The organism is Cohnella sp. OV330, from assembly GCF_900112065.1.
Taxonomy (GTDB): Bacteria; Bacillota; Bacilli; order Paenibacillales; family Paenibacillaceae; genus Cohnella.
This window is the reverse complement of sequence record NZ_FOKE01000010.1, coordinates 115,344-173,014: the sequence shown is the minus strand read 5'-3', so window position 1 is coordinate 173,014 and position 57,671 is coordinate 115,344. Positions and strand designations below refer to the sequence as shown.

General features: G+C 58.7%; 38 protein-coding genes (2 of these 38 cut by a window edge). 28 read left to right on the top strand and 10 right to left on the bottom strand.

The genetic code is table 11. The features are described from left to right. From BM235_RS22435 to BM235_RS22400, 8 genes are all read left to right on the top strand, one after another. Positions 1-443: the end of an ABC transporter substrate-binding protein gene (locus tag BM235_RS22435; protein WP_199408960.1), read on the top strand. 562 nt of this gene lie to the left of the window's left edge; only the last 443 of its 1,005 coding nucleotides appear in the window; its start codon lies beyond the left edge, outside the window; its stop codon occupies positions 441-443. Positions 444-532: 89 nt separating this feature from the next. Further along, positions 533-1,456, top strand: a complete 924-nt coding sequence (locus BM235_RS22430; RefSeq protein ID WP_090116479.1) for an ABC transporter substrate-binding protein — start codon at positions 533-535, stop codon at positions 1,454-1,456. After that, positions 1,453-2,709: a phosphotransferase enzyme family protein gene (locus BM235_RS22425; protein WP_090116478.1), complete on the top strand. Its 1,257-nt coding sequence runs from the start codon at positions 1,453-1,455 to the stop codon at positions 2,707-2,709. The genes BM235_RS22430 and BM235_RS22425 overlap by 4 nt, the downstream gene beginning before the upstream one ends. 89 nt (positions 2,710-2,798) lie before the next feature. Further along, positions 2,799-3,557, top strand: a complete 759-nt coding sequence (locus BM235_RS22420; RefSeq protein ID WP_090116477.1) for an ABC transporter permease — start codon at positions 2,799-2,801, stop codon at positions 3,555-3,557. A gap of 5 nt (positions 3,558-3,562) precedes the next feature. Continuing rightward, on the top strand, positions 3,563-4,318 hold the full coding sequence (locus tag BM235_RS22415; RefSeq protein ID WP_090116476.1) for an ABC transporter ATP-binding protein: 756 nt from the start codon (positions 3,563-3,565) through the stop codon (positions 4,316-4,318). Between the two features lie 62 nt (positions 4,319-4,380). Further along, the gene (locus tag BM235_RS22410; RefSeq protein WP_090116475.1) at positions 4,381-5,220 is read left to right on the top strand and encodes a MerR family transcriptional regulator; all 840 of its coding nucleotides are present in this window, start codon (positions 4,381-4,383) and stop codon (positions 5,218-5,220) included. A gap of 2 nt (positions 5,221-5,222) precedes the next feature. Further along, positions 5,223-6,074 (top strand): sulfurtransferase, encoded by an 852-nt coding sequence (locus BM235_RS22405; protein WP_090116474.1) that lies wholly within the window; start codon positions 5,223-5,225, stop codon positions 6,072-6,074. Between the two features lie 376 nt (positions 6,075-6,450). Further along, on the top strand, positions 6,451-8,448 hold the full coding sequence (locus BM235_RS22400) for an RCC1 domain-containing protein (RefSeq protein WP_090116473.1): 1,998 nt from the start codon (positions 6,451-6,453) through the stop codon (positions 8,446-8,448). Between the two features lie 147 nt (positions 8,449-8,595). Here BM235_RS22400 and BM235_RS22395 read toward each other — a convergent pair whose 3' ends face one another. Next, positions 8,596-10,101 carry a vWA domain-containing protein gene (locus BM235_RS22395; RefSeq protein ID WP_090116472.1) on the bottom strand — a complete coding sequence of 502 codons (1,506 nt, stop codon included), beginning with the start codon at positions 10,099-10,101 and terminating at the stop codon, positions 8,596-8,598. 274 nt (positions 10,102-10,375) lie between these two features. Here BM235_RS22395 and BM235_RS22390 point away from each other — a divergent pair, with 274 nt between their 5' ends. Beyond that, positions 10,376-10,813 (top strand): VOC family protein, encoded by a 438-nt coding sequence (locus BM235_RS22390; protein ID WP_090116471.1) that lies wholly within the window; start codon positions 10,376-10,378, stop codon positions 10,811-10,813. Between the two features lie 32 nt (positions 10,814-10,845). Here the strand turns inward: BM235_RS22390 and BM235_RS22385 are convergent, their stop codons facing one another. Continuing rightward, positions 10,846-12,438 carry a glycoside hydrolase family 3 protein gene (locus BM235_RS22385; protein ID WP_090116470.1) on the bottom strand — a complete coding sequence of 531 codons (1,593 nt, stop codon included), beginning with the start codon at positions 12,436-12,438 and terminating at the stop codon, positions 10,846-10,848. Positions 12,439-12,456: 18 nt separating this feature from the next. After that, entirely contained in the window at positions 12,457-14,835 is a 2,379-nt protein-coding gene (locus BM235_RS22380; RefSeq protein ID WP_158543994.1) for an AraC family transcriptional regulator, read from the bottom strand. Between the two features lie 197 nt (positions 14,836-15,032). Between BM235_RS22380 and BM235_RS22375 the strand changes: the two genes are divergently transcribed. The 9 genes from BM235_RS22375 to BM235_RS22335 all read left to right on the top strand — a co-directional run bounded on the left by BM235_RS22375 (position 15,033) and on the right by BM235_RS22335 (position 35,435). Further along, entirely contained in the window at positions 15,033-16,178 is a 1,146-nt protein-coding gene (locus BM235_RS22375; RefSeq protein ID WP_158543992.1) for an SGNH/GDSL hydrolase family protein, read from the top strand. 13 nt (positions 16,179-16,191) lie between these two features. Further along, on the top strand, positions 16,192-18,747 hold the full coding sequence (locus BM235_RS22370; protein ID WP_090116467.1) for a glycoside hydrolase family 2 protein: 2,556 nt from the start codon (positions 16,192-16,194) through the stop codon (positions 18,745-18,747). A 39-nt stretch (positions 18,748-18,786) separates the two neighbouring features. After that, entirely contained in the window at positions 18,787-21,252 is a 2,466-nt protein-coding gene (locus tag BM235_RS22365; RefSeq protein ID WP_090116466.1) for a hypothetical protein, read from the top strand. Positions 21,253-21,489: 237 nt separating this feature from the next. Further along, positions 21,490-22,389 (top strand): ABC transporter permease subunit, encoded by a 900-nt coding sequence (locus BM235_RS22360; RefSeq protein ID WP_090116465.1) that lies wholly within the window; start codon positions 21,490-21,492, stop codon positions 22,387-22,389. A gap of 16 nt (positions 22,390-22,405) precedes the next feature. Next, the gene (locus BM235_RS22355) at positions 22,406-23,314 is read left to right on the top strand and encodes a carbohydrate ABC transporter permease (RefSeq protein ID WP_090116464.1); all 909 of its coding nucleotides are present in this window, start codon (positions 22,406-22,408) and stop codon (positions 23,312-23,314) included. A 97-nt stretch (positions 23,315-23,411) separates the two neighbouring features. Next, positions 23,412-24,995 carry a DUF3502 domain-containing protein gene (locus tag BM235_RS22350; protein WP_090116463.1) on the top strand — a complete coding sequence of 528 codons (1,584 nt, stop codon included), beginning with the start codon at positions 23,412-23,414 and terminating at the stop codon, positions 24,993-24,995. Between the two features lie 132 nt (positions 24,996-25,127). Next, a complete protein-coding gene (locus BM235_RS22345; RefSeq protein ID WP_158543990.1) occupies positions 25,128-33,215 on the top strand; it encodes an OmpL47-type beta-barrel domain-containing protein in 8,088 nt (2,695 codons plus the stop codon). A 106-nt stretch (positions 33,216-33,321) separates the two neighbouring features. Further along, positions 33,322-34,377: a zinc-binding dehydrogenase gene (locus BM235_RS22340; protein ID WP_090116461.1), complete on the top strand. Its 1,056-nt coding sequence runs from the start codon at positions 33,322-33,324 to the stop codon at positions 34,375-34,377. Positions 34,378-34,382: 5 nt separating this feature from the next. Continuing rightward, a complete protein-coding gene (locus BM235_RS22335; RefSeq protein WP_158543987.1) occupies positions 34,383-35,435 on the top strand; it encodes an SGNH/GDSL hydrolase family protein in 1,053 nt (350 codons plus the stop codon). Here BM235_RS22335 and BM235_RS32690 read toward each other — a convergent pair. Beyond that, the gene (locus BM235_RS32690; RefSeq protein WP_255374527.1) at positions 35,416-36,441 is read right to left on the bottom strand and encodes an alpha-L-rhamnosidase-related protein; all 1,026 of its coding nucleotides are present in this window, start codon (positions 36,439-36,441) and stop codon (positions 35,416-35,418) included. The genes BM235_RS22335 and BM235_RS32690 overlap by 20 nt on opposite strands. Then, positions 36,402-37,781, bottom strand: coding sequence for an alpha-L-rhamnosidase N-terminal domain-containing protein (locus BM235_RS22325; RefSeq protein WP_090116458.1), 1,380 nt, complete (start codon positions 37,779-37,781; stop codon positions 36,402-36,404). The genes BM235_RS32690 and BM235_RS22325 overlap by 40 nt, the downstream gene beginning before the upstream one ends. 239 nt (positions 37,782-38,020) lie before the next feature. Here BM235_RS22325 and BM235_RS22320 point away from each other — a divergent pair, with 239 nt between their 5' ends. From BM235_RS22320 to BM235_RS22275, 10 genes are all read left to right on the top strand, one after another. Beyond that, a complete protein-coding gene (locus BM235_RS22320) occupies positions 38,021-39,817 on the top strand; it encodes a cache domain-containing sensor histidine kinase (protein ID WP_090116457.1) in 1,797 nt (598 codons plus the stop codon). A gap of 13 nt (positions 39,818-39,830) precedes the next feature. Further along, positions 39,831-41,510 (top strand): response regulator, encoded by a 1,680-nt coding sequence (locus BM235_RS22315; protein WP_090116456.1) that lies wholly within the window; start codon positions 39,831-39,833, stop codon positions 41,508-41,510. A gap of 707 nt (positions 41,511-42,217) precedes the next feature. Beyond that, positions 42,218-43,114 carry an ABC transporter permease gene (locus BM235_RS22310; RefSeq protein WP_255374526.1) on the top strand — a complete coding sequence of 299 codons (897 nt, stop codon included), beginning with the start codon at positions 42,218-42,220 and terminating at the stop codon, positions 43,112-43,114. A 14-nt stretch (positions 43,115-43,128) separates the two neighbouring features. Further along, positions 43,129-44,022: a carbohydrate ABC transporter permease gene (locus BM235_RS22305; RefSeq protein WP_090116455.1), complete on the top strand. Its 894-nt coding sequence runs from the start codon at positions 43,129-43,131 to the stop codon at positions 44,020-44,022. Between the two features lie 61 nt (positions 44,023-44,083). Then, complete coding sequence (locus BM235_RS22300; RefSeq protein ID WP_090116454.1) at positions 44,084-45,703, top strand: extracellular solute-binding protein; 1,620 nt, start codon at positions 44,084-44,086, stop codon at positions 45,701-45,703. A gap of 86 nt (positions 45,704-45,789) precedes the next feature. Further along, complete coding sequence (locus BM235_RS22295) at positions 45,790-46,236, top strand: hypothetical protein (protein WP_090116453.1); 447 nt, start codon at positions 45,790-45,792, stop codon at positions 46,234-46,236. A gap of 11 nt (positions 46,237-46,247) precedes the next feature. After that, on the top strand, positions 46,248-48,044 hold the full coding sequence (locus tag BM235_RS22290; protein WP_090116452.1) for a hypothetical protein: 1,797 nt from the start codon (positions 46,248-46,250) through the stop codon (positions 48,042-48,044). 18 nt (positions 48,045-48,062) lie between these two features. Continuing rightward, a complete protein-coding gene (locus tag BM235_RS22285; RefSeq protein WP_090116451.1) occupies positions 48,063-49,493 on the top strand; it encodes a DUF4832 domain-containing protein in 1,431 nt (476 codons plus the stop codon). A gap of 52 nt (positions 49,494-49,545) precedes the next feature. Further along, the gene (locus BM235_RS22280; RefSeq protein ID WP_090116450.1) at positions 49,546-51,405 is read left to right on the top strand and encodes an alpha/beta hydrolase family protein; all 1,860 of its coding nucleotides are present in this window, start codon (positions 49,546-49,548) and stop codon (positions 51,403-51,405) included. A gap of 77 nt (positions 51,406-51,482) precedes the next feature. Then, the gene (locus BM235_RS22275; RefSeq protein ID WP_090116449.1) at positions 51,483-52,208 is read left to right on the top strand and encodes a glucosamine-6-phosphate deaminase; all 726 of its coding nucleotides are present in this window, start codon (positions 51,483-51,485) and stop codon (positions 52,206-52,208) included. 68 nt (positions 52,209-52,276) lie between these two features. Here BM235_RS22275 and BM235_RS22270 read toward each other — a convergent pair whose 3' ends face one another. From BM235_RS22270 to BM235_RS22250, 5 genes are all read right to left on the bottom strand, one after another. Next, positions 52,277-54,040: a cache domain-containing sensor histidine kinase gene (locus BM235_RS22270; protein WP_090116448.1), complete on the bottom strand. Its 1,764-nt coding sequence runs from the start codon at positions 54,038-54,040 to the stop codon at positions 52,277-52,279. Between the two features lie 17 nt (positions 54,041-54,057). Next, positions 54,058-54,888 (bottom strand): response regulator transcription factor, encoded by an 831-nt coding sequence (locus BM235_RS22265; RefSeq protein ID WP_090116447.1) that lies wholly within the window; start codon positions 54,886-54,888, stop codon positions 54,058-54,060. A gap of 80 nt (positions 54,889-54,968) precedes the next feature. Continuing rightward, complete coding sequence (locus BM235_RS22260) at positions 54,969-56,579, bottom strand: extracellular solute-binding protein (RefSeq protein WP_090116446.1); 1,611 nt, start codon at positions 56,577-56,579, stop codon at positions 54,969-54,971. Between the two features lie 42 nt (positions 56,580-56,621). Further along, on the bottom strand, positions 56,622-57,515 hold the full coding sequence (locus BM235_RS22255) for a carbohydrate ABC transporter permease (protein WP_090116445.1): 894 nt from the start codon (positions 57,513-57,515) through the stop codon (positions 56,622-56,624). A 24-nt stretch (positions 57,516-57,539) separates the two neighbouring features. After that, a protein-coding gene (locus BM235_RS22250; protein WP_090116612.1) for an ABC transporter permease crosses the window boundary here: on the bottom strand, positions 57,540-57,671 show its 3' portion. 729 nt of this gene lie beyond the right edge of the window; the window shows 132 of its 861 coding nt (coding positions 730-861); its start codon lies beyond the right edge, outside the window — the gene reads right to left on this strand; its stop codon occupies positions 57,540-57,542.

Here is a 57,671-nt window from a genome sequence, read left to right as displayed (position 1 = left end):
TTGCCTGGATCTTCGAGGGCTGGACGGGGATCGAAGCGAAGAACCGGGGCGTCGAGATCAATTATATCGCGGCGAAGGATCTGGATCCCGCGCTCGACTACTACACGCCGATCTTGATCGCGGGCACCAAGACGTTGAAGGACGACCCGGACAAGGCGCGCAAGTTCCTGAAGGCGACGGAGGAAGGCTACCAATACGCGATCGCGCATCCGGAGGAGAGCGCGGAGCTGCTGCTCAAGCACGCGCCGGAGATCGACAAGACGCTCGCGGCGGAGAGCCAGAAGTTCCTGGCGTCGCAGTATATCGCCGATGCGCCGGCTTGGGGCCAGATGAAGGAGCAGGTGTGGAGCGCCTACGCGCAATTCCTGAAGGCGAAGGGCCTGATCGACAAGGACCTGGTCGCGACGGACGCCTTTACGAACGAGTTTCTGCCTAAAAAGTGACGAGGAACGGACACAACGCAGAGCAAGGCAAGGCGGGATCCTGCTAGGGAACCGGGATTGATCATTTTATAAAAAAGGAAGTCGGCCCCATGAGAAACTTGAAGGTTATGCTCGAATACTTCTACCCTTGGACCAATTCGGCGGGATTCTACTACGCGAGAGAGCAGGGCTGGTATCGCGAGGCAGGGCTCGACGTCGAATTCACCGTGTACGACCCCGGGCGGGGAGACACGCTGGCTTATCTGGCGCGGGGGGAGGCGGACTTCGGCATTTTCCCCAGCAACCGGCTGCTCGTGCAGCGGGAAAAGCAGCAGGTCGTCGTCGGCGTCGCGGCGATCAATCACCGGGGGATGGAGACGGTGCAGACGGTGCGGAGCACGGGCATTCGCCGACCTGCGGATCTGGCAGGCAAGCGCGTGGCCATGAACCCGACGCCGCGGGGGCTCGCGATGATCCGCCAGCTGGTGCAGGCGGACGGCGGCGATGCCGACGCGATCGTCATTGTGGATGCCGGCACGCGGGAGCTGACGCCGGACGCGATCGCCGCGGGCGAAGCGGATGCGACGTTCGGCAGCTACTGGGCGTGGGAGATTCTGATGGATACCGCGGTGCCGGAGTCGGAGCGCATCGTGTGGCCGGTGGACGAGATCGGGGCGCCGCCTTATCACAGCTATCTGCTCGGTACGCAGGAGGCGCTGACGAAGCGGGAGCCGGAGACGGTCCGCGCGTTTCTGGAGGCGACGGAGCGGGGGTACCTGGCGGTCGCCGCGGATCCGCTCGCGGCGGTGCCGGTGTTCGAGAAGTTCGTGCCATACTTCCCAAGGCGGCTGTTCGAGCGCTCGCTGCCGCTGATCGCGCCGACCTGGCTGCATGACGGCGCCTGGGGGCGCCAGCGGGTAGAACTGATCGAACCGTATGCGGCATGGCTCGCCGAGCATGGCATTCTGCATGACAAAGAGATCTGGCGAAGCGCTTATACGAACGATTATCTGCCGCAGAGGACCGCGATATGAGCGAGCAGGCACAAGCGGCGGCGGGGTCGACGGTGGATGCGGAGGCAAGCGCGACAGCAAACGCGGCGGCAGGCACGACAGCAAGCGGGACAGGAGCAGGGGCGGCGGTGCAGGCCCACGGCATGGGCGCGGAGCTGGTCCGGCCGGACTGGGCGCCGATCGTGCTAGAGGAAGCGAACCGGCTGTTAAGCCGGTACGCGGCGAATATCGGCGAGGCGACGGCGCTCGTCTGGCATAGCCCGCGCCCGTTCTCGAGCGCGGCGCTCGCCGAGATGTCCGGCGGCGACCGCCTGTTCGTAAAGCGGCACCACCATTCGGTACGGGACGTCGAGGGGCTGAACGAGGAGCATCGGTTCATCCGCCACCTGCGGGCGAACGGCATCCCGGTCAGCGTGATCCTAGAAGGGCGGGACGGGGCGACCGCCTATGCGATGGACGAGTGGACGTACGAGGTCCATCGTCTTGCGCAGGGGACGGATCTGTACCGGGATGCCGTCTCGTGGAGCCCTTTTCGGCGGGAAGCCCATGCCTTTGCGGCCGGGGAGGCGCTGGCCCGCATGCATGTCGCGGCAGAGGGCTTCGATGCGCCGGCGAGACAGGTTCGGCCGCTCGTCTCGAGCTTCTCGATCTTCGCAAGCGTTGAACCGCGCGCCGCGCTGCGGGTCTATGTCGGCCGCCGCGAGGCGCTCGCCGGCTATCTGGCGAGACGCCCTTGGGCGCGGGACTTCGAGGCGACGCTGCTGCCGCTCTATGATCGGCTCGCGCCGCATCTGGCCGCGCTGCGGCCGCTCTGGACGCACAACGACTGGCACGCGTCGAACCTGCTGTGGCGCGAGGACGAGCGGGGGACGGAAGTGGCGTCCATCCTCGACTTCGGGCTCGCGGACCGCACCAATGCGGTCTACGATCTGGCGACGGCGATCGAGCGGGGCGCGGTCGACTGGCTCGCCCTGCACGAGGGCAAGCAGGAGGGCTTGGTCGCTTATGCCGACGTGGAGGCGCTGCTCGCCGGCTATGAATCCATCCGGCCGTTAAGCGCAACCGAACAGGCGGCGCTGCCCGCGCTGCTGCCGCTCGTGCATGCGGAGTTCGCGCTCTCCGAGATCGACTACTTTGCAGGCATCGTGCGATCCGCGGCCAACGCGGACATGGCGTACGATCTGTACTGGCTGGGGCATACGGCGTGGTTCCAGGGCGAGCATGGACAAGCGCTGCTGGATTACTTGCGACAGAGGTCATACCGCGGTAGCTAAGCGGCGCGATAGGATTGACAGGGTATACAGACGCTCGCTAAAATATAAGTAATTTAATCGGAATTATAAAAATTGAGGCGTGACAACCTATGACTAGACGCATTCGACCGGACCAACGGCTGTACCCGTTCCTCGCCCTGCTGGCCGTCATCGTCCTCTGGCAGCTTATCGTGACGCTGGCGGACGTGCCGATGTACATTCTTCCTTCTCCGACCGATACGGTGAACGCGCTGATCGACGACTTCGGCGCCATCGCCGGCCATGTCGGCACGACGCTGTACGAGTCCGCGCTCGGCTTCCTGCTCTCCATCGCGCTGGCGTTCGTCCTCGGCATCCTCATGGATAGCTTCGAGATCGTCAGGAAGTCGCTCTATCCCATCTTGATCGTCTCCCAGACCGTCCCGACGATCGTCATCACGCCTATTTTGATCATCTGGTTCGGCTTCGGCATGCTGCCCAAGGTGCTGGTCATCGTCATGGTGTGCTTTTTCCCCATCTGCATCAGTCTCGTCGACGGCTTCGAAAAGGTGGACCGGGACTACGTGAACCTATTCCGCGCATACAAGTCGAGCAAGCTCCAGACGTTCCTGCACCTGAAGCTTCCGTACGCGATGGTCAACTTCTTCTCGGGACTCAAGATCGCCGCGACCTATCTGATCATGGCCGCCATCATCGCGGAATGGCAGGGCGGCACGAAGGGCATCGGCGTGTATATGGTGCGGGCCAAGAATGCCTACGCGCTCGACAAAGTGTTCGCATCCATCCTGGTCATCGTGCTGGTCAGCGTCGTCCTGATCGCCGTCATCAACCGGATCGGCAACCAGGCAACCCATTGGAGATCGAGGTGAGCGCGATGCAGAAGCTGCAAGAGAAGCCGGTGACGGTTAGCCGCGAAGGCGATGTCTTGATCGAGCTGGACCGCGTCGGCAAGCGCTTCGGCGAGGCGGAGGTGCTGCGGGACGTCTCGCTACGCGTCAACAGGGGAGAGTTCGTCTCGATCCTCGGGCCGAGCGGCTCGGGCAAGAGCACTCTTTTCAACATGATCACGGGACTGCTCCCGGCCGACCAAGGCGAGATGAAGGTGAGCGGGGAGATCGGCTACATGCAGCAGAAGGACCTGCTGCTCCCGTGGAAGACGGTGATGGACAACATCACGCTGCCGCTCCGGCTGAAAGGCACGAACAAGAAGCTGGCGCGCGAGCGAGCCGATGCGTTGATCGATCGGGTCGGGCTGCGCGGGTACGAGGATCAATATCCGGGCCAGCTGTCGGGCGGCATGAAGCAGCGGGCGAGCTTCCTGCGGACGTTCCTCGCATCCGGCGAGATCATGCTGCTGGACGAACCGTTCGGCGCGCTCGACTCCATGACCAAGAGCGGCATGCAGACGTGGCTGCTGGAGGTGCAAGAGTCGTTCGGCGCCACGATTCTGTTCATCACGCACGATATCGAGGAAGCGATTCTGCTGTCGGACCGGATCTACGTGCTATCCTCGCGGCCGGGCGTCGTGAAGGAGGAGCTGACCGTCGGCTTCGGGCTCGGCGACAAGCGCGAGCGGCTGCTCGATCCGCAGCTGCTGCGGATGAAGGAAGCGATCAAGCGGCTGCTCTAACGAACGTATTACGGGCGAGGGGCCATCGGCATTTCGGGAAAAAGAGCGGAGGGGGAGCAAGCATGGAATGGTATTCGATCGGCGAGGTGTCCAAGCTGTGCCGGATTCCGATCCGCACGCTGCGTTACTACGACGATATCGGGCTGCTGAAGCCGGAGCGCATCTCGCCGGACAACAACTACCGTTACTATTCCAAGGAAGGCATGCGGAAGATCCCCCTGATCAAGTATTACAAGCAATTGGGCTTCAAGCTCGAGGATATCGCTAAAATGCTGGAACGCCAGAACTTCGACGTGCTGGAGGACTACATGGCGAAGGAGCTCCTGATCGTCGAGAAGCAGATGGCCGAGCTGCAGAAGAAACACTTCGCCATTCAGGAATGGCACCGGCTGCTGAAGCAAGGGGAGTCGCTGCTGGCCGAGCCGCCGAAGGCGCGGGAGATCCAGATCGCGAAGTTCCCGCTCTACCGCACCATGACGTTCCGATACGAGGTGAAGGAACGGCAGGAGGCGGACATGGAGGTGCTGTACAGCAATCTGTTCGTCGAGTTGTGCAATCGCCACAACCTGTACGCATACGGGCCCTTCATGCTGTACTTCGAGGACTTCGGGAAGCGCATCGACCGGACGTTCACGGGCGTCGACTGCTACACGGCGGTCATCGACGACGGGACGAGCGAGGGGCTGACGACCGAGGTCGGCGGCTTCGAGGCGATCAGCGTCGTCCATCGCGGCGATTACCGGACGATCGGGCAGACGTACCGCGAGGTGCAGGAGTGGGCGAAGCGACAGTCGGTGGCGCTGCAGGGCGCATCCTACGAGCGTTACATCATCGATCCGTGGAGCACGACGGACAGCGATAACTATGTCACGGAGCTTATTTTGCCGATCGGAGGGGCTTGAACATGTCTAACCTCATCAGTATATCGGAGGCGGCACTGCTGCTCGGAAAACCGAACGCGGTATTCGCGGACGTGCGGTTCGTGCTCGGTCAGCCCGAGGCGGGGCGGCGCGCCTACGAGAAGGGCCATATTCCTGGAGCGGTCTTCTTCGACCTCAACGCGGACTTGTCGGGGCCGAAGGCGCAGCATGGGGGCGGGCATCCGCTGCCCCCGCTTGACGCGTTTGCGCATAAGCTGGGCGCGGCGGGCATCGGCGAGGAGACGGAGGTCGTCGTTTACGACGACCAAGGCGGCAGCATCGCCGCGCGGCTCTGGTGGACGCTGAAGTATCTGGGCCACGAGCGGGTGCGGCTGCTGGCGGAAGGCTTTTCCGGCTGGCGAGACGCCGGCCATCCCGTGACGGACGAACTGCCGGCGCCGGCGGCCAGGACGTTCGTCCCTTGCGTGAACGAGGCGCTATCGGCGGATGTCGAGCAAGTGAAGGCGGCGATCGGGCGGGAGGGCGCCGTGCTGATCGACGCGCGCAAGCCCGCGCACTATACGGGCGAGGACACGAGCAAGTACGCCAAGGCCGGGCATATCCCGGGCGCCATCAACCGCTTCTGGGAAGCGGGCTCGCCGGGCGGCGTCTTCCAGGGTGCCGAGGTTCAAAAGGCGCGCTTCGGCGATATTCCCGCCGATGCGGAGATCATCGTCTACTGCGGCGCGGGCGTGACGGCGACGCCGAACGTGCTGGCGCTGACGGAGGCGGGGTATTCGAACGTGAAGCTTTATGTCGGGAGCTGGAGCGATTGGATTAGTTACGGGGTAAATCCGATTACCACGCGGTATGAAGATATTAGAAAAGATGGATAGTAGTTCGTAGATTAATACATCGCCATGTGGACTAAGCCTCCCGGCGATGTATTTTTTATGCCATAAATATATAAAAAGACCAACTTGCCTGACATCGATAGGCCGCAACCCGACGTTTTTTCAGGTCAAACCTATCAAATGTTTTCTCCCTTTTTCGCATAAGGAAAGGAATAACGCATTGCACGCATATAAAGTTAACTGTTAAAGCGATCTTATGAAGATATTAGAAAGGATTTACAAAAATTATGTATAATAGTTGAAGAAAATTATTCTTTTAGGAGGACTTCCGTTGACCACCTCGTCAAAATAAATTTATTGTGCAACCATCGGCTCAAAAGAATAACATACAAAATTTTTAGGGGGCTGCTATTCACCTATGGTTAGAAAATTTTTTGCATACATGATTACTTTAGCAATTTGTCTCTCGGTTTTTTCGCTGTGTTCTGCCCAGGCAGTGGCTGCGGCGAATAATCATTTTAAGAATACGATTGCGAGCTCGAATGGGCGTGCTTATGTCATCAAAAACAATGGAGAGTTATGGTATTGGGGAAAAGGAACATTTAACGATTCTGCAGGGGATCAGTCTCCTCTACGCGCAAATCGGACAAAATTGATGGACGATGTGATTGGCGTATACGGAGATTGGTTTAATGGATTTGCCATCAAATCGGATCACAGTCTTTGGTCTATACCTGGTGACCAACCACCTGTAAAAATAATGGATGACGTCCAGGAAGCTGCCAATACTTATACCAATTGGATTGTGCTAAAAACGAATGGAACCGTTTGGGTCGGCCCTTTATACGGCAATACTCCGAAACCCAAGCAAATTTTGTCGTTATCGGGAGTCAGGCAAATAAGCGCGGGTATCGATTCATTTTATGCTTTGAAGGAAGACGGCACGCTATGGGGATGGGGAAACAATTATTCTGGTGAATTAGGGGTCAAGACGAAGAGTCCGGATGTTTTCGTTCCCGTTCAGATAATGAAAGATGTTCAGAGCGTGTATGGCACGGGTCAACAAGGATATGCCATTAAGAAAGACGGTACCTTATGGGGATGGGGTAAGAGCGATGATCTTTTACTGACCGGAAAAAAAGAGACTTGGGCTTTTGACCCTTATTCGGATGGAAGTCAGAGCGAGGTTTCCGAGCAGTTTACACCGATTAAGCTCATGGACAACGTTCTGAAGATTGATGGACGTAATCACCTAACAGTTATTAAGAAAGATCATACACTCTGGGATTGGGGGTCCAATCAAGAGGGACAACTAGGAGACGGAACTGTAATATCACGGTATGTACCGCAAAAAATTCTGGATCATGTAGTGGATGTTACAGCTAAGGGAGCTTTTACGATTGCGTTAAAGTCGGATGGAACCGTGGTAGGTTTTGGGATCAATGCCGTAGGGGAACTAGGCATTGGCACTTTTGATGATGATCCTCATTCTACGCCTATTGAATTAATGAATAATATTGCAATATCAGGCGAGGATGCTTCATTTTCCGCGGGAGTAGGCGCGGAGCCCATTAAAGGGCCGGCTGCTGCGAATGAGGCTGATGCGGGTAAACTTGCGGATCTGGAGCAGATAGAGCCGATTAAGCTACCGAAACCGCCCTTTTATTATTATTTAATCTCGTCAATTAATCCGAGTGCCGAGGTTAATAAAGTTAATAAATTGACATTGCGGCAAAGCTCGGTAAAGTCTATTCCAATCGTTCGTGAGGATTCAAAGGCGTTCCAGGCTTCTAGTTATGTGGTTCCAAATCAGTATCAAAATATCAAAGGCAATCTTCCCGCAGGGATTCCTACCGAGTATAAGGGGCAAATGCTAGTCCAAGCGATTAAAGGGGCTAACAATGTCATTCTGATCTACGGTCTGAACTTTGGTGAGAACAGATATCTCGTCGTATTAAATAAACCCATGACCAAGATTGAAAAGATCTACGATTTTGATAACTATGCGATCTCTCCCAAATATGTTCAAAAGGACTTCGACTATATTCATCAACAGATTCGCTGGGCAGTGGTCGAGAATGGGATTCTATATATATCCCATTCTCACAGGACATACGCCAAGAGTTCGAACGGAGCGAACGGATTCATTTCCGCAATACGAATCAACGATAACAAACTGCTATGGAGAACCTCTTCACTCGTTAGCAATGCTAGGAACTTTCAGATTTTAGGAAATGTAATTGTGTCCGGATACGGGTTTACGGGTGAAAAAGACTATCTTTATCAAATCAATAAACAAACAGGCAAGACGGTAGATAGAATTGTATTGAAGGACGCACCGGATTATATCGATTTACAAAAAAATGGCTTTCTTGTTTATGGGTATTCGCATCTTACCAGTTTCTTAATCAAATAATCCGATGCCGGCGAGCGGGCGTCCGAGCGTCCGAGCAACTGCAACTGGTGGCGCAGAAGGGCGAAAAGACAAAAGAAGCTGCTTGATAAATACAACGCCAGGACGGAAAGGTGCCCTGGCGTTGTATTCGCGTACCACTATTTATTTTCACCGCAGTTCCATGAACGCCTTCACCAAATCCCCAAACTCCTCCTGCCGCTCGCTGGCCGCGTGCTTCTCCGCCATCGCGAGCACATTCTGCAGCCGGCTCTCCCCGACGCCTTCGCTGTCCTTCATGATCTTGGCGAATTCGGCGACGGCCGCGATGAACAGGGTGGCGTCGGACAGCTCGCCGGAAGGGCCGATGGAGGCATTCGACTCCCGCGATCGATTATTGTTGTCCACGTCCTTGTACCGAATCGTGACCTTGCCCCAGGACTTGGAGGCGTCGTCCTTCAATTGAAGCTCGTAGAGCGCGGTAACGGAATGCCCGGCCCCGATCTCCCCGCCGTCTACTTTGTTGTTGCGAAAATCTTCATCCGCGACGGCGCGGTTTTCATAACCCAGCAAGCGGTAGCCCTTCACTTGCGCGGGATCGAAGTCGACTTGAATCTTGGCGTCTTTGGCGATCGTCTGCAGCGTCCCGGTCAGCTGCTCCTGGAAAACCTTCTTCGCTTCGTCGATGTCGCCAATATAGGCATAGGCGCCGTTGCCTTTGTCGGCCAGCTGCTCCATGAGCACATCATTATAATTGTCCATGCCGAATCCGAAGGTGCTGAGGTACAGATTCCGTCCGGCGTAGTCCTCGATCGTACGGAGAATGCCGTCGGGGCCGGTCTCGCCGATATTGGCCACGCCGTCGGAACACAGAATGACGCGGTTGATCGCAGCCTCGTCGTCATTGAGCTTGCTTGCCATTTTGTAACCCAACAACAGTCCTGCCTCCGCATTCGTCGAGCCTTCGATCTGAAGATTGTCGATGGCGGACAGAATCGTATCCTCCTCCTCGACGGATGTAGGCTCCAGAACCGTGCGCGCCGTCGAGCCGTACACGACGATGCCGATCTTGTCGTTGGGCTTCAGCTGATTGACCAGCAGCGCCAGGCTTCGCTTGACCAGTCCGATCCGGTTGTCTTGGTCCATAGAGCCGGACACATCGATGACGAACGTCAGATTCGCTCTCTTTCGCTCCTCCGATTCGATCTCTTTGCCTTTGATGCCGATCCGGACGAGCTGCGTGCCCGCTTCCCCGAACGGAGAAGGGCCGGCGTCCACGTGAATGGCGAACGTATCGTCTTTAGGTGGTGCATCGTTTAAGTCGAAGTAATTAATGAACTCCTCCAGCCGGATCGCTTCTTGGGGCGGCACGTTCCCGTCCTCGATATAGCTCCTCGCCAAGGTATAAGAGCCCGTATCGACATCCATCGCGAACGTGGACAGCCGATCGTCTGCCGTAGACACATAGGGGTTAGTTCCGTAATCCTGGAAAAACATATCGTTGGGTGCGGAGGATAGCGGGGCGGTCGCGCGGGACGCTTCCGCTGCCTTGGAGTCGGCTCCGGATACCGACTGCGGGGCGCTGTCGCCTGATGAATCGTTATCGCTGCTTGAACTGCATCCTGCGACTAGCGCGGCAAGCAAAAGCACGAACCCCAAGCTCATCCTTCTTCTCATCTTGAACACCCCCGATTAATGTGCAGCGCTTTCCTTACAGCAAATGCGATTGGATCGCTTGATGTTACAGGAATATTACAGAATCATTTCCGTCATGTAACATAGCGATTGGTATTTAGACGATCCAGGTCAAGGCAATGTTGCAAGGGATGTAAAAATTATCCGTTAAAATGAAGGGTGTTCCGAGGCGATGCCATGTTAAAATAAGGAAGCCGTGCAGCTAACGCAAGTAAAGCTTGCAACTGCGTTAGAGAAAACCAAGGAGGCCTAACTCATGAAAATCCATCGCATCGACCACATCGGCATCAACGTCAACGATCTGGCCGCGGCCAAAGCCTTTTTCGTCGAATTCGGACTCGAGGTGCATGGGGAATGGGAAGCGGAGGGTGCTTGGCTGGATGTGATCGTCGGGCTTGAAAACGTGAAGACGTCCTGTGTCGCACTGCGCTCGCCGGACGGTCAGACGTGGCTGGAGCTGGTCCAGTATATCCATCCAACGGATGAAAACGGCGTTCAGCAAACGCATTCGAATACACTCGGCATCCGTCATATTTGCTTTGCCGTCGATGATATCGAAGCGATCGTCGACAAAATGAAAAAGAAAGGCATGGAAGCCTTTAGCGAGATACAGAATTATAAAGATATTTATAAGATGTGTTATGTCCGCGGGCCGGAGGGCATTATTCTGGAGCTGGCGGAGCGGATTAACTAAATTCAGATCAGCTGCCTTTAAAAACACTCACCTCAGTCATGCGCGAACAGCCGCGCGTTGAGCGGTCGTTCGCCCGCGCCGGCGATGGCTTTTAAGAGCTGCTCCGCCGTACAATCGATATCGCCGTAGGTGTTCACGATAGTGTCGATCGAAGCCGCGTATTCCTTGTGCACGAAGGGATGGAAGTGGGCGACGAAAATAACCGGCGTCCCCAGCTTGGTCCAGCCGCCCATCATGTTCCTCGCCACCTCGTCGTGCAGGCGGACGACATTGAGCCCGTAGCTCAGGCGGCTTCCGATCGAGCATACAATAACGTCGTATGCGTGGTCGGCTGCGATCTGGAACAAGGCGTCGGGACCGGGATCGAGCCATTGGTCGACGGTCCCGGCATATTTGCCGATCTCGCGTTTCATTCGCTCCCATAGCTCGCCGTAGCGGTCGTGATGATTGACGATCACGACATGAAGCACCTTCGTGGCGGGCGTGAAGCGGTAAGGGAGCAGACCTTCCCGGTCTCGGACGACGGTTATGCTCCGCTCCGAGACGGTCTCCGCTACTGCCGCATGGGCCGCTTTATCCGGCATGGCGTCTCCCTCTTTTGCGGGCGACGTCTCGAAAAGCCCGAACTGCTCCTTCAACGACACGATGAGGCTCGCCCGGTCCCGGAGCGTCGCAAGCGTCAAGCTGCCCTCGCGGTGCCGCCGCTCCATCTCCGCATAAAAGCGCTCGTCCATCTGCGGGAACAGCAGCATGTCGCAGCCGTTGGTGAGCGCCGCCGCGCAGGCGTCGTAATAGTTCATATAGCCGACGACCCCGCCCATGTTGATCGCATCGGACACGATCAAGCCTTCGAAGCCCATCTCTTGCCGCAGCAGATCGAGCAGCAGCTTGCTCGATACAGTCGCCGGCGGATAGAGGCCGCGTGCGTCGGGCTCGTCGAAGGCCGGCAGCGCGATATGCCCCGGCATGACCGCCATGGCGCCCCGGTCGATCAGCTCCTGGAAGACGCGTCCCGGACCGTTTCTCCACGAGGTCGCGTCAAGCGGCAGGTTCGGCGTGGTCAGATGCTGGTCCCAGGAGGTAAAGCCGTCCCCCGGGAAGTGTTTGATCGTCGCCATCATGCCGTGCGCCTGCAGGCCGCTCATGTAGGCCCCAGCGATCTTCGCGACTTGCTCCGGCGTGTGCCCAGCGCTTCTCGTGCTCACGACGGGACTATCCGCGTCCGACGCCATATCCGCGACCGGCGAGAAGGTCCAGTTAAAGCCGATCTCGCCGGCTTCCGCCGCGGCGATCCGGCCGACCTCGTAGGCGAGCTCCTCCGAATTCGCCTGGCTGAGTCCCATCATCGAAGTGAACTTCGTGGCGCCCCGTATCATATTGCCGGGCCCGCACTCCATATCGCTGACGATAAACGGAGGGACTTCGCTAACTTCCTTCAAGCGGCGAATCGCTTGCTGCAGCTCCGCGCGATCCATGGGGTGAAAGAACATCGCGCCGAATTCCTCGAGGCGCTCCGCGCCGACGTGCCCCAGGGTCGGGCAGCAGACTTGCTTCAGCAGCCGGCGGAAGTCCATTTCCTCGACGATGCGCTTGGCGCGGTCTGTCACGATAATGCGGTACTTCATAAAGGGCGGCCCTCTTTCTTATTCCGTATGGGATCCGGATTTCTTCAGCTGCTTGACGTTATTCTGCAAGGCGTATTCCTTCGGCGTAACGCCGAACCGTTTCTTGAACAGGCTGAAGAAGTAGGTTTCGTTCAGCACGCCCACCTTTTCCACGATCTCGCGTACGCTGACTTCGCTTCCGGTCAATAGCTCCGCGGCCTTCGTCAGCCTTGTCTCATTGATGAAGTCGGCAACGGATACTTCCATCACATCCTTGAAGAGATTGCCGAGGCGCCGCTGCGTGATCTTCATCATCGAGGCGATCGAGGCCAGGCATAGCGTCGGATCGTCGTAGTGCGTCAGGATGTAATCGGACACCGTCTCGACGACGTAATGGTTGACTTTGGAGGGCGGGGGCTCTGCACCCTCCTGGGTTTGCAGCGCTAGCTTAAGCGTATCGCCGAGCCTGTCGAAGATCCCTTCCAAAGTCTCGTTCTCCATGATCGACAGCGACAATGTTGAGAGATCGATCGGCACCGCCGATAAGGCGGGGGCGGGGCGGAGCTCCAAAGTTGTTTTCGCGGTTTCCAGCAAGCGGAAGGTGGAAGCCATCGCATTATAGTAGCTCAGCTGGGTCATTTCATCGAATAACGTTTTCAAGGCGCGTTCGATCCCGGTCAGATCGCCTTTGAGAATCGCTTCCTGAAGCTGCTCTTCGAGCGATTTGGAATAACCCTTCTTCTTGCCGGCTTCGTTGGCGAGTACCGTATCTGCATCAATGAAAGAACGATGGCCGTAGATGAACCGGTAAACGGACTGCTCCAGAGCTTTGTTGTAAAGCGTGGGCAAAGCTTCGAGCTGATGCAGCAAAGGACTGAGGGACGCAGAAAAAGTGATTTTGTAATACTGCTGGACGAATTGCTGCGCTTCCCGGATCAACGGGGCTAGTTCTTCCTCGAAGGGCTCATCCTCCGCCGGGAGGCTGAGTATAATCGCGACATGGTCGTCCCGCAGGTCGAGGCCTTCGTTTATATATTTCTTGGCCACCCATTCGGATGCGATGTTGATGATGGCGAAGCGGATCGTTTCTTTGTCCTGCGCGGAGAAGGTTTGCTGAAAGCGCCTGTAGTTGTCGATTTTCAGGAGCAATACGGCATAGGTGCCTTCCAGGGGCAGCGCGATTTTCGTTTCGCGAAAAAGGTCCGCCAATTCCGTCTGGCCTAGCTTCACCTTCTCCGTCAGCAGCCGATTCAGCCAATAATGCTTGATGACGTCATCGTATTGGTACCTCTGCTTATCGAACAAGTTCAATTGCTCCATGGATTGCTTGTAAACCGAGTCCAGATACGAGATTTCGTCTCCGGTCCCCCGCAGATCGAACTTGTGCATACGTCCGGCGGATATCGTCTGTACGAGATTGCCGATCGGACTGTAAATTTTGCGGGAAATGCTCACGGAAATCGCGATGGCCATCAGAAGGACGAAGACCGTAATGAGGATAATGCTGGTTTTGAAGCTGTTTAAGTACCCGTTGACCTCGAGCGCCGGTTGAATCTTCATCAAGGTCATGCCGATGCTGTCCATATAGCTGAAGGTAACCAAGTATTGGGTGTCCATGTAGGTTCTCTTGAAGGAGCCGTCGGTTGACGGGGTGGGATCGGATTGCTTGTATTGCGCGTATTCCTGCTGAAACCATTTTAATTGATTCTGCTTCTCTGCGGCTTGATCGGTATCCACGATGTCGTCCTGCTGATCGAGGAGGAAGATGCTGCTCTTCTTCTGCGGATCGATCATGTTGATCTGTTTAATGTTTTCGAGCAGCCACTCCGGCTTCACGTTGATAACCAAAGCGCTCGGTTTTTCGTCGTCCATCGGCGTCTCGTACATAAAATAGGAAAGAACGTGTTCGCTCTCGACCCGGCCGTTCATCACTTTGTGGATATCGCGATAAATCGGTTTTAATTTGGGCAGCACCTTGTCGGACGCGTTCAGCTCGGACAGCTGCGTATCGTTGAAGAAGACCGGGGAGCCGGCGTTGTAAAACTGATCCAGATTGCGGTTGTAAATGCTGATGGAGTGCACGTAAGGATACGACGAGGTTAAGGAGGTCACGGCGGTGTTCATCCGGATGATGACGTCGACCATATTTTCCTCTTCCGCGTACATGATCTTATTGATATCCCCGTTCAGGAAGATCGATTGCGCAAGCCGGGTAATGGCGTCGTTCATCAGATTCGTATTGTATTTGACCTGGAACAGGATTTTTTGGTTATTTTCCGACTCCTTCTTGACCATCAGGCTCTGTGCGTTCCAATAGATGACGACCGACAGAATGGCCACGATAAACAAGGCGGAAGCGCTGAACCACAGTACCATCTTCAGAAGAATTTTCGATTTGATTTTGTTCTTCGGCTTCATGCGCGGGCTTCCCCTTATAGGTCTGGTAGAAGCTAAGATAGCCCAGGCCATGCTAAAAGTAAATATAACGGACAAATCTCGTAGGAACGAACATTATTTAGAGCGTTTATTTGAAGAGACCGACGCAAATCGAAGTGTACGCCGGAAGCGCGGCCCGCTAGATTGAAGTAAAACAGCGGAGAACGAGGTGGATGGGCATGGACACGATTATAACAAGAAGCAGCCTGGCACGGACGAGAAACAAGCTCCGGAGCGGCACGGTGACGTTGGGATTCATCGGAGGATCGATAACGGAGGACGGCCGATCGGCGCACAATTGGCCGGAGCCGGTGACGCGCTGGCTCGCGGAGACGTTCCCTCAGACCCGGATTGTCGTCGAGAATGCGGCGATCGGCGCCACGGGCAGCGATCTGGCGGTGTTCCGGGCGGAACGGGATCTGATCGAACGCCAATGCGATCTGATCTTCGTCGAATTCGCCGTCAATGACTATCTGACGGCGTCCGAGCCCCGCATGCGGGCAAGAGAAGGGCTGCTCCGCAAATTGCTGGCAGACGGTCACAGCGAACTGGTCCTGGTCTATACCTACAGTCAAAGAATGTACGAAGCGATGTCGCGCAAGGAAGTGCCGGACTCGATCGCCGAGTTCGAGCAACTGGCCGAGCATTACGGGATCAGCTCGGTATGGGCGGGGCGCCATGCCTGGGAGGAAGTGGCCAAAGGACGCATGACCTGGGACGAGTGGCTGCCGGACGGGCTGCATCCGACCTATCGGGGGAGCTTGAGCTACGGCCAGAGCGTCATCGCCTTATTGGAGCGGGAACTGACGGCAGCGCCCCATGCCGCAGCGCTCCATGCGGATGCGGACGCGGACGCGCCGAACCCGCCGAACCCGCCGAACCCGCCGTTGCGGGCGTTGCCGGAGCCCTTCAATCCCCATCACTGGGAGCGTACGGAGCTTGTGCCGTTCGAAGAGGTGCAGTTGGAGGGACCCTGGACGATCAGGCGGGCGGTTGCCTTGATGCCCAGAGTGGACCGGCTGCTGAGCACCTCCGCGATCGGGGCGAAGCTCTCTTTCTCATTCTCGGGAAGAGGGCTGGTCCTGGTCTTCGACTTCGGCAAGAAGTCGGCGGAATTCGTCTACCGGCTGGACGGGGGAGAGGTCGTCGCGGTCAGCCGCGACAGACCGGACTGGTGCGGAGATGGCGGCTGGCTCAGGCCGTACTGGATTGCGGACGAGCTGCCGGAGGGCCGGCATCATATCGAGCTGGAGGTCGTTCACGGCAATCGAGAGGATTGCCGGGGAACCAACTTTCATTTAGGAATAATCGGAATTCTGAAGTAGGAGGGTGGCGGGCTTGAAACGACTGGAATTAAAGCAGGATTGGTTCGTCCGTTACGAGGAGCTTCACAGGGGACCGGAGCATGCTTCGGAGGTGATGCGGCGTACGGAAGGCTGGCTTGGCACGCAGGTGCCTTGCGACATCCATATGCCGCTGATCGAAGCGGGCATCATCCCGGAACCGCTGGAAGGCCTGAACTCCTTCGCGTGCGAGTGGACGCAACTGAAGTCCTGGTGGTTCAAAACGAGCTTTCGACTTGACCGGGAATTTATGACCTACGACACGGTCGAGCTGTCCCTGGAATCGCTGGACGCCGAAGCGGACGTCTTTCTGAACGGCCGACACCTCGGGCACCATCGCAGCGCGTTCTACCCGTTTACGCGGAATGTCAGGGAGGCGTTGGCGGAAGGGGACAATTCGCTGTGGGTGCGCGTCACTTCGGGGGTCGAGCATTTCAGCGACGGGGATACGGCATTTCTTAGAAATAACCTGATCGACTGCGAAGCGTACGGCAGAGGCGACCCGCGCAGAACGTTCGTCCGGAAGCCGCAATACGGCTTCGGCTGGGATTGGGGACCGAAGGTGCCGACCTGCGGCATCATGGGAGAAGTCACGCTGACCGGTTACAGGGAGCTCGCGATCCGGGGCGTCAGAGCCTATACGAAAAAGGCGGATGTGCGGGCGGAGCTGCGCGTGGAGGTTGAGTTGGAGAGCTTCGTTCCCCTGGCGACGACGGAAGCGACGATCACCGTCGAAGTGCTGGACGGCGATCGCGTGGTCCTGTTTCAAGAGGAGGAGGTATGCGTCCGCTCGGGGGTTCACTTTCTCGACCTGGAAGGCGTCGTCGAAGGCGCGAAGCGCTGGTGGCCCAACGGGATGGGGGCGCCCCACCTGTACGAGATCCGGGTTGCGGCGAAGACGGAGCGCGGGCGCGTCGCGTTTCCGGCTTTTCGTCACGGCATCCGCACCGTTCTGCTATTGCAGGATAAGGCGGGGGAGGATGAACGGCTGTTCGCGATCGAGATCAACGGCGTCCGCGCCTTCTGCAAAGGGGCGAACTGGATCCCCGCCGATTCGATCCATGCCCGCGTATCCGACGGAAAGTACGCGACGCTGATCGGGGAAGCGCGGGAGGCCCAGTTCAACATGCTGCGCGTATGGGGCGGCGGCCTCTACGAGCGCGACGCGTTTTATCGCGCATGCGACGAGAACGGCATCATGGTCTGGCAGGACTTTATGTTCGCCTGCGGGCTGTTTCCCGATCACCTGGCATGGTTCCGCAAGGAAGCGGAGGCGGAGATGGACTACCAGACCCGCCGCCTGCGCAACCATCCTTCGCTTGTCCTCTGGTGCGGGGACAACGAGGACCACTGGGCCATCGTGCAATGGACCGCGGAAGGGCGGAAGCCGCCGTTCTTCGGGGGAGCGATGCTGTATAACGAGCTCGCTCCGCGGGCCATGAGGCGGAATTGTCCGGATATTCCGTACTGGAACGGCTCCCCGTACGGCGGCGCGCAGCCGAACGATCACCGGATGGGCGACGTGCATCACTGGCACGAAGGCATGATGAGCCCGGATATGGAGAAACGCATCGCGCCCGAGGCCTACGATCGCCTCGACGCCAAGTTCGTGTCCGAGTATGGCTACGTGGGGCCCTGCCGCCGATCGTCGATCGAGGCTTACCATGGCGGATCGCCTTTGGACCGGAACGGGGAGATATGGAAGTACCATAATAACTTCTTCGAGAAAGAAACCGTCGCCGCGGGCGTGAATAAGCACTACATCGACGCCGAGGGCTTGTCGATCGACGAATACCTGCACTATGCGGGCGTGTGCCAGGGGCTCATGTACGGCTATTCGCTGGAGTCGTTCCGCTACAAGGAGCGATGCTCGGGCGGTTTGTTCTGGATGTATAACGATTGCTGGGGCGAGGTGGGCTGGTCGATTATCGATTATTACGCGACGCGGAAGATCGCTTACTACTACGTGAAGCGGGCGTTCGACCCGGTCAAGCTCATCATCCGCCGGGAGGGCGGCGTCGCGCGCGTGGTCGGGATCAACGAAACGCCGGCACCGATCCGGATTGAGGCGGAGGCGGGTTATGTCTCGTTCGACGGCCGGCAGCGCGAGACGCGCCCGGTCACGATCGAGCTGCCTGCGCATTCGCGCGGCGAGGTCCTGACGCTGCCGTTGGGCGAGCACGATGATTTGCAAGGCATGCTGGCCGTCGTTCCGCGCGAAGCTTCACCGCACAGCCACGGCGTCTCGCCGCAAGAGCACGGCATTGCGCCGGCGACGCTTCGAACGGAGGTGTTCCGCAAGCTGCGGGTCTCTGCCGCGGAGCTGAAGATTTCGTCCTTCGAGGTGCGCGGGGGCGAAGCGAGCTTCACGGTCAGCTCGGATACGTACGCGCATGCGGTGCACTTCGGCCTGGATGATCGGACGAGGCTGTCCGACGAATACTTCGATTTGCTTCCGGGAGAGCGCCGGCAAGTGACCGTATACGGCGTCGACGCCGCGTTCTCTTGCGACGCGCTTCGGCCGACGAGCATCAGCAACAGCCATTCATAGGATCCGAGAGGATCAGAGGATAGGGGAGGATACGGGAAAATGGGGCAAACAAGCGAGAAGGCGGCGCTGAAGCGAGTGACGCTGGAGATGAGTCTGAAGCCGTTTACGAGCATGGAGCCGGCGGCCATCGACGAAGTATGCGAGGAGGCGATTCGGCAGTGGCTGCCGCTGATTGGCCTGGCGGATCGCTGTTCGATGCTGCTCTGGGTAGCGGACGGCAGCGAAATATTGACTTGGAACGGGAACTTCGACAGCGCGTTCGAATGGGGCCGCTATATCGGCTTCGCCAACGAGGACAAATTCAGCCATATCAAAAGCGAGAACGATGCCGCGGTCGCCAAGCTGTACCGGGACGACCCGTGCCGCGTCACCTACGGGGACTTGCGTTATATCGTGGCGGCCTTCAAGCGGATTGCCGGGCAGAAGTTCGGTATCCGCATGGAGGTGGGCGCCACCTTCGACGCGGGACCCGAGTTCGCGTACTCCGATTTCAAATACAAGGATCATCCGGAAATCAATAAGCCGGAGCTCGGCGGGAAATTCGTCGCGTTAAGGGCGGATTATACGGTCGTCTGCGTCTGGTCCAAGCTGCACGGGGATAAGGCCGCCTACGCGACGTACCCGGACGGCATTCCGGAGGATACGCCGTTCGGCCAATTCTTTGGGCGCCAATGCGCGAGCTACCTGCCTGCGCTCGGCTTCGATTACATCTGGTTCTCCAACGGCTTCGGCTTCTCCTCATTCCCCTGGACGTATCTCGGCGCGAACTTCGACGGCACCTCGCTGCCGCTGGCCGAGTACGAGGAGCTGTCGGGCAAGCTGCTATCCTTCTGGGAGGCGTTCAAGCAAGAATGCCCGGGCTACCGGACAGAGGTGCGGGGCACGAACTTCGGCACGGGGATGGATCTGACGAAGGATTTCGTGCCGCTCAAGCAGTTGTACGAAGCCGGATATATCGAGCTCCCGCCTCCGAATTCGCCCTGGGGCGCGCTTAACTTCGACTTCGGCCTGGAAGTGGCCTCGTACATGTCGCGGATCGCCGTGCTTCCCGGGGACACGTATCCTTATCGCTTCTATGCGAACGATCCCTGGTTCTGGCAAAATCCGTGGCGGGATCTGTACGATCGGGAGCCCCATGACATTTACTGTCCGCTATCCGTCGCCCGCATGAACGCGGACGGGAAGCTGGAGAATCCGGGTATCGTGGAGATTCTGACCATCGATACGGAGAAGGGAAAATTGATCGAATCCTGCCCGCAGGAAGTGATTCCGCATCTTCGCCGGGCGATCGAGGACTTCCCCGACGAGCCGGGCATTCTGACATGGCTGTATCCTTTCCATGAATATCATGCTGCCGTAGCCGATTCGGAGGAGCGCTCGAAGTCGATCCTCTTCGAGGAGTGGTTCGTCCGCAACGCGGTGAACGAAGGCTTGCCGCTGAACACGGTGCTCAGCACGGACAGTTTCCGGGAGATGAGAGAGGACAACCGGAGGAAGCTGCATCGAACCGTTATTTTTACGCCGACGTCGTGGATCGATGCGGCGAATGCAAGCCTGCTCGCGGATTACGTTCGCGGCGGCGGGCAGGTGCTGTTCTACGGGCCGGCGCTGGCCCCCGGCTTGCAGCAGCTGCTGAACATTCGGCAGGCGGAAGGACTTGAAGGGGAGCTGGACGTTTCCGTTTCGGCTTCGTTGGCCCAGGACGCGATCTTCGGCGAGCGACCGTCGCCGTCGGTCATCGACCACGATCCGCTCATCGGCGGCGGCGCCATCGGCGAGGTGCTCGCGGATGCGAACGATCGCGCTACGCAAGTCTGCGCGACCGCGAAGCAGGATGGCCGGGAGCGCGTCATGGCCTTGACCCGGCGTCCGCCGGAATGGAACGGCGGGCAAGCCGGCTGGGTGCGGGGCTCGCTGCCTTTCCTGCGGGGCAGCGTCACGGATCTGCCGGTCAGGCAGCCGCAGCGCTACCTGGACGTATCGGTACAAGCCCGCTACGTGCTGGCGCAATTCGGGTATTCGCTCCTGCAGACGAAGCAGGACGCGGCCTCCAAGTCGGCCTTGCTGTTCATCGCGCGCCGCGACAACGGCTACTTCTTCACCGGCTGCCGCCAGGATACGTCCGTTTCGCTGCAGATGCGCTTTCCCCAGGGCGTGCCGATCCTCATCGGCCAGACGACGAAGGTGGGCGAAGGGCCTTCCGCATACTCGCTGGATCGAACCTTCCATGATGAATGTCGGTTATTCGTACGCCAATCTAGCGGCAGCCTGGTCTCCTGCAGGGAGCACTCGCCGATGCCCACGCCGAACCGAAGCTCGACGCGGTTGATCACGGTCGCCGGACTGCGCGAGGCGAGCCTGACGATTTACCCGCCGCTTGACGCCCTGCGCGAAGCGAGGGTCGAAGTCAAATGCGGCGACGTCTATCTGGAACTGCCCGACTACACGTCAAGCGACTGCATCATAATCGACAATCTTGACGGCGCGCTTGAAATTTCCTGGTAAAGCATCGCCCCGACGAAGAGCCTCGCGGCCGGTTGAATCCGCCGCGAAGGCTCTTTTTATATCCTCCGCAGACAGGCTGCTGCGCCATTTTCGGAGTTTCGGACATTTATCGGAGTGCCCCAAAGCCCGTATTTCCGCCAAAAAGGCATTTTTCAAAGAAACAGACAAAGTTCAAAATATACGGAGCGCCCGGAAATCACTATCGTTGGGGTATCACCTCGAGCAAGGAGCAAGCCCATGAAAACATTCAGAAAAAGCTACGGCCTCACCTTACTGGCGCTGCCCGGCATCCTGCTTCTCTTCCTGATGGACTACGTTCCGCTGTACGGCTTGCTGATTCCCTTCAAGGACTACAAGTACAATCTGGGCATCTGGAACAGTCCGTGGATCGGCTTCGACAACTTCCGGTTTCTGTTCAACGGCGATATCCTGCGCAGAGTGCTCAGAAATACGCTGCTTTACAATCTCGTGTTCATTGCGCTGGGCACGGCCGTATCGGTGTTCTTCGCGCTGCTGCTGCGGGAAGTCGGCAGGAAAGCCGTGAAGGCTTACCAGACGGTGCTGTTCATTCCTTATTTTATCTCGTGGGTCGTGGCGGGCTTCGCTTTCCAGGCGCTCCTGAACATGGATTACGGGATTCTGAACAAGGCCCTGGAAGCGATCGGCAGGGATCCGATCATGTGGTACAACGATCCGAAGTATTGGCCGGTCATTCTGATCGTCGTCGCGATCTGGAAGGGGCTCGGATACGGCGCGGTCATTTATTATGCGGCCATCATCGGCGTCGACGCGGAGTATTACGAGGCCGCCCGCATGGACGGCGCCACGAAGCTGCGCCAGGCGGTGTCCATCACGATTCCGATGATCATGCCTATTATCACGATGATGGTCATCCTGCAGATCGGCAAAATTTTCTACAGCGACTTCGGGCTCTTCTACAATGTGACGATGAATTCGACGCTGCTCTATCCCACGACGGACGTTATCGATACGTTCGTGTATCGCTCGCTGGTCGATCTGGGCGATATCGGCATGGCCGGCGCGGCGGGGTTCTTCCAATCGGTCGTCGGGTTTACGCTTGTCATCCTCACCAACTACGTCGTAAGAAAAATCAATGCCGACAATTCGTTATTTTAAGGAGGGCGTATCCGCCATGTCCAAGCCGACACATCCGGTCGCTCGCTCTCCCTATATCGGAAGCCGAACGGTCGTCCACTTGTTTTTTATTCTGGTATGCTTCATTTGTATCTATCCCTTCCTGGTCGTCCTGGGAACGTCGCTGCAGAACGAGAGCGATATCCTGAAATCCGGGTACGCCATCTTCCCCAAGCAGATCGATCTCACCGCGTATAAGGTGCTGCTGCATAATCCCGGCGTCCTGCTGAACGCCTATCTGGTCAACATCTATACGACGGCGCTCGGGGCGGCGGCGGGACTTTTTATAACGACCGGCTTCGCGTTCGCCATCTCCAGAAAAGACTACGCCTATCGGAAGCAGCTTTCTCTTTATGTGTTCTTCACGATGCTGTTCCAAGGGGGGATGGTTCCCTCCTACATTTTGATGGTGAGTTGGCTGGACTTGAAGGACAATGTACTGGCGCTGATTCTCCCTTTCCTGATCACCGGCTGGCATGTCCTGCTGATGAAGGGATTTCTGCAATCGCTGCCGGACGCGCTGTTCGAATCGGCCAAGATCGACGGGGCCAACGAGTTTATCATTTTTACGAAGATCGTGCTGCCGCTCACGAAGCCTGCGCTGGCTACCCTCGGGTTGTTCCTGGTGTTGCAGTATTGGAACGATTGGTGGCTGACCCTGCTTTACATCGAAAACGAGAACTTGATGAAGCTGCAATATTTGCTCATCCGCGTGCTGCGCAATATGGAGTTTCTGAACAGCGCGGAAGCCGTCCAATACGGATTGGTCAAGCCGGGACAGCAGGTTCCCAGCCTTAGCGCCCGGATGGCGATGTGCATTCTGGCGGCGGGGCCGATGCTGGTCGTGTTCCCTTTCTTTCAGAAATATTTCGTGCAGGGCCTGACGGTAGGTTCCGTAAAAGGATAGCTCGCTTGCGCTTGGTATCAATACGGGCGCATGGATCCGCGGTCCTGCGACTGTTTGATATAGATGCACAACCATATAAACCTAGGGAGGCCTTTGTGTGAGAGTAGGCAAGGTTAAAGTAGACAACAAGCTGGGCGTTATTCTGTCCGCAAGCATGGTCGCGCTCGCCATCAGCGGTTGCAGCGGGAAGAACAATGAATCGGATGCAAGTCCAAGCGCCGGCGCAAGCTCGAGCGCAAGTCCAAGTGCGAGCGCAGCGTCGCCCGAAGCCAGCAAGGCGGCCGATCCGTCAGAGAAGTTCGTCGACGTGAGCTGGTATATCCGCAAGCCGATCGACACGATCAAGGATCAGGACGCGATTGAAGCGGAAGTCAATAAAGGCCTCAAGGAGACCGTCAACGCGAATCTGCACATTCACTTTATCGATGCCGCCAGCTGGGAAGACAAGATGAAGCTGATGTCGGCCTCCGGCGACGAGTACGACCTGGTATTCACGTCGAACTGGACGAACCCGATCGACCTGAACGTGCAGAAGGGCGCCTTCCTGCCGCTGGACGATCTGCTGAAGCAGTACGGGCCGGACATTCTCGCCAAAGTCGACGAGCGCGCCTGGAAGGCGGTCACATACAACGGCAAGATCATGGCCGTCCCGTCGCAGTCTCCGTTCTCTACGCCGGGCGGCATCGTGTTCAAGAAGGATCTGGTGACCAAGTACAACTTCGACTATACGAAGGTGCACAAGCTGCAGGAGCTGGAGCCGTATCTGGAGATGATCAAGAAGAACGAACCGGAAATCACGCCGCTGCTTGTCACCAAGACGGTGAATGCCCCGGGCGACTATGTGTTCGATTTTACCAATATTACGAAGGGCATCCGTTATGACGAGAAGGGGGGGGAAGCCGTGATGGAGCTCGACATTCCGGCCTTCCTCGACAATTATCGCACGATGAACGACTACTACAAGAAAGGTTACGTCGCGAAGGACGCCGCCATTAAAACGGACTTCATCGCCGAAGCGAAATCCGGAAAATACGCGGTCATGCGCGATTCCGGCGGTTATACCGAAGACGGCTCCAAATCGACCGCCTTGTTCGGCTATCCGACGGTGGAAACGCTGGCCTACTACCCGACGATCGCCACGCCGAATATGGTGGGCGCGGCCACGGCGATCAGCGTGACATCCAAAAATCCGGAACGGGCGATGCAGCTGCTTAACCAGGTGTGGAAGGACAAGAAGCTGTCCAACACGCTCGCGTACGGGCTGGAAGGCAAGAACTATACCGTAAAATCGGGCGCCGGTACGGACAGCCCGTCCATCGAAGCCAAGAGCGGCGCGGAGCAGACGTGGGCGATCTGGCATAACTGGCTCGGGCCGCTGTGGGATCAGTGGGATTCCGGCTGGAACTCGACGGCTTCGCTCGAGCAGATGCAGAAGAATAACAAGGAAGCGAAGACCTCGTCCATCCTCGGGTTCCTCTTCAACGGAGAAGCGGTCAAAACCGAAATCGCGCAGGTGAGCGCGGTATACTCCGAGCTGTGGCCGATCATGCAGACCGGCTCGATGCCCGACTTCGACAAGTTCCTGGCCGACATGAAGCAGCGCCTGAACGAAGCGGGACTGGATAAAGTGCTTGCCGAAGTCCAGAAGCAGATCGACGCGTGGAAAGCGCAAAACCAGTAAGCAAAAACGAAACGGGTAGGACGCTAAGGCTTTCCGCGTAATGGTGGGGAGCCTTAGCGGGCGCTTGGAACGGTTTTGCGGCAGAAGCCGCGGAAGAAACACTACTCCGGGATCGGAAAGGGTGCTATGTCGATGCAAAAAAGAAGAGTGGCATTGGAGGCTCTGTGTTATTCCGTCATTATCCTGATCGTCATCCTGGTACAACAATCGTCCTTCGCGAAGGCCGAGGAGAATTCCGCCGCCCCGAAGGTCGGCTATCTGGTCGACGAGAACTTCTCGTTCCTGTACAAAAACGGCGGCGAAGAGCTGCCGTCCGGCTGGGACATCCGCAAGGCGGGAGGCAGCGTGACCGGCGCCTATAACAACTGGTTCAAAATCAGCGATACGAACGCGACGCTGCCGGTGTCCATGCACAGAGCGTTCGTCGCGCAAAGCGGCGGTATCCTGACGCTGGAATACCGGTTCAAGTTATCCGCGGGCATGGACGGCGCGAAGTGGCAGCTCGGCGACGGCGATACCGAGGCGGTCAGCATCGCGGCGCAAAGCGGCGAGCTGCGGCTGGAAACCGCCGGCGGGGGCGTGCAGACGCTGCAAGCCTATGCCGCCAATACGGAATATGGCGTCAAGGTAGTCGCGGATCTCGACGCGGATACGGCCGACGTCTATATCGACGGCGTTCAGAAAGCCGCGGGCGCCGACTTTAAGCATGAAGTCGCTCAGTTGAACCGGGTGGGGATTCTCACCGGGGGGGCCGCGAAGGGCGACATGTTTATTGCGCCCGTCAAGATTTACAAGGGCTACGACGTCAACGAGCGGTTCCTCTCGCTCCTGCCGGGGGATCTGCCCGGGGATTGGCAGACGGTGACGGCCGGCGGCACGCTGGCGGTCGAGCAAATGAACAGCGCTACGCGTCCAGATATTTACAGCTTGAAGTGGGACGCGACCGGAGCGACCGGCACCATGCGTCTTAAGAAGAGCGTGCCGGCGGCGACGTACGACAGGGTGTTTGAATTTAAGCTCCTCCTGCCTCAGAAAAAAGACGGGTTCTCCGCATCCCTCACTAATGGAAGCGCTTCCCCTTTGAAGCTGGTTACGGCGAATGGCAAGCTCGCATATATCGGCGCCGCGGGTCAAGCGATCCCGTTCTACGATTATTCGGCCAATCTGTGGTATCACGTCAAAGCGAAGCTGGACTTGGCCGGCGCCAAGGCGGATCTTTACGTCAACGGCAAGCTGCAGGCCCAAGGCGTGCCGCTCGCTTCGAGCGCAACCAGCCTGGATGGGGTGGCCTTCGAGGCCGCCGCGTCTATGCAGGGCGTGGCGTGGCTCGACGACATATTGCTGTACGAGAAGCTGCCGCTTCCGGCCGACTACGTGCCCGAGCCGGTGCCGGCCGTCTCCGACGATTATGCCGTCGGCGTGCAGAGCTGCCCGATCTGGCGCGAAGGCAGCCATCTCGGCTGGGATACGATCACCCCGTACGCGGAGCGGGAGCCCTACCTCGGCTATTACGACGAGGGCAATCCGGAGACGGCGGATTGGGAGACCAAGTGGATGGCCGAGCACGGCATCGACTATCAGATGGCGTGCTGGATCCGGCCCGCGTACGGAGAAGGCGCGCCGATCAAAGATCCTTATCTTCATGAGTCGCTGCATGAAGGCTTCTTCAACTCCCAATACGGGGATAGGGTGAAATTCGCGATCATGTGGGAGAACGCGGCCTCCAAGGCGAAGGACAGCGCGGACTTCCGCACGAATATCGTGCCGTACTGGATCGAGTATTACTTCAAGGATCCGCGCTACATGGTGATCGACAATAAACCGGTCGTCTCTATCTACAGTCTCTCCGGCTTGAAGCGGGATTTCGGCGGCACGCTGGCGGGGGTCAAAGCCGAGACCGATTATTTGCGTACGGCGGTCCAGAATGCCGGCTTCGACGACGTTATTTTGCTCACGACCACCTCGGCTTCGGACGCGACGTCGCTCAGCGAGCGGGACCAAGCGGGCTTCGACGCGATCTACGCCTATAGCTGGGGCAGCGCGGGCGGACATGCCGAGGTTCAAAAATCGAACATGAACGCGCAGCGCGATACCGGCTTCATCGATACGCTGCCGACGATCAGCATGGGCAGGGACGATACCGCGTGGGAAGGCAAGTCCGGCTACTACGCGCCGCCGGCGGAGTTCGAAGCCGTCTCGCAGTGGGTCGCGGATTCGTTCATGCCGTCCCTGCCGGCCGGCAGTCTGGGCAAGAAGCTGGTGATGTTCGACAACTGGAACGAGTTCGGAGAAGGTCACTTCATGATGCCTGCCGGCTTGGCCGGCTTCGGATATCTGGATGCCGTCCGAAATGTCTTTACGGATGAAGGGGGCGCGCATGCGGACGCTCAGCCGACTCCGGTCCAGAAGGCGCGCCTTGGCATCCTGCACCCGCCGGGTCGGGTGCTGCCGCTCAAGTCGCCGACGCCGCCGGCCGTAACGAGCCAGTACGATCCGCTCTGGGGCTTCGAGACGGACGGCGATGCGGAAGGGTGGACCCTGGAGAAGCAAATCGACAATTTGGCGGTTAGCGCCGGCGCTTTGTCGGGAACCGCCAACAACACCGACCCGGGCATTCGGTCGGCGGACCAATTGAACATTCAAGCTTCGGATCACCCCTATATCCGAATCCGAATGAAGAGCAGCGTGTTTTCCACGGGACAGTTGTTCTTCACGACGGATACCGATCCGAACTGGAACGAGGTCAAGTCCGTCAGCTTCTATGTAGAGCGCAATGTCGACGGATACACCGACTACCTGCTCGAGATGTGGAAAAACGCCTCGTGGACCGGGAAGATCCGCCAGCTCCGGTTCGACCCGATGACGTCGACGGGGAGCTTTGCCATCGATTCCATCGGGATGGTCCTCTCTCCCGACACGGGCATCGCCTTGAACGTCGACGGCAAGCCGGTTCGGCTGTATCAATCGCCGGCCATGGCCGACGGGACGGTCATGGTGCCGGGCGGCGAGCTGTTGAAGCGCTTCGGCGCCGGCACCGAGTGGGACGAAGCGACCCAGACGTTAATCGCGGTCAAGGACGACCGCGTCTACAGGCTCAAGGCCGGCGACACGACGGCTTATAAGGACAGCCAGACGATTACGCTCGCGCATGCCCCTGTATTGCTGCCTTCGGGCGAACTGCTCATTCCGGCGTCCTTCTTCAACCAGGCATTCGGCTACGTCGTGAATTGGGATCCGGACGAACAGCTCATCCGGATCTATACCGTATCGAAGCGTTGGGAATTCGACGGCCTTGAGGGCTGGACGACCAATGAACAGGTCGCCGGCGTTCAGGTCGCGGGCGGCATGCTTCTGGCGACCGCTACCGGCAGCGAGCCCGCGCTGATCTCGCCGGACAACATCGATTTCGACGCTGCGGCGATCAAGCGCATCAAGCTCAGGCTGAAGAACGGTTCAAGCGGCAGCGAAGCGAAGGTGTATTTTACGACGGCGGCCTCGCCGCAATGGAGTTCGTCGAATGCGCTGACGACCTTCGTCCTGCCCGAGGATCCGAATACCCGGGAATATGTGTGGGATCCGAGCGTTCTGCCGGCATGGACGGGAACGATCAAGCAGATCAAGATCGTACCGACGAATGCCGCAGGGGATTTTGCCATCGACGCCGTTGCGCTGGATACGGCGTTGACCGTTCCCGTCAAGGGGGCCAATCTGGTGGCGAATCCGGGATTGGAAGCCGATCCGCTTCCGAACGGCTGGGAGACGACCCGGGTATGGGAGACGGCCAACGTTCATAGCGGACATCAAGCCTTGAAGGTGACCAAGACCAATGTGTATGGCAGCGTGACGTTCCCGGTTGCCGTCCAGAACGGATCGACGTATGCCTACTCGGCGTGGGCGAAGCTGGCGTCGAACGGCGTTACCGGCAAAGTGATCCGGCTCGGCCTGTCGTACAAGGTGGATGGCGTAGCCAAGCAGATCATTGTGGCCTCCAGCCCGGCGCTCAGCGGCACCGACTGGACGCAGGTGAAGGGGAACTACACCCTGAATGAAACCGGGAATGTGACGAACGTATCGGTGTACCTGTTTACCGACGCACCGGCGGAGACGGACGTCTATTATCTGGACGATCTCGAGGTCAGGCCGATTACCGAGCGGGCTACGCCCGCCTGGATACCGGTATCCGGTTTGAGCTTGAACAAGAGCGCCGCGACGATCATGCTCGGCAGGACCGAGACGTTGACGGCTTCCGCGCAGCCTTCGGACGCATTCAACCAAGAAGTGGTCTGGCAATCGGACAATCCGCAGGTCGCGATCGTGGACGCGAACGGAACCGTGTACGGGAAAGGCCTGGGCGTCGCTCATATTACGGCGACCACGGTTGATGGCGGCCAAACGGCAACGAGTACGGTCACGATCGTCGAGTGGGCGGACCAGACGGTCACGTTGACCGTGAAGCCCGACGGCACCGGCGACTTTACCTCGCCCAAGCTGGCGAACGACAGCATTGTGGACAGCAGTGCCGAGAAGCCGTACGTGATCCTGATCTATCCGGGCGTCTACACGGAGATCGAATGGGTTGTAAAGCCGTACGTCACGCTCCGGGGCACGGACAGGGACACTGTCTGGCTGAAAGGAGAGCTCCCGGCATCGTCCAATAACAGCCAGATCACCGGATCGTCCACCGTGTGGCTGAGAGGAACGGCGGCGCTGGAGAACCTGACCATTACGGCGAAGAACATGAGGTATCCGGTTCACAGCGAGCAAAGCGGCGGCAACAAGAATGCCGTGCATACGGTGCGCAACGTCTATATCGAGCATTACGGCAACCTGGAAGCGGTCCAGTACCGCCAGAACTGGATCGCGTCCCATCCCGGCGAACCGCTTGATCCGGATCATGATCCGACCCAGGTGTGGGGCGGCAGCAGCGGCGACGGTTCCCACGCCTGGGGTTACGGCTCGGCCAGCGGCGTATTGGAGACGTTCTACGACAGTACGTTCGTCTCCAAGGCGACAGGCTGGTACGTGCACAACCGGGAGGATTTCACCAAGCCGCAGATCAATATCGTCAACGACAGCAAGGTCGTATCGACCGCGCAGTCCAAGCCGGTTGTCATTCAGTCCCTGGGCAGCGGCACGGACGACGAAGTCATCTTCAACAACACGGAGTTCGTGGGCACCTATATGACCCAGGACGACATCCCGTGGATTACGCAGAAGCCGGAAAATCAGTACGCCGATCATGCCGACTACAAGGTCACCCTCAATAACAGCACGCCGATCGGTTACGACGACAGGCACAGAGGCAGAGCACTGGCGCTGTTCAGCAACGCCGCAGGCGGCAGCTCCTCCGTTCAGGTAAGCGGCACCGCCGTGTCCGACCTGTTGGGCGCGTATACGGTACGGGACGGAGGCGGCGGGCTGAAAGGCTACTTGTACGGCTATTGGGACATCTCAGGCATCAAGGTCGGCATCAGCTCCAACGTCACCGTCAACAACACGCTCGGAAGAAGGTTCGGGGACCTGACGGTCAACAACAAGACCCTGTCCGTCACCTTCGAGGACGGGACGACCAAAACCGTCGTATTTAACGAAAACTACACGGAGCAGACGAACGCCTATATCATCGGTCAGATCAATGCGCAATTGGGCGCATCGGGATATGCGGCGGAATACAACGTGACCCTGAACGAGTACTATCCGCAGGTGCCCGACAAGCAACTGACGCTGCACAATCTCACATCCGTCGGCATTCCGAGATTCGCTCCCGTCGTATTCGATGCCGACAGCGGCTCGATGCGGCTCATGACCGCGGCCGATCCGGCAGCCAGCTTCGTGGGCTTCACGCTGGAGCGGGTCGTGCCGGGACAATCGGGCAGGGTGCTGACGGAAGGCATCCTGAAGAAAAGCCAGTTGAACGGCTTCACGGGGAATATCGCGGTCGGGACGAAAATATCGATCGGCACCCAGCCCGGCACCTTGGCCGTCAACGCCAACAAACCCGCGCTGCTGACGGGCGTCCTGGCCGACTGGGCTTCCTTCAAGGGGAACCAGAGCTGGGTCGCGTCGACGGGCGTCAGCCTGAACAAGACGGCGCTGACCTTGCAGCTCGGTGGGACGGAAACGCTCGTGGCGACCGTATCTCCGGCCGACGCGACCCGCAAGGATGTTCAATGGAGCTCCGATAACGTCGGCGCGGTAACCGTGGATGCGAACGGAACGCTTCAGGCCGTCGGTCCGGGCACGGCCACGATCACGGCCGCCACCTATGAGGGCGGCCATACGGCAACGGCTTTCGTAACGGTTCCGACGCCGATTCTGGGCAATAATCTCGTCTCCGATCCGGGTATGGAGGGCACGACGCCTCTGTATACCGGTTGGGAAGTGACGAGAGCGCTGACCACGCTTGAAGCGCATGGCGGCGCTCAGTCTTTGAAGATCACGAAGACGAACGCGTTCGGAAGCCTGAGCTTCCCCGCCAATATTACGAAAGGCGACGAGTTTTATTACTCCGCCTGGGCGAAGCTGGCGCCGAATTCGTCGGCGGGCGCGGTGCTCCGGATCGGTCTGTCCTACAGGGTGGACGGCGTCTCCAAGCAGAAGATCATCTTGACCAGCCAGCCGCTTAGCGAGACGGCATGGAAGCAAGTTAACGGGACGTATACGCTTCAGGAAACGGGCAGCGTCACGAATGTTTCGATGTACGTGTTTACGGATCTGCCGGCCGCCCTGGACACCTACTATCTGGACGACGTGGAGATCCGGTCCGTTGCCGTGGATACGACGCCGCCGGTCACGGCGTTGACGCTATCCCCTGCTTTACCCGATGGCGAGAACGGCGCGTACAAACAGCCCGTGACCTTCGCGCTGACGGCCACGGACGCTTTGTCCGCGATCGCCAAGACGCAATACAGCACCAACAACGGCGGACTCTGGCAGACGTATTCGGCGCCGGTCACTTTGGCGGCGGACGGCAATTACGAGGTGCTCTATCGCGCCATTGACGGCTCGGGCAATGTCGAGACGGCGAAAAGCGTGACGTTGGTCGTCGACCGTGTCGCGCCGACGACCGCGGCAGCGTTATCGCCCGCGGCGCCGGACGGACCGAACGGGACGTACATAGGCCCGGTCACGGTCACTTTGACGGGCACGGATCACGTATCCGGCGTAGCGAGCACCGAATTCAGCCTGGATAACGCCACGACGTGGCAGCCCTATACCGCTGCCGTGACGTTCGATACGCAAGGCGAGATCGCCTTGCGCTATCGCTCGACGGATCGGGCGGGGAATATCGAAACGGCCAAAGCCTTGGATTTCGCTCTTGCGACGACATCCGTTAAAGTGCAGCTCAAGGACAGCAACGGAAATCCGCTGAGCGGCGGCATCGTTTCCTACTACGACGGCGGCTGGAAATCCTTCGGCGTGACGGACGCCCAAGGCATCGCAAGCAAATCCCTGCCGAACAAAGCGTACACGTTTGCCATGTCGTACGAAGGAACTTATAAAGAGATCGCGCAGAATACGGGGAACGGCGCTGCGGTCGTTTTCCGGACGGTCAAGGTGACGGTGCGGCTGAAGGACAGCTTGGGCAATCCGCTGGACACGGGCAGTGCGAGTTATTATGCGGACGGGTGGAAGACCTTCGGCACGACGAGCGGGGGCGAGGTAAGCAAGGAGCTGCTGCCCGGCACCTATACGTTCGGGATGAAGCACGAGGGTGCGTACAAGGAGTTGCTGCAGAATGTCGGGACGGATGCGACGGTGGTATTTCAGACCGTCAAAGTGACGGTGCGGTTAAAGGACAGCCTGGACCAACCGCTGGATACGGGCAGCGCGAGCTATTATGCGGACGGGTGGAAGACCTTCGGCACGACGAGCGGGGGCGAGGTAAGCAAGGAGCTGCTGCCCGGCGCCTATACGTTCGGCATGAAGCGCGAGGGCGCGTACAAGGAGCTGCTGCAAAATGTCGGGACGGACGCGACGGTCGTATTTCAGACAGTCAAAGCGACGGTGCGGTTAAAGGACAGCCTGGGGAATCCACTGGACGGCGGCATCGCAAGCTACTATGCGGACGGCTGGAAAGCCTTCGGCACGACGAGCGGCGGAGAAGCCGGCAAGGAGCTGTTGCCCGGCTCCTACACCTTCGGCATGAAGTATGGGGAAGCGTACAAGGAGATTCTGAACGATATCGCAACCCAACCCATGATCGAGTTTGAAGTCTAGCTCGGACCCGGATCGCGCCGGCCTTACGCGGATTGGTCAGCCCGTCCGCGTTTGGCCGGCGTTCCGCTGCGCTGCCGACGTACAGAAAAGGAGCGTTACCACGGAAATGACCAACATTCACGCGATCGTTTTTGAACAAGAAAACACGGTAGGCTTCGGCACTTTTACGCTGCCCGCAATGAAGCCGGATCAAATGCTCGTCAAGACGCGCTACACCTTCGTCTCCAGCGGAACGGAAACCCGCGTTCTGGGCGGCCACTATGGCGCTTCGGGCAAATTCCCGCTCATCCCGGGGTACGCCGCAGTCGGCGAAGTGGTCGAAATGGGGGAGGCCGTAAAAGGCTACCGCGTAGGCGATTATTTGAGCTACAATCCGCAGGTAGGTCCGGCGGGCATTCATGCGCAATGGGGCGGGCAGGCGAGCTTCCATCTCGTCGGGATGGGCGATAAGGCGATCGTCTTGCCGAAAGGCGCCGATCCTTCGGACTACGTCGCGAGCCAAGTCGCGGCAATCAGCTTGAGAGGCGTCATGGCGGCGCAACCCCAGCCGGACGAGTGCGCGGTGGTGATCGGACAGGGCGCGATCGGAGCCTTCTCCGCCGGTTTCCTGGTCGGCAAGGGCTGCCGGGTCATCGCGGTCGACCTCTCCGAATCCAGGCTTCAGCGCTCGCTAAGCTATGGCGTGCATGCCCGCGTCCAAGCCGCCGACCCGGATGTCGCCGAGCGAATCCTTGCTTATTGCGACGGCGGAGCGAACATCGTCGTCGAGGCCTCGGGCTCCAAGCAAGGGGCGGCGCTTGCGCATAAGCTGATTCGCAGAACGCCCAATACCTACCGGGATCCGAATGCGTACTACGTGAACCCGATGTCCGGGCTGGTCAATCACTGGCCGCGTATCGTCTACCAGGCTAACTATCTGGACCGGCTGAGCCTGGATCCCAGACTCGACCTGAATTCGGAGGGCGTTCTTCTTCTGATGCCCGGGGACAGGGGGCTGGAGGATCGGCTGAACGCGGTGGAGGCCATTCGGAGCAAGCTGATCGACCCCCGGCATTATATCGATCAAGTTGTTCCCTATACGGAAGCGCCGGCCGCGTACGAGCAATTGCGTTTGCAGCCGGATCAAGTCTTCTCGGTCGTCTTCGATTGGAGGAGCGAATGAATCAGATGGTTAACAAGCAAACGGCGGAAGCGTTCGTGCTCATCAGAGAAGAACCGTCGCCTCTTCGTTATCGGCCCTTGCGCGGGCAAGCATTGGACTTGCGCAGCCATTCGGACCCGTCGCATCCGGACAATGCTCGTTACGAAGAAGGCAAGGACTACGTTGTCGATTATGACGAGGGGTGGATTCGCCGCGAGAGGGGGAGCCGGATTCCGGACGGTTCTCATCATCCCATATACGGCATGCGGCCCTTCGACCAAGCGACCTATCCCGATTACAGCAATCGCGCTTATACGGTTTACGCGGATTATGCGATCGAAGCCGGGCAAGTAGAAGCAGCCGTTACGGCCGCCGACGTCGAACGCTCCGGGTTGCTCGAGCGAACGATCCGTAAACTAGCGAATGGAGAAGAAGCCACTTACGTCGTCTACGGAGATAGCATCAGCGCCGGCGGCGAAGCGAGCGAGCCGAGATTGGCTTATTACAATCGGTTTGCGGATCAGCTTGGACGTTTATTCCCGAGAGGGCGGTTAAGCGTCGTTAACAAGTCGATCGGCGGAGAGGCGAGCGTCGGCGGCGCTAAACGGGTGGATGCCGACGTTGTTCCGTTACGGCCGGATTTGGTGTCCATCGGCTACGGCATGAACGACCAGTACAAACTCGACGACGGAAATAGCGTATCGCTCGAGGACTTTGAGAAGAACCTTCGCCATATGATCGATACGATTCGCGAGGCGTGCGACAGCGACATCGTATTGGTAACGCCTTGCGAGCCGAATCCGAACTGGCTGTATGCAAGCGGCGATATCCCTCATTACGCCGATACCGTACGCCGGTTGGGCCGGGCGTACGGCATCGGAGTGGCCGACGCGCATGCGTTATGGCGGGAGGAGCTTGCCGCCGGCAAAACGCCGGAGAGCCTGCTCCTCAATAATATTAATCATCCCAACGATTACGGCCATTGGATTTATAGTCGCGCATTTTCGATTATGTTGAATACCGCAAGCGGCTTCCCGCGCGAACCGGTAGAATGTCCCCCTATCGTAGCGGACAACTAAAACGAATCCCGTCCCCGCCTTGACGCACATGCACGGACCGGTCCGGCAGGACGATCTCGAGCCTCGCCTCGACCGGAGCGGATACGGTTATCTCAAACTGTCTCTGTTCGCCGATCTCCCAAGCTACGCTGACGATGCCCTTCGGCGTCGCGACGTCCCCGGACGCGCGCGTCAGGTAGCCCGGCTGCGGCGCGATTCGGATCGTAGCGCAGCCGGGAGCGATTGGGGCGACGCCGAGTATCCGGGCGCTGAATTCATAGAGAGGGACGGCGCCCCAAGCATGGCAATCGCTTCGCTGGCTCACCGGATCCTCCACCCATGAGGTGAGTCCCAGCGCGGCCAGGTCTCTCCAGATGTCCCACAACTCGAAGGATCGTTCGTACGCGTCGGCGCGCTCCAAAGCCCGGAACAGGAAAAAGGACATGGCGTAGGACACCTTGGCCAGCTGCCGGTTTTCCAGCGTGCGCGCCATCAACTGCTTGGCGGCTTCCCCTTGAACCGCACCCGCGAGCACGGCCCAGATCTGCGCATGCTGGCTGTACGCCTCGATCCCGGGCGCGTCCTGATACAGTCCGAGCGTCGCCGAATAGCTGGTGCGATTAACGGTCCGGATCAGATCCTCGGCGCGGGACCTGTATTCGTCGCCGCCGTCTTTTCGGCCCAGCGCGTCCTGCAGCTCGGCCGCCAGTTTCAACGAGGCGGCGTACATCAGATTGTAGATGATATTGCTGCCCTGCCGCGAAGCCGTCGGCACGCCCCGCAGCTCCCGCCACTCTTCGACCCAGTCCACGTAAGACCAATAGTTCGAGGGCATCGGACCCAACAGGCCGCCGGCATCCAGCCTTTGATTGAACCATTCCAGTACGCCGTCGATCGTAGGCATGTACGTCCGGACCAGCGACGGATCCCCGAAGTACAGGTAATGGTCATGGACCATCATGATCCAGTGCAAGGAAAAGCCGGGGATCACCTGCGGCAGCATCGACGGGTAACGACTTTGGAGCATGCCGTTCGGCAGCCTGGAGCTGTGGAAGTCGAATATCGCCTTCCGGGCCAGGCATCGTCGCCGCTCAGCTGGTAGGTGAACAGAATCTGCAGCCTCGTATCCATCGCGTATTGCAGCTGTTCGTAATAAGGACAATCCTCGTACGTGTCGTGCATGCAGCGTCTCAGCGTGTTGACGCTGATGTCCCAGAGCGGCTGCAGGCTGGCATCCGAGCCGGAGAAGCTGGCTTTGACCGCCAGCGGATAGCCCGTTTCCCTGTAATCAAACGATAGAACGGTCAGCGGTTCCTCGGCCGTCTCGATCTCCAGCGCCACGTACCGGAACGTTCGGAACAAGAACGGTTCGTACGCTTCCGGCCGCTCCGCCGTACCGTATCCGCCTGCTTCGTAGCGATCGAAGACGCCGATCAGCGTGCCGGCGGCATCGTCCCTGACGCCTTTGACATAGGTGCCGGACGTCTCGTCGTATTGCCGATAGCATTCGGCGTAGAGCAGCTTCGCCTTGGCGTTTTTTCCGCCGGCCATCGCTAAGACGGGATAGCCGGTAGTCAGCTCGCCCGCGTCAAGCTCGAGGACGACGCTTTGGCGGGGGCCAAGCGTGAACGGACGCTTCAAGCCGCCAGTACCGACCTGCGGGCCGAGGTCGGTACGGCTGGTCTTCGTCACCGCCGCAAAGGCGCGCTCCTCCTCGTAGAGCGTCGGAATATCGCGCGGCGTCAGCGTCCAGGGATTTAACTGGCCGTAGACCGGATCCTCGTACTGGCTCACCTCCACGGCAGGGCGCCAGTCGGCATCCGCATAGTCCGCCGTCGTCCAGCCCAGCATGCGCTGGTGACCGGCCGCGTTTTCCGTACCGCCCGCGAAGCCCGTCTCCCAGTCGGTCACCTCGAAGACGATGGCCGTCTCTTGCAGACAGCGCCAGCGCTCGTCGGTATGCAGCTTGACGATCGTTCTGCCCGCTCGATCCGTGACTTCCCCGGACAGAAAAAAACCTCCGCGGTTCGCTCTCGAGACGGATATGGGCCCTTCCATGCCGTGAAAATGAACGGCGCGGGCGGCAATCGCGTTGCGTCCTTCGCGCAGGTACGGGGAACAGTCGACCTCCTCGTAATATTGAGTATGGCTGTCTCCCTTGCCGGGGCCCCGCGATACCGGAACGCCGTTGACGTACAACCGATAGCGGCTGTCCGCGGAGACCCTGACTCGCAGCTCGGCGTCCGCGGCATCTTCCAGTTCGAAGCTTCTGCGGAAGTAGATTTGCTCCTGCAGCCCTTTTCCTTTGATGACCTGCTCCTCATGCAGCCAGATCCACCGGGTTTCCTTCATGGCGTCGTCGCTCAATCTCTTTTGCCTCCGGATTGTAAAATTTTATAAATAATATAAACGAGGCGTGCACCCGCTTTCAATACAACGCATCACGGCCAGCGCCCGAGCCATACCGCCGGACGTACAGATCAACGATGTACCAGTAAAGGACAAGATCCTCTTATACCAGCCTATCGAAAGATACCGTATGTTTAAGGGTAACTTGAATGCCGGCGAGGTGAGGGGATACGAGAGCCGCGATCCGTTCGATCCGCTTGGGCTACAAAAAATCCGTGCGGTACCGGTTGACGCTTTTTTTTATTCTGGCGATTTTGCCGCTGATCCTAGTGAGCCTGTACTCGATCGGGAAGTCCCAGCGCATTCTCGAGGAGCAATCCGGCGAACAGACGAGGGCGGCGATGGCGTCTTCGCTCGCTTATATCGATCAATTCATGTCGAGCATGAACCACTTGTCCTTGTTGATCTCGAACGACGCCGAGCTGAACGAGCTCCTGCGTCCGGATGCCGATCCCTCCCAGCAGATCATCGACGCGCAGCAGATATTGAGGCGGCTGAAAAACTTTTTGTTGGCTGAAAAATCGATATCGGATTTATGGATTCTAGACGCGGATATGGGGTTGGTGCTGTCCGTCAAGGACGGGGGCAAACGAATCGATTATAAAGACCGGGATTGGTATCGCCTGACCGTCGAAAATGCGGGAGGTCCGGCCTTGCTAAGCAACCTTAATGCGAAAATGCCCGAGCAGGAAGGCGTCTACGATCCGCTTGATCTCCCGGACAGCATGACGATTACGCGCGGAATGTCGGCCAATTCGCTTCGGCCCAGTCCGCATGCGCTCGGCGTTGTGATCGATTTGAGTACGTTCGTGGATTTCGCCAAGGAGCTGCTAAAAGGGAATGACGCCAGCCTGTACTTGATGAACATGAGTCAGGAGTTGATCGTCTCGTCCAATGGCGATTCGGCGATTCCTTACGACATACCGGACAACGACCAGGCCTACTTCGAGAGACGCGACGCAGAGCTGGGCCGTTCGATGTTCGTCACGAAGGTTCGTTCGGACGAATCCGGATGGTCCATGGTACTCGCGCAGCCCAAGCGCAATCTAACCGAAAAGTCGAGCCTGCTCCAGCGGTTCATCTACGGCGTGATCGGGATCAGCTGCCTGCTCGCGCTCAGTATCGCGTGGATTGTTTACACCGGTATTTCCGCGCCGCTGCGCAATTTGCTGTCCGGCATCCGGGAGCTCGCGCGCGGCAACCTCAAGGTACAGCTCAAGCACGACCGGATCGACGAATTCGGCGCGCTGACCGAATCGTTCAATCTGATGGCGGAGCAGCAAAAGCGGTACGTCGACGATATCTTCGAGCATCAAGTCGAGAAGACGCGAACCGAGCTGAAATTTTTGCAATCTCAAATCAACCCGCATTTTCTGTACAATACCCTCGATTCCATCCATGCAAGCGCCGTAAACTACGATGCCGACGAGATCTGCGAGATGGTGCTTTGCCTCTCCAGCTTCTTCAGATTAAGCCTGAACAAAGGCCGGGAAAGCTTCACGCTGGCGGAAACGGTCGAGCATCTGGGCTACTATATTCGGATTCAAGAGCTGCGATTTACGGACCATTTCCAATCCCGGCTTGATATTCCCGACGATTGCAAAGACTTGTACGTCCTCAAGCTCATCTTGCAGCCGTTGGTTGAAAACGCAGTCATTCACGGGCTCGAGAAATCTCCGCCGGGCGGGAAGCTGATCGTATCGGCATGGCGCACGGAAAACCTGCTGTATCTGAGCGTTTACAACAGCGGGCGGTTGATCGAGCCTCAGCAGTTGACGCGCATCCAGGACGCCCTTGCGGAGATCACCACCGCGTATCTTGAAAAATACAAGCCGTCGCCGGATTACTTCGGCATGCTGAACGTGCTTTGCAGGCTCAAGCTGTATTACGGAGACGATGCCGGCATGCGAATCGAGAGCAATGAGGAAGAAAGGACAAAGGTTACGATCTGGCTGCCCTTGGACGCTTGCCTGAGCCCTACGCCGAGCAAATAAGGAGGACGACGACATGTTCTATCTGATGATCGTGGAGGACGAGCTCAAGCTGCAGAACAACCTGGCTTACAACATGGGCTGGGAGGCGCATGGCATCGAGGTCGTGGGGGCCGCGGCCAGCGGAGAGGAGGCGCTGCTCCTGATCCCGCTCCGCAAGCCGGATCTCATGATCGTCGATATCGAGATGCAGGGGATGGACGGCCTGCAGCTGATGCAGGCCGTGCGCGAGATCGACCCGGACATCCGCTTCATCGTGCTGAGCGGACACGACGACTTCGAGTTCGTGCAGAAGGCGCTTCGCTGCAACGCGGACAACTACCTGCTCAAGCCCGCGGGCAATCCGGACGTGGTGGCGGCGGTGCTCGAGTCGACCGAGCGGATCAAGGCGGAGAGGGCGCAAAAGTACGGCATGGAGCTGCTTCAGCAAAGGTGGAAGGAGCACCTTCCCGCGCTGCAAAAAAGCTTTTTGCAGCGTTGGGTGAAGGGGGCCGCGACGGATGCGGACATGGAGAAAGCGGCGGACGAATTCATGCTGGCGCCTCTCTCGGAGCCGGACAGGCTCTACTTGGCCGCGGTCGTGGACCTGGACCCGGCCGCGGAGTCGCCGTCGGCGTCGGTTTCGACTTTGGCTTCGGCGGAGACGGAGCGAGAGACGGATAAAGAGCGGGATTCGCAGTGGTTGCAGTCGTCGCTGCATTCTTTGGTCGCGGCGTATTTCGAAGGAACCGGCTGCTTTTCGTTTATGGATGAAAACGGAGCGACGGTGGCCGTCTTCCCCGGCGACGGAGAGGAGGAGGAGCAGTGGCTGTACCGGATCAATATCGGCATCGTGAAGCTCCAGGAAGTCGTCCTGGATTGCCTGAAGGCCACGGCGAGCGCGGGCATCGGACGCCCGGCGAAGCGCGGCGGCGTTCACGTATCGTACCGCCAGGCGAAGAGCGCGCTGCTGGAGCGGTACATGTATGGGCACAACCTGGTCATCCCCTTCGCGAACGCCGGCGCCGGCCCGAGGGAGGAAGCCCTGCTGCCGGACGCGGAGCTTGAGCGCAGGCTGCTGCTCGCGTTGGAGTCGGGCGACGCCGCCAAGGCGCAGCAGCTCGTCATGCAGTGGTACAAGGAGTGTTGCGAGCCCGCCGCTTCGGCGGACCTTTTGCTCGATCCGGTGCTGTTCATGTACGGCTTGCTGACCCGCTACATCCATGCCCAAGGTTGGTCGGTCCGGGAAGTCGCCGCCCAGGAGCTGGCAGTCATCCGCGACCCGGACGAGCTGGCTCGCCAAGAGCATCTTGCGGCCTGGGCCGGAAGAGCAATCGACAAAATACTGGCGTATGCGGACAAACAGCGCGTATCGAAGCGTCATCGGTTCATCGACGAGCTGATGGCCATCGTCGAGCAATCCCTGGACCAGGATATCGGCCTCCACGAGATCGCCGACCGCCTGTACGTCAGCCCCCCGTATCTCAGCAGACTGTTCAAGAAAGAAACCAAAATGACCTTTTCCGCCTATATTCACGATAAAAAGATGCAAAAAGCAAAGGAGCTGCTGCAAGAGGGCGCCAAGGTATACGAAGCCTCTCGCCTGATCGGGTACCGGGACATCAGCTATTTCACGCGGCTGTTCCGAAAATATTGGGGCGTCATGCCGAGCGAGGTATCCCGCTCCCGGACGACCGAAGAGCATGGAACCGCATGAACATGCAGAGGGGGGCTGTCCGAAAGTCATATTTTTGACTTTTAGGACGACTTTTTTGTATATAGCGCCTCTTCGCCCCGGTTGGCGCGAGATCTCGCAAAGTGGCACTCTATAGCGCCTCTTCGCCCCAGTTGGAGTAAGATCCCGCAAAGTGGCTCTATATAGCGCCTCTTCGCCTCGGTTGCCGACGAGATCCGGCAATGTGACGCTATATAGCGCCTCTTCGCCTCGGTTGGCGGCGAGATCCGGCTATATGGGTCTATACGAGCTATCGAGTTCAGTAGGGGCTACTCCGACAGTCACATGGGCGCTCGCGCGGTCCGCCCGCCAGTCCCGGCCCGGTTTGCCTTTTGTGTCGCTCCCTCGTCCTGCCGAGCAGCAGCGCACAGCCAAAGTGTTGACCTACGTCAACACATCCCGCCCCGCGGCAGCGCGAGCGTCCCAAGTGTTGACCTACGTCAACACATCCCGCCCTGCGGCAGCGCGAGCGTCCCAAGTGTTGACCTACGTCAACACATCCCGCCCTGCGGCAGCGCGCACAGCCCATGTGTTGACCTACGTCAACACATCCCGCCCCGCGGCCGCCCTTTTTACGCCGGCTTAACAAAAGTCATTTTCTTCAGCCGTTGAGGTTATAGGATTCACCTATTGCCGGCGGGAAGCCTGAATTATAATTTCCTCAACAAGCGAAGGAGGGGTGCTGACACTTGTACATCGCGAAGGTCTGGAAGTATCGCTTTCTCTACCTGCTCCTGCTGCCGGGACTGATTTATTTCATCGTCTACAAATACTTGCCGATGTTCGGTTTGGTAATCGCATTCAAAGATTATAGCGCCTTCCAGGGATTCATGGACAGCCCTTGGGTGGGTCTGCGGCACTTCCGCACCATCTTCGACTCGCCCGACATGGTCCGCATTTTTTTCAACACCCTGTACTTGAACGCGCTCCAGCTGCTGTTCGCGTTTCCAGCAGGCATCGTGATGGCGCTCATGCTGAACGAAGTCAAGAACACCGTCTTCAAGAGAACGGTACAATCGATCGTTTACCTTCCTCACTTCGTGTCCTGGATCGTCGTCGTCAGTATCGCGCTCACCGTACTCGGCAGCGAAGGCATCCTCAACTCCCTGCTCGAGGCGTTGGGTTTCCAGCCCATCAACTTTCTGACGTCGCCCAATTGGTTCATGCCGCTGATTACGCTTGAAGGAATGTGGAAGGAGACGGGCTGGGGTACGATCATCTTTTTGGCAGCGCTATCAGGCATCAATCCGAACCTGTACGAGGCGGCCGTCATCGACGGAGGGAACCGCTGGCAGTTGATTCGTTTCATTACCCTTCCTTCGCTGCGAGGGACGATCGCCATTCTGCTCATCCTGCAGATGGGACATGTGCTCGATACGGGCATCGAACAAATTTTGCTCATGGTGAACTCTCTGACCAAGGGAGTCGGCACCACCTTGGATCTATACGTGTTCCAGAAAGGGATCGAGGGCGCGGATTACAGCTTCGCTACCGCGTTCGGCTTGTTCAAGAGCCTGATCGGCCTGGTCTTGATCCTAGGCGCCAACCGCTTGGCAAAGAAAGTCGGAGAAGAAGGCGTATTTTAAGACGAAAGGAGGAAATGAGGTTGTACCGCAAATCATTAAGCGAAAAAACGTTCGATGGGAGCATTATCCTGCTGCTCGTGCTGACTTCCTTGCTCATGCTCTTTCCGTTTTACTACATGATCGTGATCTCGTTCTCCTCTTACGACGATTATATGAGACACGGCGTCATGCTGTGGCCGAAGCAGTGGGTGCTGGATGCCTATCGTTCCATCTTCGAGTCCCGTGCCTTTGTCCGCTCGATCGGAAGCACCGTATTCGTGACCGTCGCCGGAACCTTGGTGGACTTGATCATGACATCCTCGATGGCCTACGCGCTGTCCCGGGACATTCCCGGCCGAAAGTTCTTTAACATGATGGTGGTATTCACCTTCCTGTTCGGCGGGGGGATGATTCCGACGTATCTCATTATCAAGTCCACCGGGTTGATCGATACGTACTGGGCGCTCATCGTCCCAGGCTGCATCAGCGCCTTTAACCTGATCATCATCCGGCAGTTTTTCCGGGGCATTCCGAACGAGCTGAACGACGCCGCGCTCATCGACGGAGCGAGCGAGGTCAAGATTTTCGTATTAATCGTCCTCCCGTTGTCCAAGCCGGTGCTCGCCGCTTTCTCGCTGTTCTACGCGGTTGGCCACTGGAACACCTTTTTCGACGCGATTCTGTACTTGAACGACTCCACGAAGTGGACGCTCCAGGTCGTCCTTCGCCAGCTCGTCATCCTGGGCAATGTCTCGGATACCCTCCATCAATCTCCGGAAGCGAGAATGACGCAGCTCGAGCACCAGACGCCGCCTGAAACAATCGGCATGGCGGCCGTGCTCGTGGCCACGATCCCCATCCTGCTTTTGTATCCGTTTCTGCAAAAGCACTTTGCCAAGGGGGTGATGCTCGGTTCGATCAAGGGCTAGCTCGTTTCAGCGAAGAGACGCCGGTTTCATTGAGGACAAATCTACTAATCGGAGGGTCCACATGAAAAAGAAAAACGCAAGCTTGCTGCTCATGCTTTCCCTATCGCTGGGCGTAACCGCTTGTTCCGCTAACAAGGAAGAAACTCAGCCGACCAGCTCGAGCGCCAGTACCGGCACCGCCCCGGCTGCGAGCTCCGCAAGCGCGACGGCTTCGCCAAGCGCGGACCCTGCTGCCAAGAAGCTCGATATCTCGCTGTTCGAAGGCGTGTGGTCCGCCATTCCGGATCCGAACGGAGCAGGCATTCAGGCGATCAACGAGAAGTTCAACGTTAATTTCAAAGCGAACCTGGTCCCTTTCGACCAAGGCGGACAGAAGATGGCCGTGCTCATGGCTTCGGGCGATATGCCGGATTTCGTAGGCCTTGGAGGCGCAGATCCCAGCTACCTGAAGTGGGCGAAGCAGGGTGCCTTCCTGCCGCTGAACGACTATATCGACAAGTATCCGGTGCTGCAGCTCATTCCCAAGACCGCTTGGGACTCCGTTACGGTAGACGGCAACATCTACGCCATTCCCCGGTTTTTCACGACCAAATACAGGAACGTGCCGATCATCCGGAAGGACTGGCTCGACAAACTCAACCTGCAGATGCCGACGACCTACGAAGAACTGCTGAACGTAGCCAAAGCCTTCACCTTCAACGATCCCGACGGCAACGGGAAGGACGATACCTATGGATTCGTCATGGCCAACGGCTTGGATAACGAGATGGCCATGGGCTCCGGCTTCTACAGCGATACCTGGTCGATGAAAAACGACAAAGGCCAGTATCTCCCGGGCATAATCACGGACGCCAGCAAGCAGCGCATCCAGTTCCTTCGCGACGCGTTCAAAGCGGGCGTCGTCCCCAAGGATTGGCCGGTACTGACTTATAAGGACAACCGGACGACGTTCTATAGCGGCAAGGCCGGTATTTATTACGATGGCACGCCAGGCAACAAGGGCTTGTTCGATCAGCTGCTCAAGGCGGATCCGAACGCGGTCGTGGAGACCATCCCGCCATTCAAGGCGCCGGACGGCTCGCAGGCGCTGCCGGGTCTGAGCGGCTGGTACCAGATGTATTCGCTGAACGGCAAGCTCAAGAATGATCCCGACAAAGTCGACCGCATCTTGAGCATGATCAACTATTTCGCTACCTTCATCCCCCCCGAGCAGCAGAACGAGAACAATCCCGATTTCGACTGGAAAAACGGCGGCGTCGGAAAAGGCTATACGATGGAGAACGGCGTCGCGGATTACCCGGAAGCTTCCTTGAGCCTGCGTCCGAAGTCGTATCTGGAGATCGCGGAGTGGGCGCCTAGCGACGAAGCGCTGCAGGTCGAGAAGAAGGCGATTAATCCGATTCAAAAGGCTTACGCCGAAAAATCGGTGAAGCTGTGGTCTACGCCCGGCATGACGTATATCAATCCGGTATTCAGCATTCATTCGGACTTGTACGATACGAAGTTCTGGGAACTGAACACGAAGCTGATCGACGAACAAACGAAAATGATCGTCGGCAATACTTCTATGGACAATTGGGATAAGATGGTCCAGGACTTCCTCAAAAACGGCGGACAGGATGTCATCGACGAAGTGAACCAAAAGATGCAGGAAGCCGGCGCAGAACCGGTATACAAGTAAAGTTTCAAGCAATCGGGAGGGAGGGACGCTATCGGGTTCCTCCCTTTTCTCCGGATTCTTGTCGGATCAGAGAGGATGAACAAATAATGGCGAACTACTTGGAGCTCGATCTGGACAGCGTGGCCCGCATCGGGCTCATGTACCTGGACGGCGATCAATTCGAGGACGTGCAGCTAGACCGCCACGGCGATACGGACTATGACTTCGAGCGATTCGCGAACGTGAAGAACGATTTGACCCGATTGGAAAATATCAATCCTCGTCTGGCTGTCTGTGCCGTCCTCTGGCAGTTCCATCCGAAAAATCCGCGCCTCGCCGTCCCCGTCGTCGTCGGCAAGTCCTTGCCCCCGGAAGGCTGGGCGCGTACGCCCGCCTGCGCGGAGATGATGCGGACGCGGGACAGCGGCGCGCCGCAGACGAGGAAGCGGGATGCAGATCTGACCTCCACGTACTATCCGGTCAAAAACAGCGACGACGAGATCGTCGGCGTGCTGGAGCTGCTGCAAGGCATGACCTATATCGAGGACCTATAAGGAGACCGGCGATGAACATCTACTTGCTTAAGGACTACGTGCGCGTTGACGGGGTTACGGGGGCGTTTATCGAAAAGGAAGGCCGCGAGGAATTCGAGACGTTCGAGCTGGAGCTGGAGCTGCATACCGCGATGAACCAATACGTCTCGTTTCAGGTGATCTTCGATACCGAAGGGGAAGCGATCGCGTCGTCCGACCTGTCGTTCGGCGAGCTGCAAGGACCCGGCGGCGCGTTGGTGCCGGATACGGAAGTGTTCGTCGAATGGTTCCACGAGACCGTGGGCTGCGCGGTTCCCGATTGTCTCGTGCCGCTGTCCGCGGAACGGCCCTTCCGCGTCCCGCAGGACGACGTCTACTTGCCGGGACAGAAGGTCGGCGCGCTCTGGGTGGATTGGTTCGTGCCGAAGGGGCTCGTGCCGGGCGAATATGCGGGGACGGTTCGCGCGCAAGCGAACGGTTCGGCGAAGGAATTCGGGCTGCGCCTCGTCGTTCACGCCGTTACCGTGCCCGACAAGAGCCTGATGACGGCGGATCTGAATGCGTATGCGGATTCCATTTCCCCCGTATTCCCTCATCTCGCCGCCAATCCCAACCGGTACGACGACGGCAGCTTTTTCGAAATGGAGAAGCAGGTCGTGGCGATGTCCCGCGAGCATCGGGCGCTGTATCACAACTTGGGCTACAAGCATTCGGGCATCGTCGTTCCCTCCTTCGCGCCGGAGCTGGAGGGAGAAGGGAAAAACATTCGGGTCAAGTCCTGGGAACGGTTCGATCGACACTTCGGTCCTTATCTCGACGGCTCGGCCTTCCGCGGATCGCGCAGAGGTGCGTATCCGATCGAATATTTGTACCTGCCCTTCCATATGAATTGGCCCGCCCGCTTCGAGAAGTGGGGGAAGAAGGGCTTCCGAACCGAAGTGCGCCGCATCATGGCGGAGTTCGTGCGTCACTTCGAGGAGATGGGTTGGACCGAGACCGGCTTCGAGATTTTTCTGAACCATAAGAAGCATTATCGCTTCTACCCGTTCACGCTCGACGAGATCTGGTACGAGCACGACGAGGAGCCGTTCGAGGCGTACTGCGACATCATCAAGGAAACGTACGACGCGACGGGCGTCCGCTTCCTGTTCCGGACCGACGAGAGCAATTATTACGGCGTTCATGCGCAGAACCACTATGCGGACTTTTGCGACCTGTGGGTCGTCAATACGGGGATGTTCAGCTGGTTCCCGGAGGCCGCCGACAACCTGAAGCAGAAGGGCAAGACGGTCTGGCTCTACGGCGGCGTCCTGCGCGGGCTCTCCGACAGCTTCGTCACGCAGTTCACCTCGCCGATGCACGCGTTCATGGCGGACGTCGACGGCTTCTGCGTCTGGAACGCCTTCGGCCACGGCGCGAGCGATTATCTGAAGGCGCCCGTCTCGGACGAGATCATCATGTATCCCGGCGTCCGCTTCGGCCTCGAGGCTCCGCTGCCCTCCATCCGGCTGAAGTTCATGCGCAATACGATGCAGCTGGCCGACGCGATGATGGGCGCGAACGGCTTCGACATCGAGAGCAAATACGGCTTGAAGCGCAAGGTCAAAGATATCGTGAACAAGCACTATGGCTTCGAGAGCGACGGCGGCTGGTGGAAGGACACGCCCGACTTCGTCGACACGCCGCCTCGCTACTGGGATTTCGGCCGCGACGGCGAAGTCGACAAGGCTTGCTCGCCGGCGCCTGCCGCGGGCAAGTCGCCGCGGATGATGGATCGGCTCCGGCAGGAGGTGCTCGCCTACCTCGGTTCGACCGGATTATTCGAATGAGGGGAGGCGACGGGCGGCATGAAAATGAAACGGTACGTGGTCAGGCCTAAAGTGATCGACGACGTGCTGGACAATCCCGGCATCGGCTTCATGACCTTTCAGCGGTTCAACGGCGACAAGCTGAACGAAGGCAACGGCTGGACCGAAGGCTTCCCGATCGAATACCAGCCGGCAGGCGGGGATCTGTCCAACGAGCGGCATCCCGGCACGACGATCGCTTATTTCCGGCTTTACTGGCGGTTCCTCGAGATCGCGCCGGGACAATACGATTGGGCGCTGATCGATCGCGCGCTGTCCAAGGCCAAGGAGCGGGGCCAGACGCTCATGCTGCGAATCGCGCCTTACGGGGAATCGACGGAGAGGACGGACGTGCCGGACTGGTATCGCAAGCTTCCGGGCGTGACGGGGAACCCCATTCAGCCGAAATGGCTCGTCGATCCGGAAGACCCGCGATACGCCGAGTATTTCGGCGGCATGGTCCGTGCCTTGGGCCGGCGCTACGACGGCCATCCCGGTCTGGAAGCGGTCGACGTGTCCTTCGTCGGGCCGTGGGGAGAGGGCGAAGGCTCGGAGAAGCTGACGGACCGGACGCGGGAGGCCCTTGTCGACAGCTATGTCGACAGCTTCCGCGAGACGCCGCTGCTCATGCTCCTCACGGACGAGCGGACGAACCGGTACGCTTTGTCCCGCCGCGACGTCGGATTCCGGGCGGACTGTCTGGGCGATATGGGCGGCAGCTGGATCAACCTGATGGAAATTTTGCCGGGGAGCGCGAACGACTATCACGACGTGCCGCTCGACTGGTCTCATATGATGGACCACTATCCGCAGAAGATCATTCAGAATGGATTCCGGGACGCGTGGCAGAAGGCGCCGGTGTCGTTCGAGGTGTGTTGGGTCGTGCAGGACTGGTACGACCGGAAGTGGAATATCGATTATATCATCGACCAATCGCTTAAGTGGCATATCTCCACCTTCAACGCCAAGTCGTCCCCGATCCCGGAGGAATGGGAGCCGAACGTCAGGCGGTGGCTGAACCGGATGGGCTACCGTCTCGCGCTCCGCAAGCTGACCTACCCCTGCGTCGTCTGGCCCGGCGGCGAGATGACGATCGCGACATGGTGGGAAAACCTCGGCGTGGCGCCGTGCTACCGCAGGTACGAGCTGGCTGTGCGGCTAAAGAACGAGCAGGACGAAGTCGTACTGAAATCGGACGCGGATATTCGGGAGTGGCTGCCCGGCGACAATTTGCACGATCAGGCGCTCCGGCTCCCGGATGCGCTGCGGGCAGGGTACTATCAGGTGGCCGTCGGTCTGCTGGATCCGGCTGCCGGCGCGCCCGCCGTTCGGCTGGCGATCGAGGGCAGAGGCCCGGACGGCTGGTACGCGGTCGGCGGCATCGAGGTGCGGCATCGAAGCGAGGAGGTAGACGCAGCTGAACCTTTTTGAACTGGAAAACTACTTCATTGACTACGACGTCCGGGACGAGCTGAAAAAGCTCGTGTACGATCGTTCCTTCGCGGCCTTCGCGCAAGGCGACCGGGTCAGGGACGCGATCGCGAGCCGCGATCAGCTGGAGGCCCGGCGGGAGAATTTGCGGGAGAAGCTGATCGACGCGATCGGCGGGCTGCCTTCCTGCGACACGCCGCTTAACCCGCGGACGACGGGCGTCGTCGCTCGCGAAGGCTATGTCATCGAGAAGGTGATGTTCGAATCCAGGCCCCGCGCCTACGTGACGGCGAACCTGTACGTGCCGGACGGCATCGCCTCTCCCCGGGGGGCCGTGCTGTTCCTGTGCGGACACGACCGGGAGGCGAAGCACGGCGAGGAATACCAGACGGTATGCGGCATTCTGGTCCAGGCCGGCCTGGTGGTATTGGCCATGGATCCGATCGGGCAGGGCGAGCGCTTCAGTTATTTCGACGCGTCGTCCGGCTCGCTCGCCGTTATCGACGGCATCGTCGAGCACGACTATGCCGGCCAGCAATGCTTGCCGCTCGGGGACGGGCTTGCCCGGTATTTCCTGCACGACGCGATGCGGGCGGTCGATTATCTGTCCGGCCGCCCCGAGGTCGATCCCGCGCGGATCGGCGTCACGGGCAATTCGGGCGGCGGCACGCAGACGAGCCTGATGATGCTGGCGGATCCCCGCATCGCGGTCGCCGCGCCCGCCACCTTCATCATGAGCCGCGAAAGCTATCTCGTTACCGGCCAGGCCCAGGACGCCGAGCAGATCTGGTTCGGCATGACCGCTTTGGGGCTGGACCACGAGGATATTTTGATGGCGATGGCGCCGAAGCCGGTGCTGGTGCTCGCCGTCACGAACGACTTCTTCCCGATCGAAGGCACGCATCGGACCGTCGAACGCGTCCGGCGCTTTTGGGCGATGTACGGCTGCGAGGATCGGCTCCGTTTCGTCGAGGACGATTCCCATCACAAGTACACCGCTGCCCTGGCGCAAGCCGCGGCAAGCTTCTTCCGCAAGCATCTCCTGGCGGACACGGTGCGGCAGCTAGTCGGAGATGCCGACATGATCGACCCGAAGCGGCTGTGGTGCACCGTATCCGGACAGGTTCGCGGCGATATCCCGGATGCGCGAGGGGTCCATGAGGAGACCGTGGACCGGCTGCGCGCGCTGGAGCAAGCCCGCGAAGCGCTGCCGGCCAAGGAACGCAGGGCCGCCGCGCTGGCTTGGCTGAAGGAGCGGGTATGGACGGGGCGCAAGGAGAGTCCGTTGTATCCCCGCGTCACCGAGCTCGGACACTGGAACGGCTTGCGCGTCCGGAGCGTCGTCTGGTGGAGCCAGGCGGGCCTGCACGGGCATGCGTTTTTATTCGGCGATACGGGACGTACCGGCGATGATGGGCCGGTCACGATCGCTTTATGGGAAAAGGGCACGCGCGACCTGCAGCGGCATGCGCCTACGATACGCAAGATTTGCGACGGCGGCAGACAACTGATGGTCCTCGACGTGTCGGGCAGCGGCGCGCTGATGCCGAACGCGATTAACCGCTACGATCTGTACGCGTTCTATGGCACCGTGCACAAGCTGACCACCGATCTGTTCTGGCTGGGCGACAGTCTGGCGGCGATGCGCGTCTACGACGTGATCCGCGCCCTCGACGCGGCCGAGGCGCTGAGCCGGGCGAACAAGGGAGATATTCAAATTTATACGACAGGCCGGTTCAGCCTTTACGCCCATCTCGCCAATGCGCTGGACTCGCGCATCGCCCGCGTCGAAGCGGTGAGCGGAACGACCGACTTCAGCTCCTGGGTGAAGTCCCGTTACTATGATGAATACAATCATATTGGCTTCATCATGCCGGGGATGCTGCGCCACTTTGATTTGCAGGATCTGTAGGAGCGGAAAGAACGGTGGGCATTAAAGATCGGAAGCATTGAAGAAACTGAGAAACTGAGGGGACAGGGGGGACTAGGTTGAATCTGCATGTGTGCGACACTGCCGAAGCGCTGGGCAGGGATGCCGCGAAGCAAAGCGTTCGTATCCTAGAAGACTGCTTGCGCGAACAGGGTTATGCGAGAATCGTGCTGTCCACGGGTGCTTCGCAGTTTACGTTCTTCCGCGCGCTGGCCGCCGAGAAACTTGATTGGGGCAAGGTGGAGATGTTCCATCTGGACGAATACGTGGGGCTCAAGGATACGCACCCGGCGAGCTTCCGCCTGTACCTGCGCGAGCGATTCCTCTCGTTTGCGCCGGTCGGCCGCGCGCATCTGATCGACGGGGAAGGCGACCTGGACGCGACCGTCGCCCGCCTCGGCGAAGAGATCGCGAGCGCGCCGATCGATCTGGCGCTCATCGGCATCGGCGAGAACGCGCATATCGCCTTTAACGATCCGCCGGCGGACTTCGACGACGAGGCGGCGTACAAAGTCGTAGACTTGGACGAGGCGTGCAAGGCGCAGCAGGTGCGCGAAGGCTGGTTCGAGTCGGTAGAGCGCGTGCCGCGCCAAGCGATCACGATGACGGTCCGCCAAATCTTGAGAAGCCGGCACATCGTCTCCTGCGTGCCGCATCAGGTCAAGGCGCGGGCCATTCAGCACGCGCTTGCCGAAGGGGTCACGAACCGGGTTCCGGCATCCATTCTCAAGACGCACGCGGGCTGGGACTTGTACTTAGACCGCGAGTCTTCTTCGCTGCTGTAGTAGGTTTTGGAGCCTAAAAAGCTGGAGGGGTCTTCCTTAGGGGAGGCCCCTCTTTGATCTGCCGGTTATCAGGCCCCCAACCGCTGCCCGCCAACCGTAGGCGTACGAATCTCCACGCACGTACCGCCGCCGATCCGGCTCGTGATGCGCACGCCGTATTGCGGGCCGAAGTAGAGCTTGATGCGCTGCGCCACGTTGCGGATGCCGTAGCCGAGATACACGCCGTCGTTCGGCGTGAAGATCTGGGCGATCGTCTCCTCGGTCATGCCGCAGCCGTCGTCGATTATGCGGAACACGACGCGGTCGTCCTCCAGGGCCGCTTGGATCGTGACGCAGATGACGCCTTCGCCGCTCCAGGCGTGCTCGATGACGTTCTCGACGAAGGGCTGCAGGATCAGCTTGACCGTGTGGAAGCGGCGCACGGACGGGTCGATGTCGAACTCGGCCGACAGCCGGTCCCTGAACTTGATGCGCTGGATCTCGATGTACGCTTTCACCTGCTCCAGCTCGTTTTCCACCGAGATGAACGTCTCGCCGTTGTTGAGCGAATTGCGGTAGAACTTCGAGAGCGCCATGACCATGAGCTGCAGCTTGTCGACCTCGCCGAACTGGGCGAGCCGGCTGATGGAGGACAGCGTGTTGTACAGGAAATGCGGGTTGATCTGCGCTTGCAGCAGCTTCAGCTCCAGCTCCTGCTCCTCGATCTTGGTCAGGTAGGTCTCCTTGATCATCCGGTTCATATGCTCGCCAAGCTGGTTGAGCGCGGAGGCGATAAAGGCGAATTCGTCTTCGCCCCGGTATCGGATCCGTCTGTCGTATTCGCCCTCCTGGAACAGGCGCAGCAGGGACACGACCTTGCCGACGCGCTTCGAGAACACGCGGGAGATGAGCAGGCTGGCTGCGATGCAGATGACGATGCTGGCGAGGCTTAAGAAGATGGTCAGGTTCGTGAGGCTCTTCGCTTTGTTCTCCAGCGCATGTGTCGGAATGACCGCGACCAGCTTCATATTAATGCCCGGAAGAGACTGAGAGATGACGATCTTGTTCGGCGAAGGTTCATCCTGCCAGTCGCGTTGAATGACGCCGTCGTCCGAGGAATACATGACCCGGTCCTGGTTGTCGACCGCGTATACGACCGTGCCGGTCCCGAGCTTGCGGTAGTCGAGGCTTTGGAAGATGCCGGAGATCTTCGTCGCGATGCGGATGAAGCCGATCTGCTCCGGCGCGAAGGGATCGCTGGAATCGACCAGCCGCCGGAGAAAGGAGATGTTGCCGTGCGCGCGGTCGTCTTCGATCTGCTGCCAGGACATGGTGATGCCATACTGCTCCTTTGGAAAATTGCGGTACCATGCTTCGTTTTCAATGCGGTTCAGGTTGAACATCTCGAAGGATTGCTTCTGCGATACCAGCGGATCGATCTTCGAATCGGATTTGCCGTACAACTCGGGGAATAGCGGGTTATTGATGTAGACGGTCAGCTTGATGTCCTGTCCGGTGGCGCTGATCGTGCTCTGAAATTTCGGAATGACGTATTTGACGGTGCTCTCGTAGCTCTCCCAGCCCATATTAAAGTTCTGAATGTCGCTGGCGAGCGTGTAGTCGTTGTACAGCAGGTCGGAGATCCGGCGGATGTCCTCCAGCTTCATGGAGACGTTGTCCCCGATCTGCCTGAGCGTGTCGTTCATATTGTCACGGGCCTGCTCCTTCGCGTTGCTCATGTAGGTGAAGTAGGAGACGAGACCGATGACGATGATCGGAATGAGACAGATCAGTATATAGGAGACCAACAGCTTGTAGCCGAAGGGAATATAGCGCTTGGGTTTATCGTTCATGTGCGTCGCCCCTCCGTTCAGCTTAGCCTTCTGTATTCAAGCGGAGAGAGTCCGAAGCTGTCCTTGAACTGCTTGCTGAAGTAATTGAGATTCCGGTAACCGACCTGATCCGCAATCTCGTAGATTTTGAGGTTCGTATTTTTAAGAAGCTCCTGCGCCTTCTCCAGGCGCGCTTGAACGACATAATCGGAAAAAGAGACACCTGTCTCTTCCTTGAAAATGAGGCCGAGATAGTTCGGCGTATAGGAAAAAGCGTTGGCCGCGTTGCGCAGGGTGATTACCTCATGCATGCGCGCGCGGATGTAGGCGATGATATCCTGGGCGAGCTTGCGGTTTTTCTTAAAAGGCCGGCTGTCGCGGTCGTCCGGCTGCGGCTGCAGCGTCAAAGAGGAGGCGGGCGCCGTCTTCTGCCGGGCGTCCTGCCGCTTGACCATTTCCAGGTAGGCCTGCTCGGTCTCCTTCATCCCGCGCGCGTGGTCCAGCTGCGCCTTCGCCTTGGCCAGCGCATCGTACACTTCATGGTCGTTGACCGGCTTCAGAATATACGAGCACGCATTCAGGCTCAGCGCCTGCTTCGCGTAGGAGAAGTCTTCGTAGCCGCTGATGAAGACGATTCGCAAACCGCCGTTCTTCTCCTGGGCCAGCTTCGCCAGTTCGAGCCCGGACATGCGGGGCATGCGAATGTCGGTCACGAGCACGTCGAGCTCCGCTTCGGCGGCGTACTTGGCTGCGGCGACCGCGCTGTTCATCGCGCCGACGACCTGCATGTCCAGCCGCTGCCAGGGGATGAAGCGCTGCAACGCCTCCAGGTCCAGATCCTCGTCGTCTACCAACAGCACCTTATACATTCGCGTTTCCCCCGTCCTTGATCATGCAGAAAAGAGTACACTGTTTTTTCAGTATACTCTCTCCGGCTTGCGATTGGGTTTTATTGTCCGTTGATTTTCTTGAGGTTCTCCTGCCATTTGGCGGTCTCGTATTCGAGCAGCTTCTGGTAGCTGGCCTTGTTCGCCGAAGCTTCGCCGTCCGAGATGATCTTGTCGACTTCCGCGTCGCTGCCCGCATAGAGCGCCTTGGCGATGACGCTCGTCTCGATGTCCGCGACCTTCTGCAGCGCCTTGCCTTCCTCCGTCGACGAATCCGGCGCGAGGTTGGAAAATTGCGTCGTGTTGTACGACGTCTTCCACGCGATCGTCAGCTGGGCTTCGGCGGCCCAATCCCGTTGATCCTCGGGCAGCTTCATGTTGTTGGCCGCTTTGGAGCCGTCGATGAAGCTCGTATTGCCCGCCCATTGGAAGCTGTCCGTGATCGCCATGAATTTGGTGCGCTCTTCCACGTCGGTCTTGAACTTCTCCGTCCAGTTCGGCGCGCCGTTCTCGTCGACGCCGTCCCAGTACAGGCCTTCGGGTCCCCAGAAAATGACGCGTTCGCCTTCTTCGCCGGTGAGCCAGTCCAGATAGGCGAAGATGCCCTCGGGATTTTCGGCTTCGGTCGTGATGACATTGACGTTCCAGCCGATGCTGTCATAGTTGTTCGGGTATACCTTTTTCGGATCGACGCCTTCCTTGTGCAGCGGCCAGATCATCTTGTAGCCGGCTTCGGGATCGCTTTTCTTCAGCTCGGACGTCGCCTGGCTGCCCAAATCGGACGTATCATAGGATGCGTAGACCGCGACCTTTCCCGTGTTCAGCTTTTCCACGACCTGATCCTTCGTCTGAGTCAGCGCGTCCTGCGTGATGAGCTTGTCGCGGAACAAGGAGCTGGCGAACGTGAGCGTCTCCTTGAACGCCGGGTCGGAGAAGAGGGAAGTCAGCTTGTCCCCGTTCGGCACGAATCCGTAGGACGTGAAGGCGCCCGTATGATTCTCGCCGAAGCCGGAGTAAAGGATGCTGATGCCCTGCGTGCCGTAGCCGATGTCGAACGGCACGACGTCCGGGAATTTCTCCTTTACTTGCTTCAGGTAGGCGCGCAGATCCTCGAACGTCTCGAGCTTGGGCGAGCCGAGCGCCGCGTAGATCGTTTGGTTGACCATATAGCCGCCGTTGCCCATGGGCGTGGACGTATACCAGTTCGGGAACTGATAGAGCTTGCCGTCCTCGGAGCGAAGCATGTTCAGGGTCTCTTCGCCGGCATATTTCTTCAGGTTCGGATACTTGTCGAGATACGGATCGAGGGCTACGAGCTTGCCGGCTTTGCGCAGCTTCTCCACGAGCGGCCCGCGGTCCATGAACAGGACGTCCGGCAGATCGTCGGAGGCGACCATCGTATTGAACTTCTGGACGGAAGCGCCCTGCGCCGCGACGGGCGTCACGGTCACCTTTTTGTTTTCCTGGATCCACTTGGTGGCGGGATCGCCGCCCCACGGCTGCATCGTGTACCAGTCGTAGTTGCCGTAGAAGGAGAAGTTCACCGGCGTGTCGCCGAACACGAAATCGCTGGAGGCGGCAGGGGAGGCGATATTTTCCTGTTTATTATTGTCGTTCGAGCAGCCCGCGACGGCGACGGCGCCGAGCGTCAGGGCCAGCACGCCGGCCATCATTTTATTTTTCTTCAAGGGCGATCCCCTCAGTTCTCTAGGTTATTATTCTTTGAGCGAACCGACCATAACGCCCTTCACGAAGTACTTCTGTACGAAAGGGTAGACGAGAATGATCGGGATCGTGGCGACCATCATCGTGGCCATCGTGAGCGACTTGGTCGTGACCGAGCGCGCCGAAGCGATATGGCTCTGCGCGGCCGAGCTCGTCTGCATCAGCTGCTCGGACATGATGTTGGAGCTTAGAATCTGCTGCAGCAGCGTCTGGATGGGAAGCAGCTTCGTATCGGAGATGTACAGCGTCGCCGTGAACCAATCGTTCCAATGACCGACGGCCGAGAAGAGCGCCAGCGTGGCGACGACCGGTCCCGAGAGCGGGAGCACGATCCGGAACAGCGTCTGCCAATACCCGCATCCGTCGATTTTAGCGGATTCTTCAAGATTGTGCGGCAGCTGTTGGAAAAAGGTGCGGAAGACGATCATGTTCCAGATGCTGATGAGGCCGGGGATGACCATGACCCAGAACGAGTTCATGAGGCCTAGCGACCGGATCAGCATGTAAGAGGGGATCAGTCCGCCGTCGAAGTACAACGGGATGATGCAGAAAATCATGTAATACTTGCGTCCGACCAGCTCCTTCTTGGACATTCCGTAAGCGAAGACGGCGGTCGCCGCGATCGACAATACGGTGCCGATCGCCGTGCGCAGTACGGAGATCAGGAAGGCATGAACCAGGCGTTTGTCCTGGAAGACGATCTCGTAGTTATCAAGCGTGAACGCTCTCGGCCAGAAGGTGACGCCTCCAAGCGAGGTATCGGCGCCGGTGTTGAACGAGATGACGGCCGAATTCCAGAACGGATAAAAGGTTACGAACGCGAGCAGCGCCAGGAGCGCATAGATGATGCCGGACGTGAGGCGGTCACCGTAAGATATTTTCATAGAGAGCTCTCCGCATCTGTATTTCTACCATAGACTGTTGCCGGATCTCCGGGCAAGGGCGTTCGCGAATGTCAGCAGAATGACGCTGATGACCGCCTTGAATAGTCCGACGGCAGCGGCATAGGAGAATAGCGAGTTCTTGATGCCGATCCGGTA

Bases quoted from the DNA above. Each gene is read 5' to 3' on its own strand.
- BM235_RS22265 (WP_090116447.1), bottom strand. From the start codon at position 54,888: ATGTATAAGGTGCTGTTGGTAGACGACGAGGATCTGGACCTGGAGGCG.
- BM235_RS22270 (WP_090116448.1), bottom strand. From the start codon at position 54,040: ATGAACGATAAACCCAAGCGCTATATTCCCTTCGGCTACAAGCTGTTG.
- BM235_RS22345 (WP_158543990.1), top strand. From the start codon at position 25,128: ATGCAAAAAAGAAGAGTGGCATTGGAGGCTCTGTGTTATTCCGTCATT.
- BM235_RS32690 (WP_255374527.1), bottom strand. From the start codon at position 36,441: ATGCTCCAAAGTCGTTACCCGTCGATGCTGCCGCAGGTGATCCCCGGC.
- BM235_RS22255 (WP_090116445.1), bottom strand. From the start codon at position 57,515: ATGAAAATATCTTACGGTGACCGCCTCACGTCCGGCATCATCTATGCG.
- BM235_RS22390 (WP_090116471.1), top strand. From the start codon at position 10,376: ATGAAAATCCATCGCATCGACCACATCGGCATCAACGTCAACGATCTG.
- BM235_RS22340 (WP_090116461.1), top strand. From the start codon at position 33,322: ATGACCAACATTCACGCGATCGTTTTTGAACAAGAAAACACGGTAGGC.
- BM235_RS22420 (WP_090116477.1), top strand. From the start codon at position 2,799: ATGACTAGACGCATTCGACCGGACCAACGGCTGTACCCGTTCCTCGCC.
- BM235_RS22335 (WP_158543987.1), top strand. From the start codon at position 34,383: ATGGTTAACAAGCAAACGGCGGAAGCGTTCGTGCTCATCAGAGAAGAA.
- BM235_RS22375 (WP_158543992.1), top strand. From the start codon at position 15,033: ATGGACACGATTATAACAAGAAGCAGCCTGGCACGGACGAGAAACAAG.
- BM235_RS22425 (WP_090116478.1), top strand. From the start codon at position 1,453: ATGAGCGAGCAGGCACAAGCGGCGGCGGGGTCGACGGTGGATGCGGAG.
- BM235_RS22290 (WP_090116452.1), top strand. From the start codon at position 46,248: ATGAACATCTACTTGCTTAAGGACTACGTGCGCGTTGACGGGGTTACG.
- BM235_RS22355 (WP_090116464.1), top strand. From the start codon at position 22,406: ATGTCCAAGCCGACACATCCGGTCGCTCGCTCTCCCTATATCGGAAGC.
- BM235_RS22400 (WP_090116473.1), top strand. From the start codon at position 6,451: ATGGTTAGAAAATTTTTTGCATACATGATTACTTTAGCAATTTGTCTC.
- BM235_RS22260 (WP_090116446.1), bottom strand. From the start codon at position 56,579: ATGATGGCCGGCGTGCTGGCCCTGACGCTCGGCGCCGTCGCCGTCGCG.
- BM235_RS22395 (WP_090116472.1), bottom strand. From the start codon at position 10,101: ATGAGAAGAAGGATGAGCTTGGGGTTCGTGCTTTTGCTTGCCGCGCTA.
- BM235_RS22430 (WP_090116479.1), top strand. From the start codon at position 533: ATGAGAAACTTGAAGGTTATGCTCGAATACTTCTACCCTTGGACCAAT.
- BM235_RS22300 (WP_090116454.1), top strand. From the start codon at position 44,084: ATGAAAAAGAAAAACGCAAGCTTGCTGCTCATGCTTTCCCTATCGCTG.
- BM235_RS22305 (WP_090116455.1), top strand. From the start codon at position 43,129: ATGAGGTTGTACCGCAAATCATTAAGCGAAAAAACGTTCGATGGGAGC.
- BM235_RS22405 (WP_090116474.1), top strand. From the start codon at position 5,223: ATGTCTAACCTCATCAGTATATCGGAGGCGGCACTGCTGCTCGGAAAA.
- BM235_RS22385 (WP_090116470.1), bottom strand. From the start codon at position 12,438: ATGAAGTACCGCATTATCGTGACAGACCGCGCCAAGCGCATCGTCGAG.
- BM235_RS22380 (WP_158543994.1), bottom strand. From the start codon at position 14,835: ATGAAGCCGAAGAACAAAATCAAATCGAAAATTCTTCTGAAGATGGTA.
- BM235_RS22285 (WP_090116451.1), top strand. From the start codon at position 48,063: ATGAAAATGAAACGGTACGTGGTCAGGCCTAAAGTGATCGACGACGTG.
- BM235_RS22410 (WP_090116475.1), top strand. From the start codon at position 4,381: ATGGAATGGTATTCGATCGGCGAGGTGTCCAAGCTGTGCCGGATTCCG.
- BM235_RS22365 (WP_090116466.1), top strand. From the start codon at position 18,787: ATGGGGCAAACAAGCGAGAAGGCGGCGCTGAAGCGAGTGACGCTGGAG.
- BM235_RS22295 (WP_090116453.1), top strand. From the start codon at position 45,790: ATGGCGAACTACTTGGAGCTCGATCTGGACAGCGTGGCCCGCATCGGG.
- BM235_RS22360 (WP_090116465.1), top strand. From the start codon at position 21,490: ATGAAAACATTCAGAAAAAGCTACGGCCTCACCTTACTGGCGCTGCCC.
- BM235_RS22315 (WP_090116456.1), top strand. From the start codon at position 39,831: ATGTTCTATCTGATGATCGTGGAGGACGAGCTCAAGCTGCAGAACAAC.
- BM235_RS22415 (WP_090116476.1), top strand. From the start codon at position 3,563: ATGCAGAAGCTGCAAGAGAAGCCGGTGACGGTTAGCCGCGAAGGCGAT.